The sequence below is a fragment of the Pandoraea terrae genome (genome assembly GCF_902459695.1).
In the GTDB taxonomy this organism is placed as follows: domain Bacteria; phylum Pseudomonadota; class Gammaproteobacteria; order Burkholderiales; family Burkholderiaceae; genus Pandoraea; species Pandoraea terrae.
Window position 1 is genome coordinate 1 of the sequence record NZ_CABPRZ010000024.1, and the last position, 57,671, is coordinate 57,671.

46 protein-coding genes, 1 tRNA gene, 1 pseudogene and 2 riboswitches (1 of these 50 running past the window's edge) are annotated in these 57,671 nt (G+C 63.6%); of the genes and pseudogenes, 24 read left to right on the forward strand and 24 right to left on the reverse strand.

All coding sequences use genetic code 11. From position 1 onward, the window contains the following. From PTE30175_RS21855 to fliF, 6 genes and pseudogenes are all read right to left on the reverse strand, one after another. A pseudogene (locus PTE30175_RS21855) lies at positions 1-619 on the reverse strand (hypothetical protein); the annotation flags it as partial. Between the two features lie 10 nt (positions 620-629). Further along, on the reverse strand, positions 630-1,085 hold the full coding sequence (gene fliJ / locus PTE30175_RS21860) for a flagellar export protein FliJ (protein ID WP_150699180.1): 456 nt from the start codon (positions 1,083-1,085) through the stop codon (positions 630-632). 12 nt (positions 1,086-1,097) lie between these two features. Next, on the reverse strand, positions 1,098-2,603 hold the full coding sequence (gene fliI, locus PTE30175_RS21865; protein WP_150699247.1) for a flagellar protein export ATPase FliI: 1,506 nt from the start codon (positions 2,601-2,603) through the stop codon (positions 1,098-1,100). A 152-nt stretch (positions 2,604-2,755) separates the two neighbouring features. Further along, positions 2,756-3,409, reverse strand: coding sequence for a flagellar assembly protein FliH (gene fliH, locus PTE30175_RS21870; RefSeq protein WP_150699181.1), 654 nt, complete (start codon positions 3,407-3,409; stop codon positions 2,756-2,758). A gap of 18 nt (positions 3,410-3,427) precedes the next feature. Beyond that, a complete protein-coding gene (fliG, locus tag PTE30175_RS21875; RefSeq protein ID WP_150699182.1) occupies positions 3,428-4,423 on the reverse strand; it encodes a flagellar motor switch protein FliG in 996 nt (331 codons plus the stop codon). Next, positions 4,413-6,080 (reverse strand): flagellar basal-body MS-ring/collar protein FliF, encoded by a 1,668-nt coding sequence (gene fliF / locus PTE30175_RS21880; protein ID WP_150699183.1) that lies wholly within the window; start codon positions 6,078-6,080, stop codon positions 4,413-4,415. The genes fliG and fliF overlap by 11 nt, the downstream gene beginning before the upstream one ends. Before the next feature lie 321 nt (positions 6,081-6,401). On the opposite strand from fliF, the gene fliE reads away from it, so the two are divergent. After that, on the forward strand, positions 6,402-6,743 hold the full coding sequence (gene fliE / locus PTE30175_RS21885; RefSeq protein ID WP_476703891.1) for a flagellar hook-basal body complex protein FliE: 342 nt from the start codon (positions 6,402-6,404) through the stop codon (positions 6,741-6,743). A 27-nt stretch (positions 6,744-6,770) separates the two neighbouring features. Here fliE and PTE30175_RS21890 read toward each other — a convergent pair whose 3' ends face one another. The 10 genes from PTE30175_RS21890 to PTE30175_RS21935 all read right to left on the reverse strand — a co-directional run bounded on the left by PTE30175_RS21890 (position 6,771) and on the right by PTE30175_RS21935 (position 17,212). Beyond that, the gene (locus tag PTE30175_RS21890) at positions 6,771-7,142 is read right to left on the reverse strand and encodes an EscU/YscU/HrcU family type III secretion system export apparatus switch protein (RefSeq protein ID WP_150699185.1); all 372 of its coding nucleotides are present in this window, start codon (positions 7,140-7,142) and stop codon (positions 6,771-6,773) included. Then, positions 7,139-8,488 carry a flagellar hook-length control protein FliK gene (gene fliK, locus PTE30175_RS21895; RefSeq protein ID WP_150699186.1) on the reverse strand — a complete coding sequence of 450 codons (1,350 nt, stop codon included), beginning with the start codon at positions 8,486-8,488 and terminating at the stop codon, positions 7,139-7,141. The genes PTE30175_RS21890 and fliK overlap by 4 nt, the downstream gene beginning before the upstream one ends. A 49-nt stretch (positions 8,489-8,537) precedes the next feature. Further along, positions 8,538-8,876 (reverse strand): flagellar protein FliT, encoded by a 339-nt coding sequence (locus tag PTE30175_RS21900; protein ID WP_150699187.1) that lies wholly within the window; start codon positions 8,874-8,876, stop codon positions 8,538-8,540. Beyond that, complete coding sequence (gene fliS / locus PTE30175_RS21905; protein WP_150699188.1) at positions 8,869-9,303, reverse strand: flagellar export chaperone FliS; 435 nt, start codon at positions 9,301-9,303, stop codon at positions 8,869-8,871. The genes PTE30175_RS21900 and fliS overlap by 8 nt, the downstream gene beginning before the upstream one ends. Before the next feature lie 25 nt (positions 9,304-9,328). Further along, a complete protein-coding gene (fliD, locus tag PTE30175_RS21910; protein WP_150699189.1) occupies positions 9,329-11,434 on the reverse strand; it encodes a flagellar filament capping protein FliD in 2,106 nt (701 codons plus the stop codon). A gap of 157 nt (positions 11,435-11,591) precedes the next feature. Beyond that, positions 11,592-13,022, reverse strand: coding sequence for a flagellin N-terminal helical domain-containing protein (locus tag PTE30175_RS21915; protein ID WP_150699190.1), 1,431 nt, complete (start codon positions 13,020-13,022; stop codon positions 11,592-11,594). Positions 13,023-13,368: 346 nt separating this feature from the next. Beyond that, the gene (locus PTE30175_RS21920; protein ID WP_150699191.1) at positions 13,369-14,028 is read right to left on the reverse strand and encodes a response regulator; all 660 of its coding nucleotides are present in this window, start codon (positions 14,026-14,028) and stop codon (positions 13,369-13,371) included. Next, entirely contained in the window at positions 14,025-14,828 is an 804-nt protein-coding gene (locus tag PTE30175_RS21925; protein WP_191629173.1) for a sensor histidine kinase, read from the reverse strand. Before PTE30175_RS21925 ends, PTE30175_RS21920 begins: the two co-directional genes overlap by 4 nt. A 328-nt stretch (positions 14,829-15,156) precedes the next feature. Further along, a complete protein-coding gene (locus PTE30175_RS21930) occupies positions 15,157-16,548 on the reverse strand; it encodes a sensor histidine kinase (protein ID WP_224788919.1) in 1,392 nt (463 codons plus the stop codon). Beyond that, positions 16,541-17,212 carry a response regulator gene (locus PTE30175_RS21935; protein WP_150699193.1) on the reverse strand — a complete coding sequence of 224 codons (672 nt, stop codon included), beginning with the start codon at positions 17,210-17,212 and terminating at the stop codon, positions 16,541-16,543. Before PTE30175_RS21935 ends, PTE30175_RS21930 begins: the two co-directional genes overlap by 8 nt. 284 nt (positions 17,213-17,496) lie before the next feature. Here PTE30175_RS21935 and PTE30175_RS21940 point away from each other — a divergent pair, with 284 nt between their 5' ends. From PTE30175_RS21940 to PTE30175_RS21950, 3 genes are all read left to right on the forward strand, one after another. Beyond that, a complete protein-coding gene (locus tag PTE30175_RS21940; protein ID WP_224788920.1) occupies positions 17,497-18,528 on the forward strand; it encodes an ABC transporter substrate-binding protein in 1,032 nt (343 codons plus the stop codon). 204 nt (positions 18,529-18,732) lie between these two features. After that, positions 18,733-19,518, forward strand: a complete 786-nt coding sequence (locus PTE30175_RS21945) for an ABC transporter ATP-binding protein (RefSeq protein WP_150699249.1) — start codon at positions 18,733-18,735, stop codon at positions 19,516-19,518. Positions 19,519-19,553: 35 nt separating this feature from the next. Next, entirely contained in the window at positions 19,554-20,426 is an 873-nt protein-coding gene (locus PTE30175_RS21950; protein ID WP_150699195.1) for an ABC transporter permease, read from the forward strand. Positions 20,427-20,519: 93 nt separating this feature from the next. Here PTE30175_RS21950 and PTE30175_RS21955 read toward each other — a convergent pair whose 3' ends face one another. Continuing rightward, positions 20,520-21,125, reverse strand: a complete 606-nt coding sequence (locus tag PTE30175_RS21955) for a BPSL1445 family SYLF domain-containing lipoprotein (protein WP_150699196.1) — start codon at positions 21,123-21,125, stop codon at positions 20,520-20,522. A 662-nt stretch (positions 21,126-21,787) separates the two neighbouring features. Here PTE30175_RS21955 and PTE30175_RS21960 point away from each other — a divergent pair. Continuing rightward, positions 21,788-22,060, forward strand: a complete 273-nt coding sequence (locus PTE30175_RS21960; RefSeq protein ID WP_150699197.1) for a hypothetical protein — start codon at positions 21,788-21,790, stop codon at positions 22,058-22,060. An 852-nt stretch (positions 22,061-22,912) separates the two neighbouring features. Here the strand turns inward: PTE30175_RS21960 and PTE30175_RS21965 are convergent. The 4 genes from PTE30175_RS21965 to PTE30175_RS21980 form a co-directional block, all read right to left on the reverse strand. After that, positions 22,913-24,037, reverse strand: coding sequence for a helix-turn-helix domain-containing protein (locus PTE30175_RS21965; RefSeq protein WP_150699198.1), 1,125 nt, complete (start codon positions 24,035-24,037; stop codon positions 22,913-22,915). Beyond that, on the reverse strand, positions 24,030-24,359 hold the full coding sequence (locus PTE30175_RS21970) for a type II toxin-antitoxin system RelE/ParE family toxin (RefSeq protein ID WP_150699199.1): 330 nt from the start codon (positions 24,357-24,359) through the stop codon (positions 24,030-24,032). Before PTE30175_RS21970 ends, PTE30175_RS21965 begins: the two co-directional genes overlap by 8 nt. A 1,001-nt stretch (positions 24,360-25,360) precedes the next feature. After that, positions 25,361-29,011 carry an ATP-binding protein gene (locus tag PTE30175_RS21975; protein WP_150699200.1) on the reverse strand — a complete coding sequence of 1,217 codons (3,651 nt, stop codon included), beginning with the start codon at positions 29,009-29,011 and terminating at the stop codon, positions 25,361-25,363. Between the two features lie 783 nt (positions 29,012-29,794). Beyond that, a tRNA-Arg gene (locus PTE30175_RS21980) sits at positions 29,795-29,870 on the reverse strand. Positions 29,871-30,260: 390 nt separating this feature from the next. On the opposite strand from PTE30175_RS21980, the gene PTE30175_RS21985 reads away from it, so the two are divergent. After that, on the forward strand, positions 30,261-31,145 hold the full coding sequence (locus PTE30175_RS21985; RefSeq protein ID WP_150699201.1) for a c-type cytochrome: 885 nt from the start codon (positions 30,261-30,263) through the stop codon (positions 31,143-31,145). A gap of 77 nt (positions 31,146-31,222) precedes the next feature. Here the strand turns inward: PTE30175_RS21985 and PTE30175_RS21990 are convergent, their stop codons facing one another. Both PTE30175_RS21990 and PTE30175_RS21995 read right to left on the reverse strand, forming a co-directional pair. Beyond that, positions 31,223-32,002, reverse strand: a complete 780-nt coding sequence (locus PTE30175_RS21990) for a metallophosphoesterase (protein WP_150699202.1) — start codon at positions 32,000-32,002, stop codon at positions 31,223-31,225. A 359-nt stretch (positions 32,003-32,361) separates the two neighbouring features. Then, positions 32,362-34,458 (reverse strand): UvrD-helicase domain-containing protein, encoded by a 2,097-nt coding sequence (locus tag PTE30175_RS21995; RefSeq protein WP_150699203.1) that lies wholly within the window; start codon positions 34,456-34,458, stop codon positions 32,362-32,364. Between the two features lie 189 nt (positions 34,459-34,647). Here PTE30175_RS21995 and PTE30175_RS22000 point away from each other — a divergent pair, with 189 nt between their 5' ends. From PTE30175_RS22000 to PTE30175_RS22020, 5 genes are all read left to right on the forward strand, one after another. After that, complete coding sequence (locus PTE30175_RS22000) at positions 34,648-35,487, forward strand: hypothetical protein (protein ID WP_150699204.1); 840 nt, start codon at positions 34,648-34,650, stop codon at positions 35,485-35,487. A gap of 47 nt (positions 35,488-35,534) precedes the next feature. Further along, positions 35,535-35,631: riboswitch (glycine riboswitch) on the forward strand. 7 nt (positions 35,632-35,638) lie between these two features. Then, positions 35,639-35,751, forward strand: a riboswitch (glycine riboswitch). Between the two features lie 82 nt (positions 35,752-35,833). Next, complete coding sequence (gene gcvT / locus PTE30175_RS22005; protein ID WP_150699205.1) at positions 35,834-36,940, forward strand: glycine cleavage system aminomethyltransferase GcvT; 1,107 nt, start codon at positions 35,834-35,836, stop codon at positions 36,938-36,940. A gap of 64 nt (positions 36,941-37,004) precedes the next feature. Continuing rightward, the gene (gene gcvH / locus PTE30175_RS22010) at positions 37,005-37,388 is read left to right on the forward strand and encodes a glycine cleavage system protein GcvH (protein ID WP_150699206.1); all 384 of its coding nucleotides are present in this window, start codon (positions 37,005-37,007) and stop codon (positions 37,386-37,388) included. A 98-nt stretch (positions 37,389-37,486) separates the two neighbouring features. After that, positions 37,487-40,414: an aminomethyl-transferring glycine dehydrogenase gene (gene gcvP, locus PTE30175_RS22015; protein ID WP_150699207.1), complete on the forward strand. Its 2,928-nt coding sequence runs from the start codon at positions 37,487-37,489 to the stop codon at positions 40,412-40,414. Between the two features lie 114 nt (positions 40,415-40,528). Further along, positions 40,529-41,920, forward strand: a complete 1,392-nt coding sequence (locus PTE30175_RS22020; protein WP_150699208.1) for an L-serine ammonia-lyase — start codon at positions 40,529-40,531, stop codon at positions 41,918-41,920. A 53-nt stretch (positions 41,921-41,973) separates the two neighbouring features. Here the strand turns inward: PTE30175_RS22020 and PTE30175_RS22025 are convergent, their stop codons facing one another. Continuing rightward, complete coding sequence (locus PTE30175_RS22025; protein WP_150699209.1) at positions 41,974-43,326, reverse strand: Fic family protein; 1,353 nt, start codon at positions 43,324-43,326, stop codon at positions 41,974-41,976. A 300-nt stretch (positions 43,327-43,626) separates the two neighbouring features. Between PTE30175_RS22025 and PTE30175_RS22030 the strand changes: the two genes are divergently transcribed. The 13 genes from PTE30175_RS22030 to PTE30175_RS22090 all read left to right on the forward strand — a co-directional run. Continuing rightward, entirely contained in the window at positions 43,627-44,709 is a 1,083-nt protein-coding gene (locus tag PTE30175_RS22030) for a type IV toxin-antitoxin system AbiEi family antitoxin (protein ID WP_150699210.1), read from the forward strand. Further along, positions 44,697-45,566: a hypothetical protein gene (locus tag PTE30175_RS22035; RefSeq protein ID WP_150699211.1), complete on the forward strand. Its 870-nt coding sequence runs from the start codon at positions 44,697-44,699 to the stop codon at positions 45,564-45,566. Before PTE30175_RS22030 ends, PTE30175_RS22035 begins: the two co-directional genes overlap by 13 nt. Positions 45,567-45,878: 312 nt before the next feature. Further along, positions 45,879-47,462, forward strand: a complete 1,584-nt coding sequence (locus PTE30175_RS28830; protein WP_150699212.1) for a collagen-like triple helix repeat-containing protein — start codon at positions 45,879-45,881, stop codon at positions 47,460-47,462. 216 nt (positions 47,463-47,678) lie between these two features. After that, a complete protein-coding gene (gene amaB, locus PTE30175_RS22045; protein WP_150699213.1) occupies positions 47,679-49,193 on the forward strand; it encodes an L-piperidine-6-carboxylate dehydrogenase in 1,515 nt (504 codons plus the stop codon). A gap of 152 nt (positions 49,194-49,345) precedes the next feature. Next, a complete protein-coding gene (locus PTE30175_RS22050) occupies positions 49,346-50,419 on the forward strand; it encodes an ABC transporter ATP-binding protein (RefSeq protein ID WP_150699214.1) in 1,074 nt (357 codons plus the stop codon). Next, positions 50,412-51,320, forward strand: coding sequence for an ABC transporter permease (locus PTE30175_RS22055; protein ID WP_150699215.1), 909 nt, complete (start codon positions 50,412-50,414; stop codon positions 51,318-51,320). Before PTE30175_RS22050 ends, PTE30175_RS22055 begins: the two co-directional genes overlap by 8 nt. Before the next feature lie 13 nt (positions 51,321-51,333). After that, entirely contained in the window at positions 51,334-52,128 is a 795-nt protein-coding gene (locus PTE30175_RS22060) for an ABC transporter permease (RefSeq protein ID WP_150699216.1), read from the forward strand. 52 nt (positions 52,129-52,180) lie between these two features. Then, positions 52,181-52,528 carry a (2Fe-2S)-binding protein gene (locus tag PTE30175_RS22065; RefSeq protein ID WP_150699217.1) on the forward strand — a complete coding sequence of 116 codons (348 nt, stop codon included), beginning with the start codon at positions 52,181-52,183 and terminating at the stop codon, positions 52,526-52,528. Continuing rightward, on the forward strand, positions 52,525-53,937 hold the full coding sequence (locus tag PTE30175_RS22070; protein ID WP_150699218.1) for an FAD/NAD(P)-dependent oxidoreductase: 1,413 nt from the start codon (positions 52,525-52,527) through the stop codon (positions 53,935-53,937). Before PTE30175_RS22065 ends, PTE30175_RS22070 begins: the two co-directional genes overlap by 4 nt. Further along, positions 53,930-55,114: an NAD(P)/FAD-dependent oxidoreductase gene (locus PTE30175_RS22075; protein WP_150699219.1), complete on the forward strand. Its 1,185-nt coding sequence runs from the start codon at positions 53,930-53,932 to the stop codon at positions 55,112-55,114. Before PTE30175_RS22070 ends, PTE30175_RS22075 begins: the two co-directional genes overlap by 8 nt. Then, the gene (locus PTE30175_RS22080; protein WP_150699220.1) at positions 55,111-56,157 is read left to right on the forward strand and encodes an ABC transporter substrate-binding protein; all 1,047 of its coding nucleotides are present in this window, start codon (positions 55,111-55,113) and stop codon (positions 56,155-56,157) included. The genes PTE30175_RS22075 and PTE30175_RS22080 overlap by 4 nt, the downstream gene beginning before the upstream one ends. A gap of 3 nt (positions 56,158-56,160) precedes the next feature. Beyond that, entirely contained in the window at positions 56,161-57,387 is a 1,227-nt protein-coding gene (locus tag PTE30175_RS22085; protein WP_224788921.1) for an aminotransferase-like domain-containing protein, read from the forward strand. Between the two features lie 48 nt (positions 57,388-57,435). Beyond that, positions 57,436-57,671 carry the 5' end (the start) of a thiamine pyrophosphate-binding protein gene (locus PTE30175_RS22090; protein WP_150699221.1) on the forward strand. The gene runs 1,474 nt beyond the window's last position, so only the first 236 of its 1,710 coding nucleotides appear in the window; the start codon lies at positions 57,436-57,438; its stop codon lies off the right edge, out of view.

Genomic DNA, 57,671 nt, shown 5'->3' on the forward strand with positions numbered 1-57,671 from the left:
CCGCGCCCGCGCCCGCAGCGGCCTGGCCCGGCAATTGTGCGGCGCCCGTGGCCTGCAGTGCGCCATTTACGGCGGCAGCAATCGCGGCCGCCGGCGACTTGTTCGCCGCGCTGGCTTCGGCGTCGGTTTGCGCTGCGGCGGCGACGGGTTGCGTTTGCAGCGGCGCCGCGGCCATGGCGTTCAGGGCGACAGCCAGCGCTGCCGCCGGATCGGCCGGCTGGGCGGCGTTCTGCGATTTGTCGGCGGGCTTGTCGTGGCCGGCATCGTCCTTGGCTTGTGCGGAATCCGTCTTGCCACCGCCTGCCTTGTCGCCGGTTGCGGACGCCGGGTCCGTGGCGCCTGCGGTCTTGTCGGCCGGCGGGGCATTGCCGGTCGCCTGCGCGTTCTGGGCGCTGGCGTTGCCACCGGCGCCGTTCGTGCCATTTGTGCCGTTCTGGCTCGAGGTTTGCGATGCCGACGTTGCTTGCGGCGCAATTTGCTGATTCAGGATCGTCGCGAACGGCGTGTTGCCACTGTTGCCGGCGTTGCCAGCCGCATCGCCACTGCCGCCCGTAACAGCATTGATGACGGCGTTGCCCGCTTGTGCGGATGTGGGAGCGAGCAGGTTCAGAGGCGTCATGGAAGCGTCCTTAAAGCGGCGACGTGTCGGCGCGGCGGCGGGTGGCGCGCGCAGCGTATTCGTCGTTGTCCTTCTGTTCACGGCGGGCGACGCGCAGGTCCTCGCGCGCCTGGGCGCGAGTGGCAAGCGTGCCGAACGAATTGAGGCGGCGCTGCTGCGCCTGCCACTCGCGGCGAGCGGCTTCGAGCCGGTCCTGCGCCTGTTGCAGCAACATCTGTTGTTGGCCGATGGCGCTGTCGAGTGTGTCAATGAATTGCTGGAAGTTGCGCCAATCGCCGCCGGCCATGCCGGTTTGCGTGGCGGTCTGCATGCGCGAGCGGTATTCGTGGCGGTATGTCTTTAGCGCTTCGAGCTGCCGTTCGACTTCGGCGCGTTGGCGCTGACGGTCGCCGAGCAGTTTCGCGGCTTCGTCGACGTCTTTTTGCGCCAGTTCGATCAACAACTTCAGGGGCAGGTGCGAATTCATGGCCGCCTTCCGTTAGCGGAACAGGCCGTGCAACTGATGCACGGCGTCCGAATAGCCGGCCCGTTCGCGCATTCCCTGTTGCAGGAACGCCTCGAGACGGGGATAAAGCTCGATTGCCTGATCGAGCATCGGATCGCTGCCGGGCGCATAGGCGCCCACATTGATCAGGTCGCGGTTGCGCTGGAAGCGCGAGAGCATTTGCTTGAAACGGCGCACCTGGTCAAATTGCGGGTCGTCGATCAAGGCCGCCATCGCCCGGCTGATGGACGCTTCGATGTCGATCGCCGGGTAGTGGCCCGACTCGGCGAGGTGGCGCGACAGGACAATGTGGCCGTCGAGAATCGCGCGCGCCGCGTCGGCGATAGGGTCCTGCTGGTCGTCGCCTTCGGTCAGCACTGTGTAGAACGCCGTGATGGAGCCGCCGCCGTCGGGCCCGTTGCCGGTGCGTTCGACAAGCGCCGGCAGCTTGGCGAAGACCGAAGGCGGGTAGCCCTTGGTCGCTGGCGGCTCGCCGATCGCGAGAGCGATCTCGCGCTGCGCCATGGCGTAGCGGGTGAGCGAATCCATGATGAGCAGGACGTCCTTGCCCTGATCGCGAAAGTGTTCGGCGAGCGCCGTGGCGTAGGCCGCGCCTTGCATGCGCAGCAGCGGCGAGACGTCGGCAGGGGCGGCAACGACGACCGAGCGGGCGAGGCCCTCCGGGCCGAGAATGTTCTCGATGAAATCCTTCACTTCGCGTCCGCGTTCGCCGATCAGCCCGACGACGATCACTTCGGCTTCGGTGAAGCGCGCCATCATGCCGAGCAGCACCGACTTGCCGACACCGGAGCCGGCGAACAGGCCCATGCGCTGCCCTCGTCCCACGGTCAGCAGCGCATTGATTGCGCGCACCCCCACGTCGAGCACGGATTCGATCGGCGCGCGGCCGAGCGGGTTGATCGGGGCGGACGTCAGCGACGCGCTGTCCGTCTGGCCGAGCGGGCCAAAATCGTCGAGCGGCCGGCCGGCGGCATCCACGACGCGGCCGAGCAGCGCATCGCCCACGGGCAGGCGTTTGCCGTTGTGACGCACGGCCCCGAGCGGGCTGTCGGCGGCCGCATCCATCGGGAACACGCGAGCGCCGGGCAGCAGGCCCGCGACTTCGGTCTGCGGCATCAGGAACAGCCGGTCGCCATGAAAACCGACGACCTCGGCTTCGGCGGTCGCGGGCTCGCGCGAGGCGTCATGCACGGGCAGCTCGATCTGGCAGCCCGCACCGACCGGCAGGCGCAGCCCGACGGCTTCGAGCACGAGTCCGGCGGCGCGCGTCAGGCGGCCGCAACGGCGTAGCGGCTCGACCGCGTGCACGCGCGGCGCGTGTTCGCGCAAGCCGTTTTGCCATCGGCGCAGATGGGCGTCGCGGGCAATGCTGCGGGCATCGAGTTCATGGTGGGCGGCCGGGGCCTCTGCGCGTACGGCCGGGGCCGGTGTTTGGGGCTCGACCTGCGGCACCGGGGTTTCGCTCGCCGGCAGCGGCATCGTGTCGAGTTCATCCCACAGTCGTACCGACGGCCTCGTGGCGTCGTTGGCGGGCACCGGCACTTCATGCGGCGCGTCGTGCGCCGCGGCGTCGGCCGCCGGGTCGACCGGCAGCACGATGCGTTTCGGTACGAGGGGAGCGAACTCGGATGTCACCATGGCAGATCACGCCCCAGTGCGGCGACGACGCGTTCCCAGCGGGTCGGCAGCGTCGCATCGATTTCACCGCTCGCCGCCTGCGCCTTGCAGCCGCCGCGAGCGATCGTCGGGTCGGCGCGCACGGTCCAGCCGGCCGCGTCGAGTTCGTCTTTCAGATGCGCCTCGACGAGTGCCACGTCGTCGGGATTGAGCAGCAGGCGCGGCGCGCCCGTCAGCGGATCGTGGGCAAGCAGCTCGCGCACGACCGGCAGCAACGCTTCCGGGTGAACCGCCAGCGTCTGGCGCAATGCTTGCCGCGCGATGTCGAGCGCGAGCGTGAGCAGCGGCTCGGCGATGTCCGCGTCGATCGATTCGACGGCGTTGCCGAATGCATGCGCCAGATCGGCCAACTGCGCGGCGCGGGCCTCGACTTCGGCGCGCCCGGCCGATTGTCCGGCGGCGTAGCCGGCCTCATACCCGGCGGCGTGGCCCTCGGCATGGCCTGCGGCGCGTGCCTCTTCGCGCCACTGCGCGATCTGCGCCACCAACGCGGGATCGTCCAGCGGCCTGGGCGGCGGCGGGGGCGCCGGCGGGGCCGGATCGAACGACGCCATCTCCCAGCGCTGGTAGGCGCTCAAGCGTTCCTTCGGGATGATGGTCGAGCTCATGTGTGGCCTCGTTCGCGGTTACACGTAAGCGTCGTCGCCACGGCCGCCGATGACGATGGCGCCCTGGTCCGCCAGGCGCCGCACCACTTGCAGCACCTTCTTCTGTTCGGCTTCGACTTCGGAGACGCGCACCGGTCCGCGCGACTCGAGATCCTCGCGCAGCAGTTCGGCGGCACGCTGCGACATGTTCTTGAGGAATTTCTCGCGCAGCTCGGTCGGCGCGCCCTTGAGCGCGATGATGAGCGATTCCGACTCGATTTCCTTGAGCAGCACCTGGATGCTGCGGTCTTCGACATCGAGCAGGTTCTCGAACACGAACATTTCCTCGACGATCTTCGCGGCGAGCTCGGCGTCGTAATCGCGCACGGCTTCGATGACCGATTCCTCATGCGTGCCGCCAAGGTAGTTGAGGATTTCCGCAGCGGTGCGCACGCCGCCCATCGGGCTGCGTTTGATGTTTTCCGTGCCGGACAACAGCTTCGTGAGCACGTCGTTGAGTTCGCGCAGGGCCGTCGGCTGAATGCCGTCGAGCGTAGCGATTCGCAGCACGACGTCGTTGCGCAGGCGTTCCGTGAAGCAGCCGAGCACTTCCGACGCCTGATCGCGGTCGAGGTGCACCAGGATCGTGGCGATGATCTGCGGGTGCTCGTGACGGATCAGTTCCGCCACGGCCGTCGAGTCCATCCACTTGAGGCCTTCAATGCCGCTGGTGTCGCCGCCTTGCAGGATCCGTTCGATCAGTCCTGCGGCCTTGTCGCTGCCGAGCGCCTTGTTCAGCACGGAACGGATGTACTCGCTCGAATCGAGCGAGAGCGCCGAATGCTGTTCGGCTTCCAGACAGAAGTCCTGCAGGACGTCGGCGATCTGCTCGCGCGAGACCTGCTTGAGCGTGGCCATCGCTGCGCCGAGTTTCTGCACTTCACGCGGGGCGAGGTATTTGAACACCTCGGCCGCTTCGTCTTCGCCCAGCGACATCAACAGGATGGCGCTGCGTTGGAGTCCCTCAGCGCTCATCGCCACCCACCCATGCTTTCACGACGGTTGCCACAATTTTCGGATCCTGACGCGCCACCTGGCGCGCGTACTGCAAGTTGCGCTCGTAGGCACTCTGCTCCGCGGCCGCGCCCGATTCGCCCTGGCCATCGGCGCGGGCTGCGCCGTCGCCCCTGCCTGCCGTGCCGCCCGGCGCGCCTGCGGCGAGCGACGGCTCTGCCGGCGGCGGCGCGGTTAGATGCTTCTTGAGGGCCGGACGCACCACGCCGAACCACAGATACAGACCGACCAACGTGATCAGGGCCCACTTGCCGATCTGCTTGGCCAGTTCGATGTTGGCCGGCTGGCGGTACCACGGCAGATTCGCAAACGGGTCTTCCGCGACCGTGAACGGGCTGTTGACGACGTTCAACGTGTCGCCGCGCTGGCCCGAGAAGCCCATGGCTTCCTTGGCGAGGTTCTGGACCTGATCGAGCTGGGCCTGCGGCAGGGCGACCAAGGCGGGTTTGCCCTTGGCGTCGACGCCCGGACGGAAGTTCACGACAACGGCGGCGGACAGGCGCTTGACCGCGCCCGTGGCCTGCTGCACGTGACGGATCGTACGATCGACTTCGAAGTTGACCGTGGCGTCCTTGCGGTCGCTGCGCGGGCCCTGAACGGCGCTGGCGGCGCCAGCCGTGGCGACCTGGTTCGGATTTGTGATCGGCGCGGTCGGGGTGGCCGGCGGCTGGTTCGACAGCGCGCCCGGCACGCCGCCCGCCGGGTTGGTGCCGATCTGGCTGGCTTCGCTGCTCTGCTGGCTGCGCACGGCCTGATCGCCCGAGTTCGGCTTATAGCTCTCGGCCGTCTGCTCGACGCTGTTGAAGTCGACGTCGGCCGTCACCTGCGCGTGCACATTGCCTGCGCCCAGGATCGGGTTGAGAATCGCCTCGATGCGGCGAACGTACGCCTGCTCGACTTCGCGAACGTACTTGAGCTGGCTGGCGTCGAGCCCATTGGCATTGCCGGACGGCGCCGACAGCAGATTCCCGTTCTGATCGAGCACCGTGACGTTCTTGAGCGGCAGCTCCGGCACGCTTGACGACACCATATGGGTGATCGCGCTGACTTGCCCGTCATCGAGGACGCGACCGGGATACAGCGTGAGGATGACCGAGGCGCTGGGCTTTTGCTGCTCGCGCACGAACACGCTGGGTTTCGGAATGGCCAGATGCACCCGCGCGGCCTGCACGGCAGAGAGGGATTCGGCCGAGCGGGCGAGTTCGCCTTCGAGGGCGCGTTGATAGTTGACTTGTTCCGCGAACTGGCTGATGCCGAACTTCTGGTTGTCCATCAGTTCGAAGCCGACGAGTCCGCCCTTGGGCAGGCCCTGCGAGGCCAGCCGCAGACGCGTTTCGTGCACCTGTTCGGCGGGCACGAGGATGGCGCCGCCGCCTTCTGCGAATTTGTACGGCACATTCATCTGCTGCAGCGAGGTGATGATCGCGCCGCCGTCCCGATCGCCCAGATTGCTGTACAGGACCTTGTAATCGGGCGCACGGCTCCACAGGAACGCCGCGATCAACGCTGCGATGATCGCCGCCGCCGCAATCAGCAGCGGCAGGCGTTCGCGCGAGCGCAACTGCGCAAGCAGCGGCGGCTTGCCGGCGTCGTCGGTCGTTTGCGTGGCGGCATTCATGCCTGGCCCCGCGACAACCAATGAATTGATGCGATGGAAGTGCTCACTAACATGCGACAGGGGTCTCCGGATACGCGTGGCAGGGTGCTTGGGCGGGGTGTCGTCGAGGCGCAAACGTCGCCGCACGCACGATGCCGATGTTCGGGATTATTCGCCGCCGAATGTGGAATCGGTCCATGGAATAACGTGGTGTTTTGCCACCAATTAGGGTGTTGGGGGATTGCGCGGGAGTGCTAAGCTGCGGCCTGACTGATAAAGGGCCTTGCGTTGGGCCGGATGGCGATCCGGGCGGCGCGGCGGGCATCGAAGCACTCAAGGACACTGACGATGGCAATCCCGGGAATCGAATCCGTATTGCAGAAGCTGGGCAGCGTGGCCGCGCAGGCGGCGGGCCTGTCGAGCACGAGCAGCGCCGCGGCAGCCGCCACGGGCGCGTCGCCAGGGGGATTCGCCGCAGAACTGCAGGCGTCGCTGCAACGGGTGTCGTCGGCGCAGGATGGCGCGCAAGCGCAGGCGCAGGCGTTTGAAATGGGCGCCCCGGGCGTGGCCCTGAACGATGTCATGGTCGATCTGCAGAAGGCCAACATCGGCTTCCAGATGAGCCTGCAGGTACGCAACAAGCTGGTTTCGGCCTATACCAACGTGATGAATATGTCGGTGTGATGCCCGGCGCGCCGCTTCACCGTTGACTCAATCTTCAGAAGACGCGGGTAATGGCGGTGCGGGATCGGTCGCCGGGGCAAACAACCCTGCGCCCGGCGGCAACGGCAGCGATTTCCCGCTCGCATCACCGCCTTTTGCCGCTTCGAGGCGATAGAGCCAGGCGAGCAGTTCAGCGACGGCCTGATAGAGCTGCGGCGGAATCCGTTGATCGAGATCGACCTGCATCAGCAGGCCGACCAGTTCCGGCGACTCGTGCACGTACAGGCCGTGGTCGCGCGCGGTGCGCACGATCGTGTCGGCCAACAGGCCGTAACCCTTGGCGACGACACGCGGGGCATTGTCCTTGGCGCCATACGCAAGGGCAACGGCGGTGCGGCGTTCCGACGATGGCAGGCTCATGCAACATCTCCTTCGGGCGATGCCGACGCTTGCGGCACGGCAGAACCGGCGCCCGTGGCAGTCCCCGGTATATCCGACCCCCGGAGGCCCGCCAGCGGCGTATCGTCGATCGCGCCAAACGTCAACTGGCTCGCGATCAGGCCGGCCGACGCGAACCGTTGACGCAAATCCTCGCTGCCTGACGACAGCTGCGCCAACGTCGCAGGCGCGTCCGTCAACAGCTTCGCCTGCAGTTGCTGGCCCGAGAGTCCGAGCGTCACGTCGACGGTGCCCAGCGTCGGCAGGGTCAGTCGCAGATGGGTATGCCAGGTCGACGCGGGCGCGAACGCTTCCGCTCCCGTGCGCGCGGGACGTTCCTCGACCTGCCATTCGAGCGCCGCGCCCGGCCATGCCTGCCCGCTCCACTGGAACTGAGGATTGACCAACATTTCCAACTGCTGGCGCAGCATCGTCACACTCTCGGGCGGGACATTGACGGCGGCGGTCATGGCTGCGGCGGCGTGCTGCGGGAGGCCGGCGGCGTTCATGTTGGCACCCTCACTCCCGAGACCCGGTGCATATGCGGGGCCGGCTGCCGCGTGTCCGGGTAACACACTGGTGACGGCCTGCGACAGGCTTGCCGCGTGGGCCAGGGCGGTGGCGGTATTTGGCAGGTTGGCGCTGGTATGCAGACCGCCCGATGCCGCACTGTCGCCGTCCGCTGCGAGCCACGGCGCCGGCCGCGCGCCGGCCGCATCGCCTTCCGGCGTCGCCGGCGGCGCCGGCGACAGATTAGCGGCGGAGTCGACCAACGGCAAGGTCGCGTCGCCGCCCGCAGCCAACAGTCGCGCGGCGAGATTGGCTTCGGCCGGCCAGCGCAGCTGCGGTTCCAGCTGCAGTTGTTCGAATGCCCGGCTGCCGGCCGCCCATTGCGACAGGTGCGCTTCGTAGAACAGGCCGCTGGTGGCCAGCGCATCCTTCAGGGCGCCGGCCAGCAGCGGCGCGAGCGCCGGCGCGCCCTGTCCGGGCGGCACCGGCCAGATGGGCGTGGCGCTTTTGACGGCGCCGGGATTGTCCGGCGCGAGGCGCAGGATGGTGTCGATGGTACGCGCGGCGGCGGAAAGGGTTGTCTGCTGGCCGGGTGGCGGCGCATACGGGGCGACGTTGGCCGGCGTCGTCGATGTGCCGATCGCCGCTGACGACGTCTGCGTGGTCAGTTCGGCATGCGTGGACGTGGCGGCGCCGACGGGCGCGGTGGCGGCGACCGCCGAGGGCGTGCCAGTATTCGACGCGCCTTGGCTCAGGCCGAGCAGCGAGTCGAGGCGACGCGCAAGCGCTGCGGCGAGCACCGAATCCATGCCGGCCATGCCAGGCTCCCTCGAAGGCGAGGACGTCGACGACGCGCGGGGCCGCGCGTCAGACGCCCAGGTTCAGTCCGTACACCTCGTGCAGGGCGCGTTGGCGGCGCGTGCTGATGATCATGGCATCGAGGTGGGCGAGACGCGGCACGACGAGATCCCGGATAGCGGCGTCGTCGGCCAGGATACGCCGGATGATGGCGTGCTTGCGCGCGCGCTGCGCTTCATCGAGCGGCAGTTCGGCGTCGAGTTGTTTGATCGCGTCGACCTGCGCGCGGTATTGCGCTTCCAGATCGACGAGGGCTTCCCAGTCGCCGTCGCGGGCGACAACCAGCATGCGTTCGGTCAGGCCGGCGATGCGTTCGTAGCAGTTCAACAAGGTCGTGGCGTTATTCATATCGCACTCCGGTGCCCGCCTGCGCGGCGGGAGCACCCGTGCCGGATGCCGGCGCGATAGCGCGCCAGGCGGAAGCAATGGTGTCGAGCAGGCCGTCGACTTCCTGCACCTTCGCCGGGTCGTTCTCGAGGTTCGCTTCGAGCAACTTCAGCGTCATGTAATCGTACAGATTCGCGAGGTTGGCAGAAAGTTCACCGCCGATTTCCGGGTTGAGTCCGTCCTTGAGGCCGCCGATGATCGAGATGGCCTTGCCGAGGGCGGTGCCGCGCTCGGCGATATTGCCTTGCTCGAAGAAGAGTTGGGCCCTGAGCAGCGCGGCGTGTGCGCCGTCGAACAGCATCATGACAAGCTGGTGCGGACTGGCGGCGAGTACGCCGGTCTCGAGTCCGACCTTGCGATAGGCGTTGGCAGCGGTTTGACCGTACATGAATATCTCCGATGCGCTGGCTGACTTACTTCGACGAGGAAGACGACGAGGACGAGCCGCCCAGCACCTGCTTCAGGTAGTCGCTGGTGTTCTGCAGCTTCGACATCGTCGTATCGAGCGCAGTGAACTGCGCCAGATAGCGGTTCTGCATCTGGGTCATCTGAGACTGCCAATCGGTTTCCTGTTGCTGGACTTGCGCGATGCTGGCATTCAGGTTTGTCGTTGCAGTGCTGATCGCCCCCTTGGTGCTCAGGAAATCGCCAATCTGGTTCGTCAGCAGTGTCGCGTAGCCTTGCGAGAAATTGATGGTCCCGCGATTGCCAAGATTGGTGCCTGTGACCTGAATCTTGAGCCCCTCCGTTGTGGAGCCCGGTGCGCCGGTCAGACTCTGGCCGCTGCCTGTGGCGACTATGCCGCCGATCGTACCCGCGACGTCTACGCCGTCGGTGCTGGGCGACACACCCGCACCGAACAAGGTCGTCATGGCGCTACCCGACGTCACGCGAACGTTGGAGGCGGAGCCGTATCGGTTGGACGTCACGGAAAGGACGCCGCCGTTCTGCTTGACGGTGACGGACGAGCCGTTGCTGACGAACTGCGAGTTGCCGTTGATCGCGGCTTGCAGCGCGGCGGCCATCTTGTCCGGTGTGTAGGTGCCGTTCGGGATGGTGATGGTCGTGCTGGTGCCGTCGACCTGCACCGTCAGCGTGTTGTTGGTGCCGTTGATGACGGTATTGGCGCCAAGCGTCGCGTTCGACGTGAGGGTGCCCTGCGTCGCAAGCCGCGAAACGGTCACATCGTACTGGCCCGGCTGCGTAGCACTGGTCGAGCCCTGGTAGGTGATGAGACTGTCGGAGGGCGTGCCGTTGGTTGCGAGCAGCGAGGCAAGCTGGGCGAAGCCTCCGGAGGCGATGGCCTTCTGCAGCTTGCTCGTATCGACGGCGAGCTGCCCGCTCGTGTCGGTGGCGCTGCCGGAACCGTCGCCGGCCTGGAACGACACACCGATGTCCGCGAGCGAGGTCAGGGTCGAGCCCGATACGCCAGGCAGTTTGGCGTTCAGGATCTGCTGGATTCGCGTCTCGATCAACTGGGTGGTCGTGTCGCCGATCAGAGGTCCGTTGTTGTTTGACGTGCTGCCCTTGGTAGCGCCCGATTTGTCGAAATACGTCAGCTTGCCGATCGCGGCATGCAGCGTATTGTAGGCGGACACGAAATCATTGACGGCCTTGGTGACGCCATCGCTGTTGTTGTTGACGCTGACGGTGGTCGTGCCCGTCTTGAGCAAGGTCATCGACAGGCCCTGCACGGCGTTCTTCACTGTGTTCGTCGTGCTCGTGACAGCGAGGCCGTTGATCGTCAGGTTGGCGTTCTGGCCGGCGGCTGTCTGCGTCATGTTTTGCGTGCCGGCCGGATCGTAGGCCAGCATGCTGGTCAGCGCGGCATCGCCACCGGCGGCGACGTCGACCTTCATGCTCATCGTCTGGCCGGTCTGGGTCGACGTCAGGACGAGCCGGTTGGGTGTGCTGCTGCCGTCATTGACGATGGTGGCCGTCACGCCGCCGTTCGCGGCGTTGATCGCGTCGCGGATACCTTGCAGCGAGTTGTTCTGGTTCGTGATGGTCACCGAGAACGGCGCTTGCGAGGCGTTCGGCGAGAAGCTGGCACCGGTATACGTGCCGTTGGCAAGCGTGCCGCCGGAAATCGTGCCGAAGCTGAAGGTCAGCGTGGTCGAGGTGCCGCTGCCGATCGAGGCGGCCGGGTCCGATACGCCGTTCGTCGTAAGACTCTGCGCCTGCGCCAGTTGCGTCGTATTGATCGTGTAGCTGCCGGCTTTTGCGGTCGTGTCGGCCGACGACGTGAGGAGCGTCGCATCGCCTGCGGTGGCGCTCATCTGCAGGAACGACGACGCCGATGACAGGCTCGACAGCGACGACTGGAACGAACTCAGCGCCGACTGGAGACTGCCGAGTGCTGACACCTTGGTCTGGTAACTGGCCTCTTGCGCCTTGAGCAAGCTGAGCTTTTGCGAGGCGGGCTGCATCAGGCTGGTGACCAGCGCATTGACGTCCAGCCCGGAGCCGATGCCGGGGGACGAAATGGAGCCCGTGGTACTGGTGCCGGTAGTCGCCATAAATCGCTCACTCTCTCAAAAGTTGCTCAACGCGCAAAACGCCGGCGTCAAAGAAACGAAGCCTTTGTAATGCTTGCGGCGGCGCCCCCCGCGAAGGTGGCGCCGCCGGCGGCCCGGCTGGACTGCCGCCGGGCTGACTTCACTGCCAATCAGGCGCTTACTGGAGAAGCTTCAGCACTTGTTGCGGCAGTTGGTTTGCCTGCGCCAGCATCGAGATACCGGCTTGTTGCAGGATCTGCGACTTGGTCAGGTTGGCCGTTTCCGAAGCGTAGTCGGTGTCTTGCACGCCCGAACGCGCCGTGGTCAGGTTTTGCGACGTGGTCGACAGGCTCGAAATCGTCGACTGGAAGCGGTTTTGAATAGCGCCCAGGGTCGACTGCATCGTGTCGACGGTGCTGATGGCCGAGTCGATCTGCGACAGCATCAGCGTGGCGCTGTTGACCGTCTTGACGTCGGATTGCGCCAGGCTGCCGCTCGTGGCGTACGTCGTGGCAGCCGTCGGCAGGCCCAGCTTGGTCAGGATCGCTGCCGTGCCGCCGCTGATCTGGAATGCCTGGCCCGAGCTCAGGTGCATCGCGCCGGTATTGTCGACGTAGGCGTTTACACCGCTGTTCGACGAGTTGATCGCGTTGGCCAGGTCGCCGGCGCTGTTCATTTTGCCGGTGATGTTGGTGGCCTTGCCGTTGACCGTGAGCACCAGGTCGCCCGCAGCCAGGTTCTGCGAGTACGTTGCGGCAACGTTCGCCGAGTTGATGGTGGCGCCAGCAGCGACGTTCGCCGTGCTGATGTTGAGCGCACCTGCAGCCGTGTCGGTCGCGCCGCTGAACGTCAACGTTTTCGCCGCGTCGGTGTTGGTCAGGGCGAGTTCGCCGTTCGAATTGACCGAAGCGACGTTGCCCGTGAAGCCGGCAGTCTGCGCGGCGGCGTTGATCGCCGTGGCCAGGTCCGCCGCGCTATTGTAGGTGCCGGCCTTGACGGCCTGCGTCACATTGGCGCCTGCTTTATCGAACGTGACTGCCAAGTCCGAGACCGTATAGCTCAGCGGGTTTTTCGCCGACGTCATTTGCGCAACCGAACCAATGCTGGAGACCGTCATGCTTTGCGACAGGTTGACCGAGATGGTCTGGCCGGCGTTGGCGCCCACCTGGAAGTTCGCCGTGCCCATCGAGCCGTCGAGCACGTTCAGGCCGTTGAACGACGTTTGCGTCGCGAGGCGGTTCACTTCAGCCAGACGCTGCTGGACTTCCTGGTCCAGTGCGGCGCGGTCCGAGGTCGAGTTCGTCGAGTTGGTCGATTGAACGGCCAGCGTACGGATACGTTGCAGGTTGTCCGTGATCGCCGACAGGGCGCCCGTCGCGGTTTGCACCAGCGAGATGCCGTCGTTGGCGTTGCGCTGCGCTTGCGACGTGCCGTTGAGCTGGGCCGTCATGCGGTCCGCGATCGCCAGGCCGGCAGCATCGTCGGCGGCGCTGTTGATGCGCATACCCGAAGACAGGCGCGTGATCGAGGTTTGCAGGCCCGACTGCGACGAGCTCAGGTTACGTTGTGCAACCAGCGAGAAGATATTGGTATTGATGACAGATGACATTTAGCCACTCCTTTTCCCAAAATTTTTTTGGCTCCGGCTCTAGCGCCGTAACTTTGGCTCTCTAGCCAAATCGCCGAAAAGCCGCCGTTGAAAGGGTTATCGACCGGCGCTCGAAAAAATTTAGGGGCTGCCAGACAATTTGCATGACAAACCCCGACAGCCGGGCCGGCGGCGCACGGCCAAAACCTGGGAAAGGTATTCAGGAAGTGTAGGGCAGGCGGAATCCGCGCCATCGGCCAAGGAAATGGCAAAAGCGGTGTCAATTCCGCCCTTGTCAGCTGCCGAGAGGCTTATTTTCCGGAAAAGTGACAGTCATCCGGGACGGCGGAGAGCGCGCGATGGCCGCTTATGCGACCATCGGGCCCATTTCCGCGGAGACCAGGCCGTGTTGCATCACGTAATAGGTGAGCTCGGCATTGTTCGACAATCGCATCTTTTCCAGCAAGCGCGTGCGGTACACGCTCACGGTCTTGACCGACAGCGACAGCGCATTGGCAATATCGGTCAGGCGTTTGCCCGAACCGATCATGCACAACGTCTGATATTCGCGGTCGGACAGCTTCTCATGCGGGGGTTGGTCGGCATCGGGGCCAAGGAAGTCGGCCAGCGTTTCGGCAACCATCGGGCTGACGTATTTGCGGCCTGTCGCGACCTGCCGCACGGCAGACACGAGTTGCTGGGCGTTCGAGCGCTTGCTCAAATAGCCGGCGGCGCCGGCCTTGAGCGCCCGGAGCGCGAACTGGCCCTCGCCGTACATGCTGAAGATCATGACCGGCAGGCGCGGGTGGCGCCGCCGCAACGACTTCAGGATTTCGAGGCCGTTGATATCGGGCAGGGAGATGTCGAGCAGCACCATGTCCCAGTGGGCCGATTCTGCCATCTCGAGGGCTTCGGCGCCGCATTCGGCTTCGCCGACGACCACGATGCTCCCGCTGTCGGAGAGCAGTTGCCGAACGCCTTGCCGCACAATGGCATGGTCGTCGACGATAAGCACTCTTAGCGTCATGTTATTGATCCGTGGAAAGCGAGAGGACTCGCGGCAGCACCGGCATGTTCGGCATCGCCGGCCGGGCTGGAGAGGATGTGTTGCCACGGCAGGCGCGCACACACGGTGGTGCCCGCGCCCGGAGTACTCGATACGCGCAGGCTGCCGCCCAGCGCCACGCAACGTTCACGCATGCCGCTCAGGCCGAAATGTCCCTTGCGGTGACGCGCGCCGGGCGCGAGTCCCGCGCCGTCGTCCGACACGGTGAGCTTGAGCGCGCTACGGCCGCCGTCGAGCGCGACCATCACGCGCGTAGCATGGGCGTGACGTGCGATGTTAGTGAGCGCTTCCTGCGCAATCCGATATAAAGCCAATGCGGCGGGGGGCGAAAGCTGCGCGACGCGCGCAGCGGTATCGTCGTCGCAGCGCCAGATGGCGGCAGGGCTGTTGTCAGCGAAGCACTGATGCACATGGGCCCGCAAGGCGGGCACGAGTCCGGCGTCGAGCGCCGGCGGCTGGTGACGGCCGACCAATGCCCCCGCGGCATCCTGCGTGGCGTCGATGGCGTGCTGCAATTGTGCGCACATCGTCTGCCATTCGGCGGCATTACGCGGCGGGCGCTGCGACAGACGCGCGCCGGCCAGTTGCAATGCCGTCAGCTGTGCACCGAGTTCGTCGTGCAGTTCACGCGCGAGTCGGACCCGCTCGGCCTCGCGGGCGGCATCGATTTTCTGGGCGATGATTGATAACGAACGTTGCGCCGCGTCCCTCGAGGGGGCGCAACGTCCGGCCCGCGCAACAGGATCGATGAGGTACGGCATGGAAAACATCCCTGAATAAAATGCCTCGTACCGCGAAATACACGGCGAGATCCCAGACGGAATTTAACAAACTTTACATTTCGTCACAATTACACGCGGGAGCCCATCCCGCGGTTGACAGCGAAACGTAACTCATTGATACGGATCAATAACTTCTCGTTTGCATGAGGGAAATTCTGTGATACCCCTAAATATATCAGGGTTTGTCCTAGCGCTGGTAGTTGAGCGCATGTTTCAAGCGACGCTTTCCAATATAGCCGATTGTTACGGCGTTCTTTTTTGATGGACTTCATACTAGTTGCGACGCCGCTGGCATGGGCCTAAGGGTTTACGCGTGGGTGGCGTCCCCGATGTCGAGGGGGAGCGTGACACAGACAGTCAAGCCTTGCCCCTGCGCATCCGGGCCGAGCGTCACCGTGCCCTGACTGGCAGTCACGATTTCCTTGACGATCGCAAGCCCGAGGCCGGTCCCTTCCTGGCCCGGGGCGGCGTTGCGATAGAAGCGCTCGAATACGCGCTGACGCGCTTCGGCGTGAATCCCCGGACCGTTGTCGATCACCGAAAGACGCGAGTGCGCAGTGTCCTGGGTAATCGAAACGGTGACACGGCCGCCGTCCGGAATATAGCGGATCGCATTATCGACGAGGTTCATGACCATCGCGTGAAACAGTTCCACATTGCCGCTGACCCAGACGTGTGGAGCGTCGCACTCGAAACCGAGGTCGATGTTGCGCCGCTGGGCCAGCGCGACCAGTTCCTCCAGCACGCCGGCCGCTACCGCGGCCAGATCCACGCGCTGGCGCGAGAACGCGGGCGTGTCGGACGATTCGGCCTGCGACAGGAGCAGGAGCTTGTTGGTCAGATCGGTCATGCCCCGGCTGCTCGTTTGCATCGCCCGGATGACGTCGGCCAGCGCCGCGCGGTCCTCGAGCCGGGCGGCAAACTGGAGTTGCGTATCGATGAGCGTGAGCGGCGTGCGTAACTGATGGGCGGCGTCGGCAATGAAGCGGCGTTGCTGTGCGGCCTGCGCGGAAAGGCGCTGGATGCACAGGTTGATGGCATCGACGATCGGCCTCAGCTCCGTCTGCAGCTGGCCCGCGCGGATCGGCACAAGTTCTTGCGGCGAGCGTCCGGCGACTTCGTCTTTCAGGCGGATCAGCGGGCGCAGTTCGACGGTCAGGCCGATCAGGACCAGCACGGCTGCCAGCGCGGCCATCGCGATCTGCCGGTGCAGCGAGGGTTCCCACAATGCCGTGACCATCTGGTCATGCGCCCGCATGGTTTCGGCCACCACAATCGCCACGCGATGCGGCACGCCCGAATCGTACATCGTGCGGACATAGCTCACGACCCGCAGCGGCTCGTCGTTGAACGTGATCGTGTGATACGCCGGCGGCACGGCCGGGAACAGCGGCGGATGCGGAAAATCGGGCGGCCCGGCGAGCAGGCGTCCCTCTTCCGTGATGACCTGGTAGTACACGCGGTCACGCTCGGGCGAGGCGAACAGTTCGAGCGCAGACGGCGGGATCGGCGCGCGCAAGGTTCCGTCGACCCAGGCCAGCTCGCCCGCGATGACCTGCGCGGACGTCAGCAGGGCGCGATCCTGTACCAGTTCGGCCGTATCGCGCGCGCTGTGCCACGCCATCCACGCGCTGCCGCCGATATAGAGCGACAGGGGCAGCATCAGCCACATCAGCAACCGTACGCGCAGGCTAAGCATCTTTTTCCCGCAGAAGATAGCCCAGGCCGCGCAGCGTCATGATTGCGGCGCGGCACGGTTCGAGCTTCTTGCGCAGCCGGTGGATGTAGATTTCGATGGCGTCCGCGCTCGGTTCGTCGTCCAACCCGAAGACGCCGTCCATCAACGCGGTTTTCGAGACGGTCTTGCCTTGGCGGCGCATGAGGATTTCCAGCACGGCATGCTCGCGCGCCGGCAAGGCCAGCGGCACGCCCGCGATGGCGAATTGCCGTGTGCCGGTGTTGTATACGAGATCGGCGCAGACCAGTTCGGCCCCTTGCTCGGGCGCCTGGCGCCGCACGAGCGCCTTGATGCGCGCGATCAGCTCCCGGACCTCGAAGGGCTTGACGAGATAATCGTCCGCCCCCGCGCCAAGGCAATCGACCTTTTCGTCGACGGACCCGCTGGCGGTGAGGATCAGCACCGGCACATTATTGCGGCGCTCGCGCAGCCGGCGCAGCACATGCTTGCCGCCAAGCTTGGGTAACATCAGGTCGAGCAGCACGACATCGTAGGTTTCCGTCTGCAGCAGACGGTCGGCCACATCTCCGTCGCGCGCCGTGTCGACGGTGAAATTGTTCTCGCGCAGCATGCGCGTGAGCCAATGGGCGAGCGTCTCGTTGTCTTCGATCAGCAGTAGTTTCATGACGCCGGCGGCTCCTCAAACGAACGTGTCGCGCATCTTGCCATGGTTGTCCGACGGCCGGGGCGCAGTCCTGCAATGCTGCGGCGCAACACGTCCGGTAGTGCCGTAAACCTCGGGAAGACCCTTGGAGAAAACCATCACCTAGCGAAAGCTTGTTGAAAGATTCGCTCTTCTACAATGCCAGCGTGGCAATACAGGATCGCGCGGCAAACGCAGATGCGCTATTCGCCCATTATCCCTATAACGATGGAGACACCACAATGCGTGCATGCCTTGGCATTCGTATGCCCAAAGCTTTCGTCAAATCCGCTTCGCTGGCCGCCGCTGTTGGCGTCTCGCTCGCGCTGAGCGCCACGCCGTCGTTTGCCGCCGATACCGGCAAGATCACGATCATGGTCGGCGGCATTACGAAGATGATCTATCTGCCGGCCAAGCTGGCCGACCAGCTCGGATATTTCAAGGAAGAAGGGTTGAACGTCGAGCTGCTGTCGCAGCCGGCGGGCGTCGATGCCGAAAATGAACTGCTGGCCGGCGCAGTGCAGGCCGTCGTCGGTTTCTATGACCATGCGATCGATCTGCAGAGCAAGGGCAAGGAAATCCAGGCGATTGTCGTGTTCGGCCAGGTGCCGGGCGAAGTCGAGCTGGTCAACGCCAAAAGCCGTGACACGATCAAGTCCATGGCCGACGTGAAGGGCAAGACCCTGGGCGTCACCGGTCTGGGTTCGTCGACCAACTTCCTGACGCAGTACCTCGCCGCGAAGCACGGCCTGACCTCGGCACAATACACCGTGCTGCCGGTTGGCGCCGACAACACGTTCATCGCCGCGATGAAGCAGAACCGCATCGACGCCGGCATGACCACCGAACCGACCGCCTCGCAGTTGCTCAAGACGGGCGACGCTGCCGTGCTCGTCGACCTGCGTTCGATGGACGGCACCGTTGCTGCGCTGGGCGGCGCTTATCCGGCATCGAGCCTGTACGTGCAACGCGCGTGGCTCGACAACCACAAGCCTGAAGCGCAGAAGCTGGCGCGTGCGTTCGTGAAGACCTTGAAGTTCATCAACACGCACAGCGCGGCGGAGATTGCCGAGAAGATGCCGAAGGACTACTACGGCAAGAACAAGGAACTCTACGTGCAGGCGCTGCAGAACTCGCTGCCGATGTACTCGCCCGACGGCAAGATGCCGGTTGGCGGCCCGGAGACCGTGCTGAAGGTGCTGTCGGCCTTCAACCCGAACGTCAAGGGCAAGCATATCGACCTGTCGAAGACGTACACCAACGAATTCGTTTCGTCGGCGGCTGTCGCCGCCAAGTGATCGCCGGCCAGGCGAGCCCCGATTGACCGTAGTTCCCGGCGCACGGCCCCCGACGTGTGGCCGGGACAGCCGCCCACGGCAGCGCTTGCATGCGCTGCCGTGAGGACCGGCTCACCCTGAGAAAGGACCAAGGGTATGCAAGAGACACTGAATCCGCCCGTAAAACCGGCCGCTGCGCCAGCTTCGAGCTCGAGCACCTCGGCGGTGACGCGCGACACGCCGGCCATCGAATTCAACAACGTGTCGTGCCGCTTCATTTCGCCGGACGGCAAGGCGACCGTGGCACTGCGCGAATTCAGCATGAGCGTGGCGCGCGGCGAGTTTGTCGCGATCGTTGGCCCGACCGGCTGCGGCAAGTCGACCACGCTGTCGATGATCACCGGCCTGCTCAAGCCGACCACTGGCAGCGTGCGTGTGATGGGCCAGCCCGTCAACGGCATCGATCCGCGTATCGGCTTCGTGTTCCAGAACGACGCCGTCTTCCCGTGGCGCAGCGTGCGCGACAACGTCGCAGCCGGTCCGCTGTTCCGCGGGCAATCGAAAACCGCGGCCTACGCGCTGGCGGATCAGTGGATCCGCAAGGTCGGGCTCGACAAGTTCGGCGACCACTACCCGCATCAGCTCTCGGGCGGGATGCGCAAGCGCGTGGCGCTGGCGCAGACATTCATCAACGGCCCCGAAATCCTGCTGATGGACGAACCGTTCTCGGCGCTCGACATGCAGACGCGCACGCTGATGCAGGACGAACTGCTGCAACTGTGGTCGTCGACGTCCGGTTCGGTCGTATTCGTTACCCACGATCTGGAAGAGGCGATTGCGCTGGCCGATCGCGTGTTCGTGTTGACGGCCCGCCCGGCCACGCTCAAGAGCGTCTATACCATCGACCTGCCGCGCCCGCGTGTAATGTCGGAAATCCGGTACGAACAACGCTTTATCGACATCTCGCGCGAGATCTGGAACGACCTGCGCGACGAAGTGAAGATTGGCTGAACGACAAATGCAGTGGCAAGGAACAGGGTGTAAACATGAGTGAACAGGTATTGACGGGCGGCACGAACGCCCTGAGCGAAGCCGAGCTGGCTCGCGAAGAGGCCGCGGCGCAGCGCCGCATCAAACAACGGCGCGCGCTGGTGATTTTCCTGCGCGTGGCGATTCTGGTCGTTGGCCTGGGCGGCTGGGAAGTCGCGGCGCGGGTCGGCTGGATCGATCCGTTCTTCTTTTCGCAACCGAGCCTGATCGTCGAGCAGATTTATGAATGGTGCCTGAACGGCACGTCGCAAGGCCCGTTGTGGGCGCAGGTACTGGTGACGCTGGAAGAAACGGCGCTTGGCTTCCTGATCGGCGCGGTCGCCGGCGTGATCTGCGGCATTCTGCTGGGCCGCAACAAGCTGCTGTCGGACGTTTTCAGTCTGTACATCCAGATCGCCAACTCGATTCCGCGCGTCGTGCTCGGCTCGATTTTCGTGATCGCCTTCGGTCTGGGCATGGCCTCGAAGGTCGCCCTGGCGGTGGTGATGGTGTTCTTCGTCGTGTTCGGCAACGCGTTCCAGGGTGTGCGCGAGGCGGACCGTTACATGATCGCGAATGCGCAGATTCTGGGCGCCTCACGCCGTCAGGTGACGATGTCGGTGGTGATTCCGTCGGCGCTGTCGTGGATCCTGGCCAGCTTGCACGTGAGCTTCGGCTTTGCGCTGGTTGGTGCGGTGGTCGGCGAATTCCTCGGTTCGAAGCAGGGTATCGGGCTGTTGATCTCGACGGCGCAGGGCGCGTTCAACGCCAGTGGCGTGTTTGCGGCAATGATCGTGCTGGCGGCCGTGGCGCTTGCTGCGGATTACCTGCTGACGTCGCTTGAAAAGCGGCTGCTGAAGTGGCGTCCGGCGGCGTTCAGCAACGAGTGAGCCTGACCGCGCGCGGTCTGTAGCAAGCACAAACGGCGATGCCACCCGCATCGCCGTTTTCTATTTGCCGGAGACATTCCGGCGCCGCAGGCGTCAGATATTGAGCCGCGAGACCTTCGTGCCTTCGACGTTGAGGTTGGCCATGAGGCCTGCGTTCGTCATGACGATCACCTGCACCGGCGCGGTGGCCGTGTTGGTATCGATCGAACCGCTCGCGCCGACCTTGACCAGCGCGACGGATGCGTCTGCGCCGACTGTCCAGCCGTCGCGGCGCTGGAACGTGTCGAGGGCGTCCTGCGTCATGAACAGGAAGATGACGGCCTTCGACTGCGCGCCGATCTGCAGGCCAAACGAGGCGGTGACGGTGTTGTAGTAACCCTGCGTTGCGCCGCCGGTACGCAGCGCACCTTCGCCGTACTCGCCGCCGACCACGAAGCCGGCCGCCAGCACGGACGGGAACACCAGCACGCCGCGGGCCTTGCCGACCAGTTCGCGAGAGCCCTTGACGGTCGAGAAGAGTCGATCCAGGGTGTTGTTCACGCCAGAGTCGATTTCGCGGCGTTTGTTGGCATTGGTGCCGGCGTTGGTTGCTACGCCGCCGGAAGTCTGGGACGTGGTGGTGGTCGAACACCCGGCGAGGGCCAGTGCGGCACCGGCGAGCGCCGCGGTCGAGGTCAACAGGAATTGTCGTTTCTGCATATCTCCCTCCAATAACGTGAGCGCCGGGACCCGGCGGCTGGAACGTGCTTGCGTGGGTGAGGCGCATGAAAGCGGGGCACAGATGTATTTTCGATTATGCGGCCCCTAAAGACATTGTCAAGGAAGGTGGGGGATAAGTTCCGCCAAAAGTGGTCTATCTGTTGCGTTGTAGGTGTCTACCTACATGAACCGCCCCGGATTTTGAGGAGGCGCCAACGCTTGAAAGAATGGAGCCATGAAGCAACCAATCAAGTTTTCCCTGGAAGTTCGCGAGCGCGCGGTTCGCATGGTCAGATATGTCCCGCTGGCGGTATCGGAAAACTCCGAAAATGCCAAGAAGCGCCTATATTTGCTTGTACGGAGCGTGTGCCACCGCTAATCTTTTCCTGTCGCGACCCAATCGCGACTCGGGAGTGAGATCCTGACATGATTAATTAGGGGCACACGGCCGCGCTTGCGCGGTCCGTCGTGCACTGACTGCGTTCGCCATTTCTCTTTGGGCGGGTTCAGGCTGGGCGACCTTCGGGTCGGCCGTCAATCCCTATGATCATGCGGTATCTCACCCCGGCCTGATGCCCGCCCACCCGTTCGTCCTCTGATCGATCTACCTCCACGACAGCGCAACGCGGGCGCAATTTGACTTTGCCGTAAGGAGATTGACCATGGAAGAAGCACGTCACCTCCCCCCCGATGACGAAATTGAGGCCCGCATTCCTGAGCATGCGGATGATGAAATCGTTCGCTTGTGCGACATCACTAGTCGCATCGTCGCGCTCGCTGCGATTGGCGGACAGGGCAGCATTGCTTCGCTTGACGATAAGTTTATCTACGCGTTTTTTGAGCAGATGGAAGACTTGTCCAAGGAGGCGCACGACCTAGCCGACATTGTCGCCAACAAGCGATTCAGCGAGGCGACCGCCCACTGGGAAAGCTGATATTCAGAGGACGTAGTCATCCAGATTCGCCGGGCCGCTCGCGCTGACCGGCGTTTTTTTGGTGAGCCGTGACTTGTCCGTTGGGAGATTTCCACTGCTGTGCTTTTGATAACTTGGCAGTTCTGCCCGTTGGCTTGGTGTCCGGATGAACGTTCTCAAAATTTCTCGATGACAGCCGCTAAACGCCGTAGTTTCTTATTATATTTCGAGGAAAGTTAACGAATTTCGAGTCTGAATTGCCGCGCTGGAGCGACAGCGTAGGGCGAATTCACCACGCGTACCTGGCAAAAATCGGGCCACATTACACAACCAATTAATTTTACTAATGATTTTCATGTTGGCCGATTCGAATGATATTGCGATCGGCCGAAAACGTTTCATTGCTGAAACGAGGCTGCTGGATTTGGGGTGACTCTGAAGATTTGCGTTTTGGTGTCGCGCACGCGATGGGATGTGATTTGCGCGCGCTTGGACCGGAGGCGTTGTTGAGAGAGCTGCAACCCGCAAACTGACGATATGGCGATGTGCTTGGAAGCCCGGCGCTTGCGTATTCCTGCATTTGGCATCAGTCGGATCGGTGACGGGTCCACCTTGATCGGTGATCACGTTCGCTGGTTGCGCCCGGCGAACCGCAGCGACGAGGCGCAGGACGCGACCCATTGCGGCCCGCCAGGCCAAAGACATCGCTGGCCGGTACCAGTCCTATTTGAGACAGAGGGGCATCTTGTGCGATCAGCGCAGTTGCGCGTTTGAATCGCTTACATCTGGTTGCGACGTACACCCTTAATAATACCGGCATTGCCCAAATCGCTGAACTTCATCTGGCGCCAGCCGGGCTTCAAAGCGTTCAGCTCAGACATCAGCGCCTTCCGTAAAGCGAAAGCTTTGCTTAAGGTCGTTCATCCACGAAGGATCGATCAGACCGTCATGCTGCAAACGCCCCACCACGATGCCAGGATGGACGCCACTTTGGCGGGCAAAGGCTTCCACCGCCGCCTTGCTGCGGAGGCTGGCCAGCGCGATCGTGTGTCGGGGTGGAATCAGCCAGTCTCCAGCCCACTGGTTGGCTTCATGCTCCTGCGGGTCATCCGTATGGCTCGCATTGGGGTCGTCGAGGAATACCGACTTCTTGTCTTCCTTGGTGTTGGCATGAAGCAGGATATGTGCAGCCTCGTGGAAAAGGGTGAACCAGAACTTGTCGTTAGTCTTGCCGTATAGCGAGAGCTGGATCACTGGCCGCGTAGGACTGAGCCAGCGCGCTACGCCGCTGACATGGGCGCGCGGAATGGCAGGTACCAGCACCAGGGCAACGCCTGCCTCATGCAGCAGCTTGCGCAGTTGCGGTTCGAACACCTCGGGCGGCTCGCAGGTCAGACTGCGGATGGTCGTTAGGGCCTTTTCGAAGCCGGCTCTGTCGTACTTCGGCCCGTCCAGCTTTTCGGCTTGCTGTTCGCCCAAGCGCAGCCAAGCCGAGATGGCGCCGATGTCGCTTTGCTCCGCTCGACTGCGCCGGAACGCCACCTGCATGCCACCATAATGCGCGCGCCAATCATCCGGTGAGGCCACGCCAAAGAAGCGCAGGCAGGCATCAACCAAGCCAGGCTTGTGTTTGGCATCGTTGCGCACTTTCGGGATGGCGCCGCTCGTCATCAAATCCTTGATGGGCAATTCATCCAGCCACGATACCCAGTCAGCGTGGGCACGGGCAGCCTCCAGGCGGGCACAGTGCTCGCGGTACTTTGCCTCGCGCGCCAGCCAGAAGCCCGCGTTACTGCCCAGCACGCGCTCAAGGCGCAGGGCTGCATCGTGAGTGAGAGGCACCCGGCCGTTGATCAGTTGGCTGATATGCTTTTCGGTATAACCCAGACGCTTGGCCAGTTCGGTCTGTGTCCAGCCGCGTTCCTCGATCAGGTCGAGGATGGTATCGCCAGGAGGGGAGACCCAGTCTGGCGCGAAAGGAGCACTCAACTCAGTCATGATAATCCCCTATGTATTCAATGCAGACGATGGTGACTTGGGACCAATCGATGTCGCCATCCGGGCGGGTCGGACAAGGATCATGATCCGGGGCAAACACCAGACGCCAGCCGCCCGCTAGGCCGAGCGCGAATTGCCCTGCGCGATCTCCTTTAAGCGGATGGGGGCTGCCGGCGACCAGTTCGGTGACCCGAGTGGCTGCCTCCAGATCGCTCAGGCGGGTGCGCAGCTTACGCGCGCAGGCCGTCCCGAGTTTTTTCTCGGCGACGGCCTGCTTCTCACAGAGTTCACGGATTTTCTTGTCCTTAAAGTTGATCTCCAAGGCAGCCTCATTATATCAAACTTTACCTAATAGGTAAATTCAAGGGTCGCGTTCCTGGCGTGGCATCACTCGTTGTCATCCAGCGCATCCAGCGTTTCCGCCAAGGCGTTCAGCTGCTGTCAGAAGGCGCGATCTTCGCTTTGCCATCGCGTCCATCCCCCCGGGGTGACGCAGAGTGTTCGCGACCTCCAAAAGGTGGCTCTCGATCCGACTCGGTGTGATTTTAGGAAAGCTCACAATCTAGTCCGTCCTGCTCGCGTCATGCACTTGTGCCCATAGTCGTTGTTTCGCGCCCCTTCCGAGCGAGACCTAAATAAGCGGCACGTCTCCCGTGGCAGCAGATGGGCTGCATGCCGGCGACGCTATGCTGTAGGGCGCGACCCAACGGATCGAACTCGATCCCACGTCACGTAGTCAAAAACGAATCCGGAGTCGGGTAAGCTCCCCCTGTGAAGATTCGCACCGGCGACAGATCTATCTGAATGAAGTTTGGGAGCGCGCACGAGTGCCGCATTGTACGGCATCGCGTTGTCCTTTCTGACTGCATTTATTTGCAGCGGGATGTTGCGCTTTCGCGCTATCTGCTCTAGGCGCTGGACTGGCCGTCCGGCGCAGCGGAGGACTGCCTCTTCATGTCCGATTGCTGCTTGTTGCGAAGGTCGCATGTCGACACATAGCGGAACTTCGAGAGGGCAACAGCAGACATTCGGCTTTGCTTTTTCGCGGTAATCGAGCAAAGTGCAGCCTGGGAATGCTCCCGTGTGCCTCTCAGTCTCATGAAGGTCTTGACCCGTGGGACGCGGCACCTCGGAAACGCTCACCCTTCGCATTGAGAGTCAGAGCAGCGACGAATGATACGTGACGCGGCTGCTGCACTCCACGCTGTACCCGTGAACCTCCGCGTAGAGCATTGCTTCTTTGCGTTTCTGGACAGCGGGAACAGTTTGAATTGGGATGCGCATGCCGCGCCGGAGGTGGAGTGTACGGTCGCAATATCCCCATTAACTCAAGGTCCGGCGAAAGATGTTGAATTGGACCAGATTAAGAATCTCGTCGGCATCCAGTATGTCAGACACAGCCACCTTCAATTGCGCAAATTCGAAGCGGGTGCCATCTTCGGAAAGAACGCTCCCAACGATCTTGAGGGCAAACAGGGACTTCTTCTCCTTGAGCCAGTCGAACAACGCGGCAATCAGGTCCTCTCGCTTTGCGCCTACACGCATCTTTACCTCGAGCCAGTGGTATGCATTCCAAATCACTCCTTTGCTCAGGTCGCTCTCGAGATCGGAGAAGTCGATCATTGTGCGACCGAGCACACGCCTGGTCAAATCGGAGTCAAGGCCGCGCAGAACTGGCTCCAGATGCTCGCGAGCGTAGTCGAGCCAGCCGCGTTTGTTGCAGGTTTCCCACAAGCTGAACAAGTCGGACTCCGATAGCAACTGAAAGTACGGCTGAATGACTTGAAGTTGCTGCAGTCGCGCAATACCGTCTCGACGTTGGATACGAATGCCGGCGGTGAACGAGAAGTGCTTGAACAATGCGCGAGGTTGAGGGGCGTCGGCAACCGCTGCTCTGACAAGCTCGACAAGCTTCGGGGTGGCGATGCACAGGGCGACTTGCAGGAACTCCGGAATGTGACGAATTTCGTTCCATACGGGCATCAGAAGGCTTTCGCCCGTCGCTGGATCGAGCCTGAGGATGAGCTCAGGCACGATCCAGCCGCCCTTACTCTCACGCTCTGTGGCGTTGGATCCAGCGACTTCCTTGACTGTCTTTCCGAGTGCCTCGGTCAGCTCTTCGGTCCAGATGTAGCGACCAGCTTGCCACCAGTAGGACGGTTTCTCCTCAATCTTCTCAAGGAGTTGGGAAACGACTGTCAGGTCCTGTCTTCTCGTTCGAGCCCACACGGCATCGTCATACCTCACGTCGTCGCGGTTGATCGCCCGAGCGACATTCACATCATCCAGGCCGACACTCACTTCCCAGAGGGAGAAGGCTTGCTTACGCAGGTGCTCGTCATTGCGATGATCAGCCGAGATTGAGAGCAATCGCTGCTTGCTCTCAATCGACATGCGCTGACCCCGCTCTTCAAAAAGACGCCGCCACTCATCCTTTAGAAAATGATCGATAATGCCGCCCTCGCCAGCCTCGCGACGGCGGTGCGCTAGGTATTCGACCTCGTGTTGAACGGCAACCGGATCATCGACGCCCTTTAGCATGAACGTAATAGGCCACCGCAAGGCTTCCGACCGCTTGGCCCTCTCGACGAAATACGGAAGGGCCGACTTGGGTACGTGATCTCGGAACTTCCAGGCAATACCATGAGCGGCTAGGCTATTACGTTTGCTGCGACCGAACTCATCTTGGGTGTCGGGTAGCGCCTCCCAAGCATCGCAAACGGGGCCAAGCGTCGCTTCCGCCTCATCGCCACAGACGCGTGCCGCTGCCCAGAGGAACGCCTCTAAGTCCCTTTCCTCAGCTGTAAGCCGCCATGCTTCCCGTATCGAACTGGCGAGGGCCGGGTCTGCGATGTAGCCAGCCAGCAACAACGCGCCTCGACGCTGCTGGTTAGGCAGTCCCGGAGTCTCCAACGCGGCGCCGACGGCCTTCATCAAGCCGCGGCCGTACTTGTGTCGCACATGGTCTACCAGCTCCTGGCGCCCTGGGATGGAGGTATCAAACGGATATTCCGTCAACCATTTAAAGCCAGCACTGACGTCACCGTTGCGGAACCTCGCCTCGAAGTACGGTTGCCGCATGTCGCCATCCGTGAAATGCGACGTAAGTTTGGTGACGACTTGAGAGTCGATCTCTGCCAGGACGGCGAGTCCCAAATTGCGTCGGGAGAAGAAGATGTCGCCTCGATGTTCTTCCAACTTGACCCATTGCTCAATTGCATTGGCTGCGGTGGCCACATAGTCGCTGCTGTTCGCGACGGCGTGCTTCAACGCGTAGCAGGCAACGAGGGGACTACCGTCCATGATCCAACGCAGACGTTCCAGGGGAAGTCTTCTTGTCGCAGCAGCCATACCTACAATTTCAGCAAAGTACGGATCCGACAGGTATGTAGCATCGATCTCCGTTGCAAGCTGTTGACCCACGGCGTCGGCAAGTAAGTGGTAGAGCACCCGATCGTGCCTAGCCTCAAGAACTTCCCCTCGGCTGCTTTTTGACAGGCGAAGCAGCCGACCACTTGCAAGAAGGGCCCGCAAGGCGGCCAACTGCACGCTTTCTCCCAGCCAGGTCTGCACATCACGCCAGGTAGGCTGAAAAATTCGCCGCTCCAGCATTTGTAGCCCGAGCGCACGAACAGCATCCTCGAAGTCAGTGGTCGTTAGCGAAGTCTTCAACGCAGCACGTTCCAGCTCGTCTGCAGCGTATTGAGCGATGACGTCCTGAGATGGGGCGCTTGTGCGCGGATCATGCAGCCCGATGAGCAGAGGGTCGTTGCCGAGTGCCTGGGCAAGGGCCGAGGCGGCGAGATCGTCCATCGGTCGCGCCAAAAGCGCGCTCCGTCGTTTGACCGCCTCACACGCCTCTTCTTCGGTGTAGAGGCCGACTACGTGCACGATTCCCGCCTTGTTCACCTCATCCTTCTTTTCGATCGCCGCGAGAAATCGCGGCCAGACAGGACAGACCAGGCGCCAGCGAGCTCCCTGAGCTCCTGAAACCTTCTGCAGTGCCCAACTGGCGAGCTTGTTAAGCAACCGTTCTGTGTTCTCTGATCGGTTGATGTCCTCGACAACCACCACGAGCGGTTGCATCTCAGAGCACAACTCGAGCGCTCGCGTGCCGGAATGAGGTTCCAAATAGGGCGAGTAACGGCGCAACTCGATGTCCAGCGCCTCCTCGATCGTTGCCGCGCGCATGACGGTCTGGTCCTCTAGCACGATGCCGGGCTGGTTTCGCTGAAGTGCCGTGGACAAGGCGTCCAGACAAATGGTCGTTTTGCCCATGCCCGAGGCGCCGGACAGTAGTGTGTGTCCAGACAGATCAGCCAGATGTCGGTCGACCAGTGCACCCTCGTCTGTCACAGCCGGTCGAGACGCTAAGGATTTCCGGCCAATGCGAAGTAGTTCTTGCATCGACAGGCGGGTTGGCTCGATGCCTAAGTACTTGAATCGAATTGCTTGCCCGTCTGGATGTGTGTCCAGGAACTGCGCGAGGCGCGAGGCCGACCAGACGTCGAGCGTGACATCGTTGGCCTGCGCCAACGCTTCGGCCTTCACGCGCAGCTCCGCCGGCTCCTCGCGATTGCAGGTAAGCGCCAAGGTGGCCTTCAGGCCAGCGTACTGCTCACGTAGCTTCTTGATCTCCTCGATCGCTTTGACAAGGTCTCCCGCCGGCTGCGTTGGCTGGCCGCCCCTCTTGCGAGGCTTCACCGTAGACGGGACGTGCAGCCATTTCCCTTCGAGGTCCTTTCGTGCTGCAGTGGTGTGGGCTCCCGCGACTAGCATTGCCCCGTCGTTTGCATGGATCCAGCCAACGTTGTCAAGGGGGGCCTTGACGGTCTTGCCGTCAGTGTTCACCCCTTGGTGTGAAAGGTTTGCATAGAGGCTTGGCTTGGCAGCACGCAGTACCGAGGTTGCGATGCGTTCGAACTGTGCGGCATCAGTGATGGCCGCAAGCTTGGTGACCGTTTCGTTGGACATTAGGTGCTCTTTTGGAAGACACAAGTCACGTTATTGTGACGCGAAATCCGCCGCTTCCGACAGTTCCTGCACCTACTGAGACCTCTGAGGACTGCTCGCGCCAGTGGGCGGCCTTTGTCGCTCTTGGTGCCATGGGCCGAGCGAGCCAGAAAAAGGGTGGGTTCCGACCAGCGACCGCTCTTCGAGACCAATGTCACTGACAGCTTCTGGCGGACCTGAGGAACTTGCCATCGTTAACTTCCGTTCCCGTATTGATTGCGCCGGTTTCTGTGTTGTCAGTTATTACCACCGAACCCGATGGCAAGGGCGAGCCGAAACGACCGATCACGGCCTCCGGTCCCGCTGATGATGAAAGCTCGAATATGCAGAGCTTCCGGAAGGGCCGATGCTGTTTCGGATACCTGCGGGGTTACATACTGGCAATTGTAACTATTGCCATTTCTGGGAAAAAATCTATCCGACACGGTGCAAGGCGTGCCCGACCCCTGAATTGGGTGGCCCCCTTGGGGTGGTCCTTCGGCAAAAGAATTCTTTCGATATCGGGGAGTCGACGCTGACGCTGGGCGCTCGAATTAGTATCACGTTGCCCAAAGGCGAACAGTTTGATGGGTTGGGGGGTAGACCGGAAATTTGCGCGGGCCGTTGCGCTTGATGTCGCTTTGGAGAAAGGGTAACGGTCCTGCCCCGGCGTCCCGTGGATGGGAAAAACCTACACAGCACCTACATGCCGACCGGAAGGACAGGTGGCACAACAGGGCAGGTGTTCTAACCGATTGATTTGATTGGCGCGCCCGACTGGAATCGAACCAGTGACCCTCGGCTTCGGAGGCCGATACTCTATCCCCTGAGCTACGGGCGCGATGCAGACGGCAAAAGGACCGCGAACGCGGTGCCGGCTGGCAAAGAGGTAGAAGCATAGCCGGTTTGTGCGCTGCCGTCCATGCCCGGCGCATGATCTGACACACGTGCGGGCAATTTCCCGCCAAACGTCACGAAATCGTCTTGTTGCATCGCGGCACGTCTCGCCCTCCGACGCGTCTCCCATGGTGCGGAATCCGTGCGCAACCACGGCTTTGCCTTGCTGCAAGCTAGGGAAAACACGGGACTTTTGCGGCGCTGCCGCATCCCTATGCGATGTCTATCGCCGAGTGTTTGTCGCTATAATGGCTCGTTAATTTGACTGGACGGCGAAGCAGCCCTCCGGCGTGAAGCACTCGGTTTCCACAAAAAATCACATTGAGAGATCCGCATGAGTGAAGCACAAAACGAGCATGAGTCCCCGATCAAAACGCCCAAGCAGTTGATCGCCGCAATCGTTGCCGGTTTCGTTGTTCCGATCGTCATTATCGTCCTGCTCGTCAATTATGTCGGCAACGCCGCCCGCACCGGCGCCGGCAGTTCGGCCATGACCGAACAGTCCATCGCCGAACGGATCGCCCCAGTCGCCAAGGTTGAAGTCAAGGACGCCAGCGCGCCGCGCGTCTATCAGACGGGCGAGCAAGTCTACAAGGCCGTTTGCGCGGCGTGTCACGCCACCGGCGCCGCTGGCGCCCCGAAGGTCGGTTCCGCCGACTGGGCACCGCGTCTCACCCAGGGCTACGACGGATTGCTCAAGGTCGCCCTCGCCGGCAAAGGCGCCATGCCTGCCCGCGGCGGTACCAGCCCCGACGACGTGAGCGACTATGAACTCGGCCGCGCCATTGTCTACATGGCCAACGCCTCAGGCGGCAAACTGTCCGAACCGGCCGCTCCGGCCCAGCCTGCCGCCGGTGCTTCCGCGCCGACGGCCGCCGCCGCGCCGGCTTCCGGCGACACCGCCGCCGCAGCAGCGGCAGCGACCGCCATGGCATCGCTCAAGACCGCAGCCCCGGCGGCCGCCGGCGGCAGCAGCGCCGACGCCGGCAAGAAGCTGTACGACACCGTTTGCATGGCCTGCCACGCCAGCGGCGTCATGAATGCGCCGAAATTCGGCGACAAGGCTGCCTGGGCCCCCCGCATCAAGACCGGCATGGATACGCTGCACAATGCCGCGCTGAAGGGCCTCAATGCGATGCCGCCGAAGGGCGGTGCGTCCACGGCGTCCGACGACGACGTCAAGGCCGCCGTCGACTACATGGTCAACGCAGCGAAGTAAGCGCACCATACGTCAGACATGAAAAACCCCGCTCCGGCGGGGTTAATTTTGTTAATGCGGGAGAAGCAACGGCCAAGCTAAACCGTCGCGCAGAATCCGGGATCGAACGCGGCGTTTTCAATGCGTCCGTCGAATGCATAACCGCGCGGATTGCAAACCACGCGCGTGTCGCCGAGCCGGTAGTCGAATGAGTCATGCGTATGCCCATGGACCCAGAGTGCAGCGCCCGAGCCGGCTACGAGCGTGTCCAAGTCGGAAATGAACGCCGGATTGACGAGCGAATCGGCAAAGCGCGGGTGAATACTCTTCGGACTCGGCGCGTGATGGGTAACGATCACCGTGGCCTGTCCCGGATTCGACCGTGTCAGTTGCTCGCGCAGCCAGGCGACATTGCGGGCGCACAGCGCGGCCGAGTCCGCGGGCGAGAAATAGGGCGCCACGGTACCGTCAGCGGCCGGTTCCGCCACGCGGATCCGCGTGAAATCGCGTACGAACCGGATCGATTCGACCAGCACGTCATCATGCTTGCCAGCGGCATCGTAAAGCGCGAAATCGGTCCAGAGCGTCGTCCCGAGAAAGCGCACCCCGTCGATGACCACGGCTTCGCAGTCAAGGACATGCACGTTCGTTCCCTCGGCCAGTTGCCGCAATGCGCGCAGCGTTTCGCCGAGCGAGCTGCCGTAGAACTCATGATTGCCGGGCACGTACACGACAGGCTGCGAGAATCCCCGGGCCCATTCGATCGCCTGCTGCGGACGGGCGATATCGCCGGCGAGAATGACCACATCGGCGTCGCCGGCCGGCAGCGCCATCGGCGCGACAGACAAATGCAAGTCGGACAGGATCTGCAGTTTCACACTAGGCTCCAGGGGGATTGAGCACGACGGCATGCTGAAGACTATCGCCCGCACGAAGCTCATGGTCAAGGTCTCTTTGCCCATGCGGCGCGCCCATCCTATAGTGGAGATTCACTTTCAGTGACGGAGGGCCTATGCGGAAAATGTTCGTCGCCTTGGCGGTGTGTGTCGCAGGACTCTTGAGTGTCGTGGTAATGAGCCCGGCTTCGGCTTGCGATCAAACCAGCAGCTCTGGCGGCGGCAAGTAGCGCGTTGCTCATTGGCGCGGTTGCCGGGTCCGTCAATCCGGGTAGATTCCCGCGTCATCCCTACGATTTGCCCCCCGCTCGCGGGGGGCTTCGCATTTTCGGGCAGGCTTTTTACTGCGCCGGCGGCTTGCCACCCCCGGCGAGCATCGCCTTGAGGCTGGCCAGACGGTCCTTCGGACTCATCGGCGCTTCTTCCGGCGCTGGCGGCGGCGCTTCCTCGAGTTGCATTTCCGGCACGAACCGCGACACCTGGCAGATGGTCGTCTCGCGCGCACGCTTGCGCTGCTTGCACCACGACAGCTGCAGTGAACGCTGTGCGCGCGTGATGCCGACATACATCAGGCGGCGCTCTTCCTCGATCTTCTCGTCCGTCAGGTCTTCGTCGTCGCGAATGCTCGGCAGGATGCCTTCCTCGACGCCGACCAGGAACACGTGCGGATACTCGAGCCCTTTCGAGGCGTGAAGCGTCGACAGGCGCACGGCATCGGGGTCTTCCTCGCGGCCTTCGAGCATCGACATCAGGGCGACGGTCTGCGTCAGCTCCATCAGGCTCTTGCCTTCGTCGCCGAAGCCGTCCGCGTTATCGAATCCGGTCTGTACCTCGCCTTCGCCTGGCGGGCGCGTCCCTTTGCGTTTGAGCCATTCGATGAACTCGAGCGCGTTGGTCCAGCGCGACTGCGCCTGACGTTCGTCGAACGTATCGTAAAGGTAGGCTTCGTAGTGAATGCCTTCCATCAGATCGCTGATGACTTCCGTGGCCGGATCGCGCTCGGCCCGCGCCGTGATGCGCTGGATGAAGTCCGCGAACGCACGCAGGGGCTCGAGCTGGCGCGGCTGCAGCCGCGCCTCGATCGCGCCCATGTAGACGGCCTCGAACAGCGACACCTTGGCGAGACCGGCAAAGCTGCCCAGCGTCTCCAGCGTGGTGCTGCCGACGCCCCGGCGCGGCGTGGTGACCGCGCGGATGAACGCGGGATCGTCGTCGGGATTCGCGATCAGCCGCAAATAGGCGCACAGGTCCTTGATCTCGGCCTTGTCGAAGAACGATTGACCGCCCGAGAGGACATAAGGGATGCGTTCGCGCCGCAGAATCTGTTCGAAAATGCGCGCCTGATGGTTGCCGCGGTACAGGATCGCGTAATCGCGAAACTCCGCACGGCGTTCGAATTTGTGCGCCGACAGACGGAACACGACCGATTCGGCCTCGTGTTCCTCATCGTTCATGCCCGTGACCGTGATCGGATCGCCGAGGCCGTGCTCGCTCCATAGCCGCTTCTCGAACAATTTCGGATTTTTCGAGATGACGTTGTTCGCGGCGGCCAGGATGCGCGACGTCGAACGATAGTTCTGTTCGAGCTTGATGACCTTCAGCGCCGGAAAATCGACCTGCAACTGCTTGAGGTTCTCCAGCGTGGCGCCGCGCCAGCCATAGATGGCCTGATCGTCGTCGCCGACCGCGGTGAACGCCGCGCGCGGCCCGGCCAGCAGCTTGACCAGCATGTACTGGCAGGTGTTGGTGTCCTGGTATTCGTCGATCAGCAGGTAGCGCAGCTTGTTCTGCCAGCGCTCGCGCACTTCTTCGTCGCGCGCGAACAACTCGGCGGGCAGACGGATCAGGTCGTCGAAATCGACCGCCTGATACGCCTGCAGTGTCGCCACATAGTTTCGATAGACCATGGCGGCCTGGTGCTCGTCGGCGTTTTCGGCGGCCGCCAGCGCCGTTTCAGGCTTCACAAGGCCATTCTTCCACAGCGAAATCGCCGTCTGCACGCCGCGAATCAACTGCTTGTCCGTGGTGCCGAGCTGTTCCTGGATGAGCGCGAAGCAATCGTCGGAATCCATGATCGAGAAGCCGGGCTTGAGTCCGAGGTTCTCGGCCTCGCGGCGCAGGATCTGCACGCCGAGCGAGTGGAACGTACACACCGTCAATTGATTGACGGGCACCTTGCGGCCTTCCTTGCCGGGCGTGGTCAGCGTTTTGCCTTCGAGCAGCTTGCCGACGCGTTCGCGCATTTCGGCGGCGGCCTTGTTCGTGAACGTGACGGCTGCGATGTGCTTGGGCTCGAAGCCCTTGGTCTCGATCAGCCACGCGATCTTCTGCGTAATGACGCGCGTCTTGCCGCTGCCGGCGCCGGCGAGCACGAGGCACGGGCCGTCGAAGTAGCGTACCGCCTCATTTTGGGCGGGATTCAGCGGAAAGGCGGACATGGCGGGATGGGGAAGAAAGACAGACAGACGGGCGGGGCGGGGAAGTTTACCACGCGGGCGGGGCGGTTCGGCCGAATCCGCGCCGGTGCGGCGCCTGCGCCACGTCATCGCCGTATCAGGCGCGCAAACGCTGGCGGCGGCGCCGCGCTACCCTATAATCGGCTCGTTGCAATCCAGGTCGGGGTCGCCGTGCAGTGTCCAGCGTGTGGTTCGACGAATGTCCCGGAAGCGGCGCGTTGTGCGGCGTGCGGCGCAGCATTGCCTGCGGCCGATGCCGTCCCCGATTCGCCGCGTGCGGGCCGTTCCGGCGAGCCGGCCTGGTTGACGGGCAGTCTGATCGTCGGGACAGCGGTCCTGGCGGCCGCCGCGCTGATCGGCATCTGGTGGAATCTGCGCGCACCTTACGTCGATCCGGTGCCGGTGGCGCGCGGGCCGGCGGTGGCGCCGTTCACCACTGCCGCGCCTGTGCCGCCGCCCATGGCCGCGTCTGCCGATACGGCGGCTGCCACCCCGGCGGCGCCGGTCGGGGCTGACGTCGTGCATCGGGATGCCGACGTCCTCGCGGCGCCCAATGCCAGCCTGGCGAGTGCCGTGGCCACCGGCGCTTCGTCGGCCGAAGCGCCGATTGCGGCATCACCGCCGGCGCCCGCACCCGCGCAATCCGCAGCTTCCGATGACGACATGGTGGTGCGGCTCAGCAAACGCCCCGGCGCGGCACCCGGACGCCCGGCCGGCGGGGCGAGCGGTGATCTCCCGGCGCATCTCAACGGCGACGGCGACACATTGGCCGACGTCCCGGGACGCACCGCGGCCGCCGCCGGTGCCAACACCGCCAACGTGCCGGCATCCGGGCCTGCGCATGCCGCAAACGCCCACAGCATCGCCGCGCGCCTCGCGCAGTGCGAGCGTTTCCGCTGGTACGAGGTCATTCCGAAGCAGCAATGCATCTGGGCCATCTGCGACGGCCACTGGGGCAAGGATGGCTGCCCGGCGGGCAAGCCCCGGACGGCACCACTGGACCAGCATTGATCTCGCGACGCAAATTGACACGTCCGGCCATTCCCCGGTAAAGTTCGCCTGCGTGGTCGGGAGAGCGCGCCGGGAAGCACATGCCGGCGCCGCCGAAGGGGTAACACCCGTAAACTCTCAGGCATAAAGGACCGGCCCGCCGAAGGCATTGCCTTCGATCTCTGGAGAGCGGCTGCGGCAATCTGCCGGCAGCCCACCGAAGGGGCGCGCGCAAAGTCTTCGAGACCGCGCAATCTCTCAGGTACCAAGGACAGAGGGGTCATCCCAGCATCTGGCAGTACGCCTTGTGGCGTATGCGGCCGGGCGCCGGGATGACCCCTTTTGTTTTTCCGGACCCGAGGCCCTGATGACCGAACTCAAACGTACTCCGCTCAACGAAACGCACCGCGCGGCCGGCGCTCGCATGGTCGATTTCGGCGGCTGGGACATGCCCGTCAATTACGGTTCCCAGATCGAGGAGCACAACGCCGTGCGCACCGACGCCGGCATGTTCGACGTCTCGCACATGTGCGTGGTGGACCTGCATGGTCCGAGCTGCCGCGAATTCCTCCGGTACGCCGTGGCCAACAACGTCGACAAGCTGCAAACGCCGGGCAAGGCCCTCTATACGTGCATGCTCAACCCGGCCGGCGGCGTCATCGACGATCTCATCATCTATTTCATCGCCGAAGACTGGTTCCGTATCGTCGTCAATGCCGGCACCGCCGACAAGGACATCACGTGGCTTGGCCAGCTCAACGCCCACGGCGACTACAGCCTGACCATCACCCCGCGCCGGGACCTGTCAATCGTCGCCGTGCAGGGCCCCAACGCCCGTGCGAAGACGTGGGCCGCCGCGCCGGCCATCAAGGCCGCGAGCGAACTGCTCAAGCCGTTCAACGCGGCGTTTGTGCGCGACACCCCGTTCGGCGAGATCATGGTCGCCCGCACCGGCTACACCGGTGAAGACGGCTTCGAACTGGTAGTGCCGGCCGACCACGTCGTGGCGCTGTGGAAGGCGCTGGTGGACGCCGGCGTGCGTCCGGCAGGCCTGGGCGCGCGCGATACGCTGCGCCTCGAAGCCGGCATGAACCTGTACGGACAGGACATGGACGACAACGTCTCGCCGCTCGACGCCGGTCTTGGCTGGACGGTCGAGCTCCAGAGCGAGCGCACTTTCGTCGGCAAGGACGCGCTGCAAACGCAGGGCCAGACCTCGCGTTTCGCCGGCCTCGTTCTCGAGGGCAAGGGCGGCGTGCTGCGCGCGCACCAGACCGTCGTCACGGCCCTTGGCGACGGCGAAATCACCAGCGGCACCTTCAGTCCGAGCCTGCAGCAATCGATCGCGTTTGCGCGCCTGCCGAAGGGCGTCGCGGACGGCGCGACCGTCCAAGTGCAAATTCGTGACAAGCAATTGCCCGCACGTGTGGTCAAATTGCCATTCGTGCGTCACGGCAAGGCTGTCGTCGCGTAAGCGGCGCGGCCTGATGGCACGACTTCATCCCAGCGACACAGAATACTGAAAACCGGAGCGTCAAATGGCGAACACCCCTGATAACCTGAAATACGCCGAGTCCCATGAGTGGGCCCGCCTCGAGGCCGACGGCACCGTGACCGTCGGCATTACCGACCATGCGCAGGAAGCGCTCGGCGATGTCGTTTTCGTCGAATTGCCGGACGTCGGCCGTCAAGTGAAGGCTGCCGAAGCCGTGGCCGTCGTGGAATCGGTCAAGGCCGCGTCGGATATTTACGCCCCGGTCAGCGGCGAGATCCTCGAGACGAACCAGGAAGTGGCCGGCTCGCCCGAGCAGATCAACGCCGAGCCGTACGAAAACTGGCTGTTCCGCATCAAGCCGACGGATGTTGCCGAGCTCGACAAGCTGATGAGCGCCGACCAATACAACAGCGGCCCCGGCGCCTGAGCCTGACGGACGGCGCGCGCGTCGCGATCGTATTGCCGCGTCGCGCCGTCCCTGCAACCCCGTCGTCGCCTGCCGTGACCGAACGAGAGATCTGACCCATGAATGCCCTGACTGACCTGCACCCGCAACGCCGCACGCTCGCCGAGCTCGAGCAGCGCGACAACTTCTCCGCGCGCCACATCGGCCCGGACAGCCCTGAACAGCAGGCGATGCTGGCCGAACTCGGCTATGCCTCGCGCGCCGCGCTGATCGACGCCGTCGTGCCCGCCTCGATTCGCCGCGACGCCAGGCAATTCGCCGCCGCGCTGGGCGAATTCGCCGCACCGCAGACCGAGCCGCAGGCGCTGGCCAGCCTGCGTCGTCTCGCGGACGAAAACCAGGTCTTCAAGTCGTTCATCGGCCAGGGCTACTACAACACGTTCACGCCCGGCGTGATCCTGCGCAATGTCCTCGAAAACCCCGCGTGGTACACGGCCTACACGCCGTATCAGCCGGAAATCTCGCAGGGCCGTCTCGAAGCGCTGTTGAACTATCAGCAGATGGTCATCGACCTGACGGGCCTGGCCATCGCCAACGCGTCGATGCTCGACGAGGCAACGGCCGCCGCCGAGGCGATGACGCTCGTCAAGCGCACCGGCAAGTCGAAGTCGAACGTCTTCTTCGTGGCGGACGATGTCCTGCCGCAAACGATCGAAGTCGTGCAAACGCGCGCCAAGCCGCTTGGCATTGAAGTGAAGGTCGGTCCTGTCGACGCTGCCGCGCAGGCCGAGGCGTTCGGCGTGCTGGTCCAGTATCCGGGCGCGAACGGCGACGTGCGCGACTTCCGTGCGTTGGCAGACGCGATTCATGCGCAGGGCGGCATGCTGGTCGCCGCAGCCGATCTGCTCGCGCTGACAGTGCTGGCCCCGCCGGGCGAGTGGGGCGCAGACGTGGCGGTCGGCAACAGCCAGCGTTTCGGCGTGCCGATGGCGTTCGGCGGCCCGCACGCGGCGTATCTGGCCACGCGCGACGAACTGAAGCGCTCGATGCCGGGCCGTCTGGTTGGCGTGTCCGTCGATACCCACGGCAAGCCGGCGCTGCGTCTGGCGCTGCAAACGCGCGAGCAGCACATCCGCCGCGAGAAGGCCACGTCGAACATCTGTACCGCGCAGGCGCTGCTCGCCATCATGGCCAGCATGTACGCTGCGTATCACGGCCCGCAAGGCCTGCGCACGATCGCCGAGCGCACGCATCGCCTGACGACGGTACTCGCCTTCGGCCTCAAGCAGTTGGGCGTCACGGCGAAGAACGCCACGTGGTTCGACACCCTGACGATCCCGGCCCAGGGCCGCGCCGACGCGCTTCACGCCGCCGCCGGGAAGCGTCAGATGAACCTGCGCCGCATTGGCGCGGACGCGGTCGGCATCTCGCTCGACGAGACCAGCACGCGCGCCGACGTGGCCGCATTGTGGGCGGTCATCGCCGAAGGCCTTGGCTTGACGGCGGCACAGCCTGATTTCGACGTCGTCGAAGCGCAGACGGGCACCGGCTATCCCGGCGCGCTGGCGCGTCAAAGCGCGTACCTGACGCACCCTGTTTTCAACCGCTATCACTCCGAACACGAGATGCTGCGCTATCTGCGCAGCCTGTCGGACAAGGATCTGGCGCTCGACCGCACGATGATCCCGCTGGGTTCGTGCACGATGAAGCTCAATGCAACGTCCGAGATGCTGCCGGTCACCTGGCCCGAGTTCGGCCAGTTGCACCCGTTCACGCCGGCGTCGCAGACCGCCGGTTACCGCGAGATGATCGATCAGCTTGAGAAGATGCTGGTCGCAGCCACGGGCTACGCGGCTGTCTCGCTGCAGCCGAACGCCGGCTCGCAGGGCGAGTACGCGGGCTTGCTGATCATCCAGGCCTATCACGCCTCGCGCGGCGAAGCGCATCGCGACATCTGCCTGATCCCGGCCTCGGCCCACGGCACCAACCCGGCCTCGGCGCAGATGGCCGGCATGCAGGTGGTGGTGGTCGCGTGCGACGCCAACGGCAACGTCGACATCCCTGATCTGAAGGCGAAGGCCGAACAGCATCGTGACCGTCTGGCGGCGATCATGATGACGTACCCCTCGACGCACGGCGTGTTCGAAGCGGGCGCACGCGAGATTTGCGAGATCGTTCATGCGAACGGCGGCCAGGTATATGTCGACGGTGCGAACATGAACGCGATGGTCGGCCTGTGCGCGCCGGGCGAGTTCGGCGGCGACGTGTCGCACCTGAACCTTCACAAGACGTTCTGCATTCCGCACGGCGGCGGCGGCCCGGGCGTCGGTCCGGTGGCGGTCGGCGCGCATCTGGCGAAATTCCTGCCGAATCAGCATTCGACCGGCTACCAACGCGACGCTGCCGGCATCGGCGCCGTCTCGGCCGCGCCGTACGGTTCGGCTGCGATCCTGCCGATTTCGTGGATGTATATCGCGATGATGGGCGCGTCGGGTCTTACCGCCGCGACGGAGACGGCCATCCTCAATGCCAACTATCTGGCGAAGAAACTTGCGCCGCATTACCCGGTGCTTTACAGCGGTCCGGGCGGGCTGGTGGCGCACGAGTGCATTCTCGATCTGCGTCCGTTGAAGGAAACGAGCGGCATTTCGGTGGATGACGTGGCCAAGCGCCTGATGGACTTCGGCTTCCACGCACCGACGATGAGCTTCCCGGTGCCGGGCACGCTGATGGTCGAGCCGACGGAATCCGAGTCGAAAGCCGAGCTGGATCGCTTTATCGAGGCGATGGTCACGATTCGCGATGAAATCCGCGCCGTCGAGGAAGGCCGCGCGGACCGCGAGGACAACCCGTTGAAGCATGCGCCGCACACGGCGGAAGCGGTCATGGCCGACGAATGGGCGCACGCCTATCCGCGCGGCCAGGCGGCGTACCCGGTGAAGGCATTGCGCGAGCGCAAGTACTGGCCGCCGGTGGGTCGGGCGGACAACGTCTACGGCGACAGGAACCTGTTCTGCGCCTGCGTGCCGATGAGCGACTACGAATAACGTCGCGGTCGATCGAAATTGATCGAATGAAGTGCACGGGGGCCGGCGAACAACGCTGGCCCCTTTTTGTCTTACCGTCATATTCATGACGTTTTAGCGTTTTCAGGAATTCACATGGCCGTCTCAGTATTTGACCTGTTCAAGATCGGCATCGGGCCGTCGAGTTCGCACACCGTCGGCCCGATGCGGGCGGCGCTGCTGTTTGCGCAGGGCCTGGATCGCGACGGGCTGTTGCCGCAGGTGGCGAGTCTGCGCGCCGAACTGTATGGATCGCTCGGCGCGACGGGCAAGGGCCACGGCACCGACAAGGGTGTGCTGCTGGGGTTGATGGGCGAAGCGCCCGACACGGTCGATCCGGCGGGCATCGCCGGGCGGCTGGCGCAATTGCGCAAGGACAAGGTGCTGCATGTGCTCGGCAAGCACGCCGTGCCGTTCATCGAGAAGGAAAGCATCGTGTTCTACCGCCGCGAGGCGATGGCCGAGCACCCGAACGGCATGAAATTTCATGCGTTCGATGCCGAGGGCAATACACTGCGCGAAGGGCGCTATCTGTCGGTCGGCGGCGGTTTCGTCGTTACGGCAGGCGCCAGCAATGCCCAGGTGCTGGCAGCGCACGACCAGTTGCCGTATCCGTTCCGCACAGGCAAGGAAATGCTGGAGATGTGCCGCGAGAGCGACAAGAGCATTGCGCAGTTGATGTGGGACAACGAGCGTGTTTGGCGCAGCGAGGACGAGATTCGCAGCGGTCTGTTGCGAATCTGGGATGTGATGCAGTCGTGCGTGACGCGTGGCTGCGGCATCGGCAACACGGATGCCGACGGCGAATTGCCGGGGCCGCTGCATGTGCGGCGTCGGGCGCCGGAGTTGTACCGCCAGTTGACGCAGCGTGCGGAGCGCACCTTGTCCGATCCGTTGTCGGTGATGGATTGGGTGAATCTGTACGCGATCGCGGTCAATGAAGAAAACGCGGCGGGCGGGCGTGTGGTAACGGCACCGACCAACGGCGCAGCCGGCATCATCCCGTCGGTGCTGCATTACTACGAGCGCTTCGTGCATGGCGCGAACGATCAGGGCGTGATCGATTTCCTGCTGACGGCGGGCGCGATCGGCATTCTGTACAAGCTCAATGCGTCGATTTCAGGTGCGGAAGTGGGCTGTCAGGGCGAAGTGGGCGTGGCGTGCTCGATGGCGGCCGGGGCGTTGGCCGCAGTGATGGGCGGCACGGTCGATCAGGTCGAGAATGCGGCGGAAATCGGCATGGAACACAATCTGGGCCTGACGTGCGATCCGGTGGGCGGGCTTGTGCAGATTCCGTGTATCGAACGTAATGCGATGGCGTCGGTGAAGGCGGTCAATGCGGCGCGTATGGCATTGCGCGGCGACGGCACCCACTACGTGTCGCTCGACTCCGTGATCAAGACCATGCGCGAAACCGGCGCCGATATGAAGACGAAATACAAGGAGACGGCGCGCGGCGGTTTGGCGGTGAATATCGTGGAGTGTTGAAGGCGAGCAGCTATGGGAATGCGCGCGCGTCGACCGTAGATGCCTGTGAGGGGTCACCGGGCCGTCTGTTGCGCTTGCCAGCGCGCCAACTGCGCCGGACGAAGCCCGTAACGTGCCAGCACGCCTTCGTGTAATCGACGGAGTTCGTCGATCACGAGCCCTCGAACGTCGGTGCGGGCAGACGCTTCGACGGACGCCAGGCCCCGGTCGATGACGTCGAGCGGGTCTTCGTCGACGGTCACGACCACGTCGTGGACCATCTGCCGGATGACATCCCGATGAACGAGCCGGAGCGGATCGGGCTCGGTCAGGTCCCGTTTGATGTCGAGATATTCCTTCGTCGAACGTTCATAGGCCCAGCGATAGACATCGCGCAACAATTCGATGCGCGTCATTTCGTAGACGCCGAGCGTTGCCCGGGTGTACGCGGGCGCCGGTACGTCGAGAAATGTGAGCGGGCAAAGATTTGCGCGAATCAATGGCAGATTTGCCAGCAGCCGCGAGGTGCGTTTGTTGACGTCAGCAAACGGCTGCAGGTAAGGCAGGTGCACCATGATGAAGAACGATTGCTCGAACGGGTCATGAATCTGATTCGCCTTCGCCAGCATGATGTCCAGCAGTTCGCCTAATTGATGGGCGTTCGCCAGCGGGCGAAATACGCTTTGGCCGATGCCGACAGCATGTTTGCGCAAACTGCCTTCATCCGCCGAATCGGGCAGCAGGTTTTCGGCCAGCGCGCTGTGAAGGTTCATGACAGTGAAGCGATCGAATCCGGCCGTATCGGCGTGATCCACCAAAAGCTCGATAGCGCTCTTGTGGTTCAGGATCATCTGCGTTTCGATGACGGCTTTGCCGGCCGCCGCGCGGCCGTGCTCCAGCAGCTCGCGAGTGTCGAGCCGTGTGTACGTGTTGCCTTCGAGATGGCTGGATGCCCAGGACAGGTCGATCATCAACCTGCTCAGGATGGCGCGTCCGTAAGTGCCAGCGGGCAGCCCCGTCTGCCCGGTTTGCCCCATGTTCCGCAGTTGGCGACGTAATGATTCGGAGAGGTACCAGGTTTGGTTCGGTTGATACGCGTCCAGGAAATCCCGTTGATAGCCGACTGGCTGGCGTGCTTGCACCGGCTGGTCGACATAGGCGAGGATGTCGCGGCTGTCGGCAGAGAGCGGCAAATACCCTGGAAACGTGTCTGCGACAGCGCTGGGGGGATGCGCGAACACCACCGCACGATACCGGCGGGCGCGCCCTTCGCCAAGCGCGGCAAGCTGGCCTTCGGCGACCCAATCATGGAGCCGGCGCTGTGCGGTACGCCGCGAGACGTCAGGATGGCGCACCAGCAGTTCGGCGAGCGTGAGCCCGTCCGGGACGGAGTACACAGAGTTCAACAACAGGTTGGTGGATGGCATGGACGGTTGGCGCGATTTCGGTAGGGGTTGGCGCGATTCTGGCGCGATTTTTTGATTCGCGCCACAATTTGGCGCGATTTTGTAAGAATTTCGGAAATCGCGCCATGTGTGCAGTGGATTGACCCGTTGTCGGCATCGAGTCCTACGTCATTCCCCTGGCTGAGCAGATTGTCGTATTACAGATACGACAGTCGAGTTGGGCCAATTTTCACCAGAGAAATCCGTTTCAGCAAACGCTGAAAGCGCTGGTTTCAGTGAAAGGTGCCTTGACATTTTCACTAAAAATGATATTTTCAACAAATGCTGAAACCCCATCATTTGATGAAAGACATAGAGAGCCAAGCAACGCAGGTGCTTCGCTTGTTGTTGGGGGAAGTGCCTGCAATCAAGCTGTTGGACATTGAGCGCGAGGCATCCGGACCCGACGAAGGCGTGGATATCGTGGCGCATATCGACGTGTCTGGCAGGCGTCACGCGCTGATTTGCGAAGTGAAGTCCAGTGGCCAGCCGCGCCATGCCCGGATGGCCTTGCTCCAACTGCGCAATTACATGGTTCATTACGCGCAAGATGCCACGCCCGTTTTCATCGCCCCTTATCTGTCTCCTGAAGCTCAAGCGCTATGCCGTGAGCAAGATGTGGGCTTTCTCGACCTCGAAGGCAATGCGCGCCTGATCTTCGACAGCGTCTTTATCGACCGCCAAGTCGCCAGCAAACCCGCTGTCGATCGGCGTGAACTCAGGTCGCTCTTCAAACCTAAATCCGCGCAGGTGTTGCGCGTGATGCTTCGCAATCCCCGCCGGGCGTGGCGCGTCACAGATCTTGCGCAGGCTGCCGCCGTCAGCCTTGGTCACGTTAGCAACGTCCGTGTCGGCCTGCTCGATCGGGAGTGGGCGCAAGTGTCCGAAGAAGGTCTGTTTTTATCCGAGCCCGATGCGCTGCTGGACAAATGGCGCGACGCCTACGAGCCACCCGTTGGAAAGCGCCTCGCCTTCTATACAACCCTGCACGGCAGCGCGTTTGAGGAAGCGGCGCGGCGAGTACTGCGCTCGGATGGCGAGGCCAGCCCAGCGGCGTTTGCATCCTTCTCGGCGGCGCATTGGCTCGCTCCGTATGGCCGGACAGGTACACAGTATTTCTACGCGGACGAGCCAGGTCTCGAACGACTGCAGTCAGCATTGAAGCTGTCGGCAATTTCCAAAGGCGAAAACGTGGTGGTAACCCTGCTCAAGGATTCCGGCTTGTTGCGCGACACGGACGAACCGGCGCCTGGAGCAATCTGCACAAGCCCGGTCCAAACCTATCTTGATCTTGCCAATGCCGGCGAACGCGGGCGAGAGGCTGCAGATCATCTACGACGAGGAAGGCTGATATGGCCGGAATGACTCCGGGCGAGCCACAGTCCGCTGGCGACTACGACGACCGCACGACAACTGCCGTTAAAGCGGTGCTGATAGAAATCGGCCAGATTCTCGGGAGCTTCAAGGGCAAATTCGCCATCGTTGGCGGTGCTGTACCGTGGCTGCTGCTTGGCAACGAGGATATGCCACACGTCGGCACGCTCGACGTCGACCTTGGCCTGGACGCGGAAGCTTTGGGTGATGGCGAATACGCCACGTTGATCGAAGCGCTACAGGGGCATGGTTATCAGCAACGTCGAGAGCGTCGACGCTTTCAGCTCGTTCGCCAGGTTCCCACCGAAGATGGAGGCACGCCGATTGACATCATTGTCGATTTCCTGATGCCCCGCGACGCCGAAATCGTCAAGAACGTGCCACCGCTGATCAGTGACTTTGCGGTGCAAAGAGCGGACGGTGCCGATCTGGCCCTTCGCTTTTACCAATTGGTGGCTATCAGCGGTCCGATGCCCGTTGGGGGTATGAACCGCGTCGAGATCGCAGTTTGTTCGATTCCGGCCCTTTTGGCTATGAAGGGACACGCGATTGAGGGGCGCTACAAACAGAAGGACGCCTACGACATCTACGACTGCATCCGGAACTATCCCGGTGGTCCAGAGGTGCTCGCCGAGGAATGTCGGCCGCTGCTCGATCATGCTAGCGGCGCGGCGGGCTACGGTTTCATTGCTGGCAAGTTCGATATCGCTGACGGTTTCGGGCCGACATGTGTGCGCCGTTTCGTCGAAGAAACGAATGTCCTCGGAGACCGCAGCCCAGAACAATGGCAGCAAGACGCCTTCGGGCAGGTCGATGCTTGGCTGCGGGCACTTGGCTTGAGGGGATGAGTGCCGTCACGACAACAGCAGTGATTCGCAAACTGACAATCCAGCGCTTTTGGGACTGGAGAAGTTCGACTGGCACCCCCGCGCGACCTCGAGCTCGGACTGACGACCAGTCAGCGGCTTTCGATTATCAGCTGGCCACCTCTTTTTATTTTGTCGCGTAACTTCTGTTTTCGTGCGCCTATCTCGCGCAAACCGGGCGTTTCCCAACCGCAGCACGAAGTTCTTCCCTGAGAATTGCAGGTTTCAACGGTTCTGCAATCGCGGACACGTGGCGCCCCGCCGCTGTCGGACGGTTCGGGAGGGGGCAGGGCAATGCGCAGAAAACAAAGGGGCGTCTTCTTGGTCGGCGCCGCGATCGCCGTCGCTGTCGTCGGTATGCTGATCACATTCTGGGGCGCGCAACAGGCGCGACATATGCGGATCGAGAAGGGGGCGGTGGTCGGGGAGGCACTGAAGGTGCTTGGAAGGCACGTACAGGGTTTCGTGGTTCAGCATCACGGGGACATCAAGAAGCTCTTCTTAAGTAATCCGGGAACACGGATCAGCATGGGTGGACTGGAAATGTCCGCCAAAACGACGGATTTGGGCAAGACCATTGCCGGCCTGACGGCGGAGAGCGTTATCCGTGTGATGGGCGCGAAGGGCATCGGCGCATCGCCTCCATTGGCCGGAGCGCAATATCAGATTTACGTCTACTCCGACAACTGTGCGGACGATAATTCCAAGTGCGATATCAACTCGGTGACGTATCTCTCAGCCCCCATACGAAGTACCTACGCCGCAGAACCCGATTTCGTTGCTTCGGGCGTGGCAGTCAAGAAGATCGGCGCTCTCGGCGGCATTTCGCACAAGGATGAAAAAAACGGGGTCTATTTCCGATTCCGCGACGGAAACGGCATCGTACCCATCAAGGTTCCCAGCCCGGATCCCGAGGTTGGACTTATCGCCGTGCGCGGCGGCAACCAGATAAGCGTTCAGGACGTTTTCATGAGGCGCGATGGTACGCGACCGATGTTGGGAAATCTGAACATGGAGGAACGGAAAGGGAAGCACCACAACATTGCCGGTGCTGGCGATATTACAGGGATCGGAACGCTCTCGATGAAGCAATTGTCAGCAAGTCAGCGCGTGATAGCGGGCTATACCGGGGACGATTCGGTGCCACCAAAATATGGCAGTGCCAGTATCGTTGCGAAAGGTTTGATTGCGGGCCGCGACATCAAGGTAGAGGAGCGCCTTACCACCAAGAACTTGACGGTGACGGGAACGGTCAAGAAAACACTGACAACCGAGAGCATCAACGCCGAAGGCACCATCCATGCCAAGAAAGGGCCCGGCACAAGCGCAGGAGGAAATCTGGAGGCAGACGGCAATATCAAGGCGGACGGCAATATCTCGTCGCGAGGCACGGTCACCATCGGCAGCGGCCAACTTCACATGGGAAAGCAATTTTCCCCAGGTTCATGGTGTACCGGACACAGTATCGGGCTCAGTTTCGAGGGCTTGCTAATGGCATGCCAGAACAACCAATGGAGAGTGGCTGAAGGACAGCGCGGAGAGACAGGAGAGCGTGGAGCGCAGGGTGCGCGTGGAGAGAGGGGGGCGCCTGGGGAGAAGGGTGACCGCGGTGACCGCGGTCCTATGGGACCACGTGCGGAGGTGAAGGTGGCGCGAACTTACACTTGGTATAGAAACGATTGCAACCCGGGTTCAGCGGGCGAGGTCTATAACCTCGGCCGTTGGGACTACTGCGACACCGTTCAATCGATGCGTGCGTGTGCGCTCCCCAATCAAGACCGCAGAGTGTGGCGGGAAGATAATGGTGAGTGGACATTCAGGATAAAGCAGGTATCCGGTGTCGCGTACTGCCAGAACTTCGAGTACGAAATCGAGTGACCGCATGTCTGCTTTTCGATCGATGGGCGTCGGGCGTCATGTCCGACCCCATCCCCCTTCCATTCCCAAACCGCACAACCTCCTTCCCATAAGTCGTTTGCCCGCGTATTTTTGAGGGGTTAAAGTCCGATCCAATCGTGGTAGACCGCCTGCCTGAACCGCTTCCTGGCATGCGGGAATGCGTGGATACCGGACTGAACAGCCTCAAGGAGACGTATGACCCCCGCCGAACTCCTGCGCGCCCTGGGCGTTGCAATCGATGACTTTGCCGGCAGCGACCTGCCGGTGCGTTCCCCGCGCGATGGCGCCCGTCTCGCCGCCCTGCGCGCCGACACGCAAGCGGAAGTCGCCCGGAAGATCGACACCGCCCACGCCGCGTTCCTGAAATGGCGCACCGTGCCCGCCCCCGTGCGCGGCGAACTGGTCCGCGTTTTCGGTGAAATCCTGCGCGAGAACAAGTCGGCCCTCGGCCAGCTTGTCACCCTCGAAGCCGGCAAGATCACCTCGGAAGGCCTCGGCGAAGTCCAGGAAATGATCGACATCTGCGATTTCGCGGTCGGTCTGTCCCGCCAGCTTTACGGCCTGACGATCGCCTCCGAGCGCCCCGGCCATCGCATGATGGAAACGTGGCACCCGCTCGGCGTCGTCGGGGTCATCTCGGCGTTCAACTTCCCGGTCGCCGTGTGGGCCTGGAACAGCGCTTTGGCGTTCGTCTGCGGCGACGCCGTGGTCTGGAAGCCGTCGGAAAAGACCCCGCTGACCGCGCTCGCCTGCGATGCCCTGCTGCACAAGGCCTTTGAGCGTTTCGAACAGAAGCACCCGGGCGTGCTGCCGGCCGGTCTTTCGCAAGTCCTGCTCGGCGGCCGTGAAATCGGCGACATCCTGGCCGGCTCGCCGCGTGTGCCGCTCGTCTCGGCCACCGGCTCGACCCGCATGGGCCGCGAAGTCGCCCAGCGCGTGGCCGGACGCCTCGGCCGCAGCATTCTCGAACTCGGCGGCAACAACGCCATGATCGTTGCTCCGTCCGCCGATCCCGACCTGGCTGTGCGCGCCATCACGTTCGCCGCCGTCGGCACCGCCGGCCAGCGCTGCACCTCGCTGCGCCGCCTGATCGTCCACACGTCGCTGGCGGACGCCATCGTCGAGCGCCTCAAGAAAATCTACGCCACCGTCAAGGTCGGCGATCCGATGGAAACCGGCACGCTCGTCGGCCCGCTGATCGACCACAACGCGTTCGAACAAATGCAAGCCGCCCTGGCCCGGGCCCGTGCCGAAGGCGGCGACGTTTTCGGCGGCGATCGCGTGACCGGCATCGGCGGCGAACAGGCGTACTACGTGCGCCCAGCGCTGGTACGCATGCCGTCGCAAACCGACGTCATGAAGCACGAGACCTTCGCCCCGATCCTGTACGTGTTGACATACGACGATTACGACACTGCGCTTGACCTGCACAACGACGTGCCGCAAGGCCTGTCGTCGGCCGTCTTCACGAACGACATGCGCGAAGCCGAGCGCTTCCTGTCGCCGGCCGGCAGCGATTGCGGCATAGCCAACGTCAATATCGGCACCAGCGGCGCGGAAATCGGCGGCGCCTTCGGTGGTGAAAAGGAAACCGGCGGCGGCCGCGAATCGGGCTCAGACGCATGGAAGGCCTACATGCGCCGCGCCACCAACACCATCAACTACAGCACGCAACTGCCGCTCGCGCAGGGTGTGCAGTTCGACATCTGAGCCGGTACTGCGAGCGTTAGCACGCCAATGAGCGCCGCTGCGGCCGGTTCCGCCGGCACGCGGCGTTTCCTGTTGAAACACCCGTCCGGGTGCGGCCCCGCGCCGTGCCGGACTGCGTGCACCCTCGCCTCAGAAGAATACCGAGAACGACCATGTCATTTCTAGTCCTGGATAACCTGACCAAGCGCTACGGCGAGTTCGTGGCCGCCGACAGCGTGAGCCTGTCGATCGAAAAAGGCGAGTTCGTGTCGCTGCTCGGCCCGTCGGGCTGTGGCAAGACCACCACGCTGATGATGATCGCCGGCTTCATCGATGCCACCGCCGGGCGAATTACCCTCGATGGGCAGGACCTCACCCACGTCAAACCGAACCGCCGCGGTCTCGGCATGGTGTTCCAGAGCTACGCGCTGTTCCCACACATGACGGTCGCCGACAACGTGGCGTTCGGGCTGGAAATGCGCAAGGTGCCGAAGGCCGATCGCGGCAAACGCGTCGCCCGCGCACTCGAACTGGTCCATCTCGAAAAACATGCCGGCCGTTTCCCGCGTGAATTGTCGGGCGGTCAGCGTCAGCGCGTTGCGCTCGCCCGCGCGCTCGTCATCGAGCCGCCAGTGTTGCTGCTCGACGAACCGATGTCCAACCTCGACGCCAAGCTGCGCGAGGAAATGCAGTTCGAACTGCGCGCGATCCAGCGTGAAGTGGGCACCACGACGATCATGGTCACGCACGATCAGTCCGAAGCGCTGTCGATCAGCGACCGCGTCGTGGTCATGGAGGCCGGGCGCGTGACGCAGGTCGACGTGCCGTATCGTGCCTACGAACACCCCGAGACCAGCTTTGTTTCGCGCTTCATCGGCAAGGCGAACCTGTTGCCGGCCACCGTGTCGTCGGTCGGCAATGACAGCATCGAACTCGACGTGGCCGGCCGCCGCCTGGCGATCGGGCGCAATGCCAGCGCCGTGCAGGCGGGCGACGGCGTGACGCTGTGCATCCGCCCGGAAAAAATGCGCCTGTGCGCGCCGTCAGACGGGCATCTGCCGGCCCGCGTCTCGAGCCGCTTCTTCCTCGGCAGCCAGTGGCTGTACCGCGTGGACAGCGCGTTCGGCGAATTGCTCGTCTGCACGCAGAATGAAGGTAACGAACCCGTCGCCGAAGGGGCCGATGTCGGCTTGTCATGGCATGGCGACGCCGTGCGCATGGTCGATCGTGGGGTGTGCCATGGCTGAGTTGTCGACGCCCGCACCGGTCCCGTCCGCCGCGCCGTCCGGCCGCACGCCGTGGCACGCGTTCATCCCCCCATGGCTGCTGTGCACGCCGGCGTTCGTGCTGTTCGCGCTGCTGGTGATCGTGCCGCTCGTGATGACGCTTGTCCTCACGTTCTACCGCTTCGATCCGGCCACCGGCCCTATCGCGGCGTTCCAGTTGGGCAATTATGCCGAGGTGTTGACGGACGGCTACTACCAGACCATCTTCCTGCGCACGCTGTGGATCGCTGCACTGACCACGTTGCTGTGCATGGTGATCGGCGGCCCTGAAGCGTACATCCTGTACCGCATGCGCGAGCCGTGGCGTTCGGTGTTCCTGCTTGTGATCCTCGCGCCGCTGCTGGTCTCCGTCGTCGTGCGCGCGTTCGGCTGGTCGATGCTGCTGGGTGCCGACGGTCTCGTCAACAAAGCCTTGATACTGTTCCGCCTCGGTCCGTACAAGATCCTGTACACGCAGGTCGCGATCGTCATCGCGCTCGTGCATGTGATGCTGCCGTTCATGGTGATTCCCGTCTGGACCGCGCTGCAAAAGCTCGATCCGCAAGTGGAGAACGCTGCGTTGTCGCTGATGGCCTCCCCCGCCACCACGCTGCGCCGCATCGTGCTGCCGCAGGTGCTGCCGGGCGTGTTGTCGGGCAGCCTGATGGTCTTCGCGCTGTCGGCGAGCGCCTTCGCCATCCCGGGGCTGCTCGGCGGCCGCCGCCTGAAGGTCGTGCCGACCGCCGTGTACGACGAATTCCTCGGTTCGCTGAACTGGCCGCTCGGCGCGACCATCGCGCTGATCCTGCTGGCCGCGAATCTGCTGATCATGTTGACGTATCAACGCCTGCTGGAGCGCAAGTACTCCAGGGCGATGGGTTGAGGAGACGACCGTCATGCAACGCAACGGCGCCATTTCCCTGACGTTCCACAGCCTCGTCATCCTCTTCATGCTGGCCCCGCTCGCCATTGTGATGGCGGTGGCGTTCACGCCCGACGACACCCTCACGCTGCCGGTGAACGGCCTGTCGCTGCGCTGGTTCCGGGCGATCCTCGACTACCCGGACTTCATCACGGCGTTCGGCAACAGCCTGAAGCTGGCCTTCGCGTCGGCCACGCTGTCGCTGGCCGTGGCATTGCCCGCCGGTCTGGCGATCGGCCGCGAGCGCTTCCCGGGGCGCGATTTCCTCAACGCGCTGTTCCTCTCGCCGCTGCTGATTCCGAACCTCGTGCTCGGCATCGCGTTCCTGCGTTTTTTCGCCTTGCTCGGCGTGACGGGTTCGTTCACCTGGCTCATCGTCGCGCACGTGATCGTCATTACACCGTATGTGATGCGTCTGGTGCTGGCCGCCGTCGCAGGCATGGACCGCAGCGCCGAGCAGGCCGCCTACGGCCTGGGGGCGTCGCGCTTCACGGTGTTTCGCCGCGTGACCCTGCCGATGATCCTGCCGGGCATCACGGGCGGCTGGCTGCTCGCGTTCATCAACAGCTTCGACGAACTGACGATGTCCGTTTTCGTGACCTCGCCGCAGACCGTGACGCTGCCCGTGCGCATGTACATGTATGCGACCGAGTCGATCGATCCGATGATGGCGTCGATCTCGGCCGTCGTGATCCTGATCACCGCCGGCGCCATGTTCCTGCTCGACCGGATCTATGGCCTCGACAAGATCCTGATCGGCAACCATTGAGCCGCCCCGAAGCGCACTGCAACGTCCACCACGCTCCCACGACCTCTCGATCATGTTCGATGACAAAACGAACCCGGCGTCTGCGACGAATTTGTCGTCAGGCGCCGGACAATGGCTGCGTCTGACGGAAACCGGCCGCACGCCGATCCGGCTTGAAATCGACGGCGTGATCGTCGAAGCCATGACCGGCGACACGCTGCTCACGGCGATTTTGCTGCATCGCAAAAGCGTGCGCCGCACGGAGTTCACGGGCGCACCGCGCGCGGGCTTCTGTCTGATGGGCGCATGCCAGGACTGCTGGGTCCGCACGGTCGATGGACAAGCCTTGCGCGCATGCTCGACGCCGGCCTCGGACGGCATGCGTATTCGCACCGCGCCGCGTGCGGAGGGCGCACGATGAGCGACGCCGCCCGCATCGTCATCGTTGGCGCCGGACCCGCCGGCGTACGCGCCGCCGAGACGCTGGCGGCCGCCGGCCGCCGCCCGATCGTGCTCGACGAGGGCGCGCGCTGGGGCGGGCAGATTTATCGCCAGCCGCCGGTCAATTTCGTGCGCTCGAAGCGAACGCTTTATGGTTTCGAGGCGAGCCGCGCCGACAGCATCCATACGACGATGGCGGCATTGCTGCCGCACGTCGATTATTGGCCGGACACGCTGGTGTGGGATTGCGTCGGCCGCCAACTGGAAACCCTGCGCAGGGGCCGCGTGGAATCGGTGCCGTTCTCGCACCTGATCCTGGCGACCGGCGCGACCGACCGCATCCTCCCCTTCCCGGGATGGACGCTACCGGGCGTCTACACCCTTGGCGCCGCGCAGATCGCGCTCAAGGCGCAGGGTTGCGCCGTCGGCCGCCGCGTGGTGCTGGCCGGGACCGGGCCGTTGCTGTATCTCGTCGCATATCAGTACGCGAAGGCCGGCGCCAGGGTCACGGCCGTGCTCGATACCACCCCGTTCGTGCGGCAGATGCAGGCGTCGCCGCGGCTGATGTCGCAACCGGCTGTGTTCGCCAAGGGGCTCTATTACACGGCGTGGCTGCGCACCCATGGTGTGCCGGTTCATCGCGGCGTGACGCTGCTTGGCGCGGATGGCGATGAATGCGTTACGGCCATGCGCTGGTCCGAAAACGGCCGGGCGCGCTCGATCGCATGCGACGCGGTGGCCACGGGCTTCGGACTGCGTTCGGAAACGCAAATCGCCGATCTGGCGGGGTGCAAGTTCGTGTTCGACACGCTGAATCGCCAATGGCTGCCCGAGCGTGACGCCATGGGCCGCGCGTCCGTGGGCGGCATCTATCTCGCGGGTGACGGCGCAGGCATTGCCGGCGCCGACGCCGCCGAACTGGCGGGCCGCCGCGCCGCCCTCGCGCTGATCGATGACCTGGGCCAGATTGGCAAAGTGCCGGATGCGCGGCGTCAGGTACGTCAGCTGCAAAGCAAGCTGGACGGCATCGCTCGCTTTCGCGGCGGTCTCGAGGCGGCGTTCGCCATGCCGGAGGACGCCCCGTCGCGCTGGCCGGATGACATGGTGCTGTGCCGCTGCGAGGAAATTACGGTCGGGACGGTGCGCGAGATCGTGCGCTGCGGCGCGGCGACAGAGATCAATCGCGTGAAGGCGCTCACGCGCGTCGGCATGGGCCGTTGCCAGGGCCGCATGTGCGGACTGGCGCTGGCCGAGTTGCTGGCGGCGGAAACGTCGCAACCCATTGCGGCGATCGGCCGTCTGCGCGGCCAGGCGCCGATCAAGCCGGTGCCGTTATCGATTGCTGCGGATTATCCGGCGGCGATCTCCGAGGAGGCGCGCGATGAATAACGTCATCCACGCCACGAATATCGAGCGCGTCGAGGCGGACGTCTGTATTGTCGGCGGCGGCTTCATGGGTGCAGCCACGGCGCGCGCGCTCGCCAAGCGCGGACAGCGGGTCGTCTTGCTGGAAAAGGGCTATTGTGGCGCCCAGGCCAGCGGCGTCAATTACGGCGGCGTGCGCCGGCAGGGCCGCCCCGTCTCGCAACTGCCGCTGTCGCAACGCGCGTACGAAACGTGGAAACGCTTGCCCGAGACGATCGGCACCGACGGCGAATTGCTGATTTCCGGGCATTTGCGTCTGGCGCGCAGTGAGGCCGACCTCGCCGCGCTGCATGCCTATGCGGAACAGGCCAATCCCTACGGACTCGATCTGCGCGTGCTTGAAGGGCCGTCGTTCCGCAAACGTTACCCGTGGCTCGGCGTGCGCGCACTCGGTGGTTCGATGTGCCCCGGCGACGGCCATGCGAACCCGCGGCTGGTCTCCCCCGCCTTTGCGCGTGCCGCGCGTGCTGCCGGCGCGGACGTGCGCGATCTCACGCCGGTGTGCGAGACATCGCACGACGGGCGGCGCTTCCTGACGGTCGCCCACGGTCCGAACGGCCCCGTCGAAGTCACGTCCGCATGGCTCATCAACACGGCGGGCGCGTGGGGCAATCAACTGGCGGGCCGCTATGGCGACGCGATTCCCATGAAGTCCATCTACCCGAATCTGTGGGTGACGGAGCCGTTGCCGTTCTTCATCGAACATAACCTCGGCGTCTACGGCGGCGGCATCTACGCGCGGCAAGTGGCGCGCGGCAACGTCGTGATCGGCGGCGGCCGCGGTGTCGGCGACGGCGAACACGCCCGCCCCCTGTCCGCCACGACACGCGCGGTGATGACCGAAGCGATCCGCCTGCTTCCCGCGTTGCGCGATGCGCTCGTGATCCGCAGCTGGAGCGGCGTGGAGGGCGAAACGCCGGACGATAACCCGGTGATCGCGCCCTCGCGCACCACCGCGAACCTTTTGCACGCCTTCGGGTTTTCCGGCGGCGGCTTTCAACTGGCGCCCGGTGTCGGCGAAGTCCTTGCCGACCTCGTGCTTGACGGCGCCACGGCAACACCGATCGGGGCCTTTTCTCTCGATCGCTTCGACGCGGCGCACCGCGCTTCTCAAGACAACGCTACAGGAGCCACATCATGAAATTGAAGCAAATCACCGCCTGCGCCGCGCTTGCGGCGGCCGGTCTCATGGCCGGTCAGGCCCACGCCGACGCAAAGACGATCTATATCGGCATGAACGGCGGCGCGATGGAGAAGGTCTACACGTCGAAAATCCTGCCGGATTTCGAAAAGGCCACGGGCGTGAAGGTGGTGGTGGTGCCGGGGACGTCGTCGGACATTTTCGCCAAGCTGCAGGCGACCAAGGGCAAGCCCCAGATGCACGTGGTGTTCCTGGACGACGGCGTGATGGTGCGCGCGGTCGGCATGGGCCTGTGCCAGAAGCTGGAAGACTCGCCGGCGCTCAAGCAACTGTACCCGGTCGCGCACATCAAGGACGATATGGCCGCCGGCGTCGAGCTGGCGTGGACGGGGCTCGCTTACAACAAGAAGATGTTCGACGAGAAGGGCTGGGCGCCGCCGACCTCGTGGATGGACCTGTCCGATCCGAAGTACAAGGGAAAGGTCGTGTTCCAGTCGGCTTCGTCGAGCACGTTCGGCCTGCATGGCTTCCTGATGATCAACAAGCTGCTCGGCGGCACCGAGAAGAACGTGGAGCCCGGCTTCACCAAGTGGCAGAGCACGGTGGGCAAGAATGTGCTCGAGTACATCCCGAACTCGGCCAAGATTTCGGAAATGGTGCAAACGAATGAAGCGGCCGTATTCCCGCTGACGCAGACGGGCGTGGCGAACCTGAAGGAGAAGGGCATTCCGGTCGAGTATGCCAATCCGAAGGAAGGTCCGGTGCTGCTGATGGTCGGCATGTGCGTGGTCGCGAACAACGACAACCCGCAAGCCGCGCAGAAGCTCGCGCAGTTCCTGCTCACGCCTGAAGCGCAAGTGAAGGCGGCCGAATTCGGCAAGCAGGTGCCGACGAACCGCACGGTCAAGCTGCCGGCGGAAATGCAGGCGAAGGTCGGCAACGTCGATGAGCTGCTCAAGAAGATCAACGTCGTCGATTGGGACGCGATCAACGCGAACCGCCCGCAATGGGACGCCCGCTGGAACCGTACGGTCGAGCGTTGATCGATGATGCAAGCCGTTGCCGATTTTCCGTTCACGGCCCCGTTCGCCGCGCCGCAAGGCTCGGCGATTCGCGAGCTGTTCAAGCACCTTGCCACGCCGGGCATGATCTCGTTCGCGGGCGGCTACCCGTCACCCGACTTGTTTGACCGCGACGGCCTCGCCGCCGCGGCGGCCGAGGCCTGGCAGGGCGCCGCCGGCGAATGCCTGCAATACGGTCCCACGGAAGGGCTGCCGGCGCTGCGCGAGGCATTGGCCGCGCGCATGCGCGCGCACGGTGCGCAGGCCGATCCGGCGCAGGTGCTCGTGACCACCGGATCGCAGCAGGCGTTCGATCTGCTGGTGCGCGTGCTGGTGGCGCCGGGCGACACGGTGGTCGTGGAGCGTCCGACGTACTCGGCCGCATTGCAGGCGCTGCGCCTGGCGCAGGCGAACGTGTTGTCGGTCGGCATGGACGGCGACGGCCTCGATGTCGAGGCGTTGGCTTCCCTGCTTGCGGCGCAACCGGCCGAGCGTCGTCCGAAGCTGATCTACACCGTGCCGACGTTTGCGAATCCCTCGGGGGCGACGCTGACGCTGGCGCGCCGCCGCCGGCTGCTCGAGATTGTCGCCGAGTACGGTGTGCTGCTGGTCGAGGACGACCCTTACGGCGAACTGCGCTTCTCGGGTGAGCCGGTGCCGACGTTGGCGGCACTCGCAAAGGGCGTGCCGGGCGCCGAGCCTTGGGTCGTCTATCTGGGCAGCCTGTCGAAGGTGCTCGCGCCGGGGCTGCGGCTGGGCTGGATGCATGGCGCGGCGCCGCTGCTGCGCCGTTGTGTGATCGCGAAGCAGACCGTCGATCTCTGCACGCCGCCGTGGTTGCAGGCGGTGGCCGCCAGCTACCTCCGCCAGGGCCGGCTCGATGCGCAGATCGTCCGCATTGCCGACGCGTACCGTGCACGCGCGACCACATTGTGCACGGCATTGCGCGCTCGGCTGGGCGGACGCTTCGACTTCACTGAGCCGCAGGGCGGCATGTTCGTGTGGGGGCGTTGGCGTGACGGAACGGACGCAACGGCGCTGCTGAATACGGCCATTGAAGAAAAAGTGATGTATGTGCCCGGCGCGCCGTTCTTTTCGGAGCAGTCCGATCGCGCCGCCTTGCGCCTCTGTTTTACGATGTCCACACCGGTCGAGATTGAGACAGGCGTGGGGCGTTTGGCGCAGGCCGCGGCGAGACACGCTGCGGCATAAGGTGGGCGTTGGCCAATGCCGGCCGGATGCGGGAGAGAGGAAATGACGATGTCGGGTTCGCATGACACTGCAGTTCATCCGGCCGCGGCGGCCGCATTGCCGGAAAGCACCGGGGCGCGTTTGCTGGTCGATGCCTTGCTGGCGCAGGGCGTTGACCGCATGTTTTGCGTTCCCGGCGAGAGCTACCTCGCTGTGTTGGATGCCCTTTACGACGTGCGTGAGCGCATCGAGCTGATCACCTGCCGCCACGAGGCTGCGGCGGCGAACATGGCGGAGGCCACCGG

Excerpts from the sequence above, each read along its gene's own strand:
- fliJ (WP_150699180.1), bottom strand. The coding sequence starts at position 1,085 with ATGAATTCGCACCTGCCCCTGAAGTTGTTGATCGAACTGGCGCAAAAA.
- fliI (WP_150699247.1), bottom strand. The coding sequence starts at position 2,603 with ATGCCGCTGCCGGCGAGCGAAACCCCGGTGCCGCAGGTCGAGCCCCAA.
- fliH (WP_150699181.1), bottom strand. The coding sequence starts at position 3,409 with ATGAGCTCGACCATCATCCCGAAGGAACGCTTGAGCGCCTACCAGCGC.
- fliG (WP_150699182.1), bottom strand. The coding sequence starts at position 4,423 with ATGAGCGCTGAGGGACTCCAACGCAGCGCCATCCTGTTGATGTCGCTG.
- fliF (WP_150699183.1), bottom strand. The coding sequence starts at position 6,080 with ATGAATGCCGCCACGCAAACGACCGACGACGCCGGCAAGCCGCCGCTG.
- PTE30175_RS21890 (WP_150699185.1), bottom strand. The coding sequence starts at position 7,142 with ATGAGCCTGCCATCGTCGGAACGCCGCACCGCCGTTGCCCTTGCGTAT.
- fliK (WP_150699186.1), bottom strand. The coding sequence starts at position 8,488 with ATGGCCGGCATGGATTCGGTGCTCGCCGCAGCGCTTGCGCGTCGCCTC.
- PTE30175_RS21900 (WP_150699187.1), bottom strand. The coding sequence starts at position 8,876 with ATGAATAACGCCACGACCTTGTTGAACTGCTACGAACGCATCGCCGGC.
- fliS (WP_150699188.1), bottom strand. The coding sequence starts at position 9,303 with ATGTACGGTCAAACCGCTGCCAACGCCTATCGCAAGGTCGGACTCGAG.
- fliD (WP_150699189.1), bottom strand. The coding sequence starts at position 11,434 with ATGGCGACTACCGGCACCAGTACCACGGGCTCCATTTCGTCCCCCGGC.
- PTE30175_RS21915 (WP_150699190.1), bottom strand. The coding sequence starts at position 13,022 with ATGTCATCTGTCATCAATACCAATATCTTCTCGCTGGTTGCACAACGT.
- PTE30175_RS21920 (WP_150699191.1), bottom strand. The coding sequence starts at position 14,028 with ATGACGCTAAGAGTGCTTATCGTCGACGACCATGCCATTGTGCGGCAA.
- PTE30175_RS21925 (WP_191629173.1), bottom strand. The coding sequence starts at position 14,828 with ATGCCGTACCTCATCGATCCTGTTGCGCGGGCCGGACGTTGCGCCCCC.
- PTE30175_RS21930 (WP_224788919.1), bottom strand. The coding sequence starts at position 16,548 with ATGCTTAGCCTGCGCGTACGGTTGCTGATGTGGCTGATGCTGCCCCTG.
- PTE30175_RS21935 (WP_150699193.1), bottom strand. The coding sequence starts at position 17,212 with ATGAAACTACTGCTGATCGAAGACAACGAGACGCTCGCCCATTGGCTC.
- PTE30175_RS21940 (WP_224788920.1), top strand. The coding sequence starts at position 17,497 with ATGCCCAAAGCTTTCGTCAAATCCGCTTCGCTGGCCGCCGCTGTTGGC.
- PTE30175_RS21950 (WP_150699195.1), top strand. The coding sequence starts at position 19,554 with ATGAGTGAACAGGTATTGACGGGCGGCACGAACGCCCTGAGCGAAGCC.
- PTE30175_RS21955 (WP_150699196.1), bottom strand. The coding sequence starts at position 21,125 with ATGCAGAAACGACAATTCCTGTTGACCTCGACCGCGGCGCTCGCCGGT.
- PTE30175_RS21960 (WP_150699197.1), top strand. The coding sequence starts at position 21,788 with ATGGAAGAAGCACGTCACCTCCCCCCCGATGACGAAATTGAGGCCCGC.
- PTE30175_RS21965 (WP_150699198.1), bottom strand. The coding sequence starts at position 24,037 with ATGACTGAGTTGAGTGCTCCTTTCGCGCCAGACTGGGTCTCCCCTCCT.
- PTE30175_RS21975 (WP_150699200.1), bottom strand. The coding sequence starts at position 29,011 with ATGTCCAACGAAACGGTCACCAAGCTTGCGGCCATCACTGATGCCGCA.
- PTE30175_RS21985 (WP_150699201.1), top strand. The coding sequence starts at position 30,261 with ATGAGTGAAGCACAAAACGAGCATGAGTCCCCGATCAAAACGCCCAAG.
- PTE30175_RS21995 (WP_150699203.1), bottom strand. The coding sequence starts at position 34,458 with ATGTCCGCCTTTCCGCTGAATCCCGCCCAAAATGAGGCGGTACGCTAC.
- gcvT (WP_150699205.1), top strand. The coding sequence starts at position 35,834 with ATGACCGAACTCAAACGTACTCCGCTCAACGAAACGCACCGCGCGGCC.
- gcvH (WP_150699206.1), top strand. The coding sequence starts at position 37,005 with ATGGCGAACACCCCTGATAACCTGAAATACGCCGAGTCCCATGAGTGG.
- gcvP (WP_150699207.1), top strand. The coding sequence starts at position 37,487 with ATGAATGCCCTGACTGACCTGCACCCGCAACGCCGCACGCTCGCCGAG.
- PTE30175_RS22020 (WP_150699208.1), top strand. The coding sequence starts at position 40,529 with ATGGCCGTCTCAGTATTTGACCTGTTCAAGATCGGCATCGGGCCGTCG.
- PTE30175_RS22025 (WP_150699209.1), bottom strand. The coding sequence starts at position 43,326 with ATGCCATCCACCAACCTGTTGTTGAACTCTGTGTACTCCGTCCCGGAC.
- PTE30175_RS22030 (WP_150699210.1), top strand. The coding sequence starts at position 43,627 with ATGCTGAAACCCCATCATTTGATGAAAGACATAGAGAGCCAAGCAACG.
- PTE30175_RS22035 (WP_150699211.1), top strand. The coding sequence starts at position 44,697 with ATGGCCGGAATGACTCCGGGCGAGCCACAGTCCGCTGGCGACTACGAC.
- PTE30175_RS28830 (WP_150699212.1), top strand. The coding sequence starts at position 45,879 with ATGCGCAGAAAACAAAGGGGCGTCTTCTTGGTCGGCGCCGCGATCGCC.
- amaB (WP_150699213.1), top strand. The coding sequence starts at position 47,679 with ATGACCCCCGCCGAACTCCTGCGCGCCCTGGGCGTTGCAATCGATGAC.
- PTE30175_RS22050 (WP_150699214.1), top strand. The coding sequence starts at position 49,346 with ATGTCATTTCTAGTCCTGGATAACCTGACCAAGCGCTACGGCGAGTTC.
- PTE30175_RS22055 (WP_150699215.1), top strand. The coding sequence starts at position 50,412 with ATGGCTGAGTTGTCGACGCCCGCACCGGTCCCGTCCGCCGCGCCGTCC.
- PTE30175_RS22060 (WP_150699216.1), top strand. The coding sequence starts at position 51,334 with ATGCAACGCAACGGCGCCATTTCCCTGACGTTCCACAGCCTCGTCATC.
- PTE30175_RS22065 (WP_150699217.1), top strand. The coding sequence starts at position 52,181 with ATGTTCGATGACAAAACGAACCCGGCGTCTGCGACGAATTTGTCGTCA.
- PTE30175_RS22070 (WP_150699218.1), top strand. The coding sequence starts at position 52,525 with ATGAGCGACGCCGCCCGCATCGTCATCGTTGGCGCCGGACCCGCCGGC.
- PTE30175_RS22075 (WP_150699219.1), top strand. The coding sequence starts at position 53,930 with ATGAATAACGTCATCCACGCCACGAATATCGAGCGCGTCGAGGCGGAC.
- PTE30175_RS22080 (WP_150699220.1), top strand. The coding sequence starts at position 55,111 with ATGAAATTGAAGCAAATCACCGCCTGCGCCGCGCTTGCGGCGGCCGGT.
- PTE30175_RS22085 (WP_224788921.1), top strand. The coding sequence starts at position 56,161 with ATGATGCAAGCCGTTGCCGATTTTCCGTTCACGGCCCCGTTCGCCGCG.